Annotated in this window: 50 protein-coding genes (1 of these 50 only partly in view); 16 read left to right on the top strand and 34 right to left on the bottom strand. The window is 71.8% G+C overall.

The features are described 5' to 3' along the window. The 3 genes from ACWCXX_RS01045 to ACWCXX_RS01035 form a co-directional block, all read left to right on the top strand. Positions 1-284, top strand: partial view of an aminotransferase class IV family protein gene (locus ACWCXX_RS01045; protein WP_451122951.1) — the 3' end only. 517 nt of this gene lie to the left of the window's left edge; only the last 284 of its 801 coding nucleotides appear in the window; its start codon lies off the left edge, out of view; the stop codon is at positions 282-284. Positions 285-695: 411 nt separating this feature from the next. Further along, positions 696-1,400 carry a hypothetical protein gene (locus ACWCXX_RS01040; protein WP_451122949.1) on the top strand — a complete coding sequence of 235 codons (705 nt, stop codon included), beginning with the start codon at positions 696-698 and terminating at the stop codon, positions 1,398-1,400. Between the two features lie 100 nt (positions 1,401-1,500). Continuing rightward, complete coding sequence (locus tag ACWCXX_RS01035) at positions 1,501-2,124, top strand: class F sortase (RefSeq protein ID WP_451122947.1); 624 nt, start codon at positions 1,501-1,503, stop codon at positions 2,122-2,124. A gap of 76 nt (positions 2,125-2,200) precedes the next feature. On the opposite strand, the gene ACWCXX_RS01030 is transcribed toward ACWCXX_RS01035, so the two are convergent. Then, positions 2,201-2,989, bottom strand: a complete 789-nt coding sequence (locus ACWCXX_RS01030) for a sulfite exporter TauE/SafE family protein (protein WP_451122945.1) — start codon at positions 2,987-2,989, stop codon at positions 2,201-2,203. Between the two features lie 207 nt (positions 2,990-3,196). On the opposite strand from ACWCXX_RS01030, the gene ACWCXX_RS01025 reads away from it, so the two are divergent. Further along, positions 3,197-4,126, top strand: a complete 930-nt coding sequence (locus tag ACWCXX_RS01025) for an oxidoreductase (protein WP_451122943.1) — start codon at positions 3,197-3,199, stop codon at positions 4,124-4,126. A gap of 39 nt (positions 4,127-4,165) precedes the next feature. Here ACWCXX_RS01025 and ACWCXX_RS01020 read toward each other — a convergent pair whose 3' ends face one another. The 4 genes from ACWCXX_RS01020 to dusB all read right to left on the bottom strand — a co-directional run bounded on the left by ACWCXX_RS01020 (position 4,166) and on the right by dusB (position 10,952). Then, on the bottom strand, positions 4,166-4,576 hold the full coding sequence (locus ACWCXX_RS01020) for a VOC family protein (protein WP_451122941.1): 411 nt from the start codon (positions 4,574-4,576) through the stop codon (positions 4,166-4,168). 257 nt (positions 4,577-4,833) lie between these two features. Then, on the bottom strand, positions 4,834-5,814 hold the full coding sequence (locus ACWCXX_RS01015; RefSeq protein WP_451122939.1) for an ArsR/SmtB family transcription factor: 981 nt from the start codon (positions 5,812-5,814) through the stop codon (positions 4,834-4,836). Between the two features lie 504 nt (positions 5,815-6,318). Then, positions 6,319-9,072: a pyruvate, phosphate dikinase gene (gene ppdK / locus ACWCXX_RS01010; protein WP_451122937.1), complete on the bottom strand. Its 2,754-nt coding sequence runs from the start codon at positions 9,070-9,072 to the stop codon at positions 6,319-6,321. A 695-nt stretch (positions 9,073-9,767) separates the two neighbouring features. Then, positions 9,768-10,952, bottom strand: coding sequence for a tRNA dihydrouridine synthase DusB (gene dusB, locus ACWCXX_RS01005; RefSeq protein ID WP_451122935.1), 1,185 nt, complete (start codon positions 10,950-10,952; stop codon positions 9,768-9,770). A 70-nt stretch (positions 10,953-11,022) separates the two neighbouring features. On the opposite strand from dusB, the gene ACWCXX_RS01000 reads away from it, so the two are divergent. Next, positions 11,023-12,507 (top strand): MFS transporter, encoded by a 1,485-nt coding sequence (locus ACWCXX_RS01000; protein ID WP_451122933.1) that lies wholly within the window; start codon positions 11,023-11,025, stop codon positions 12,505-12,507. Positions 12,508-12,648: 141 nt separating this feature from the next. Here the strand turns inward: ACWCXX_RS01000 and ACWCXX_RS00995 are convergent, their stop codons facing one another. Both ACWCXX_RS00995 and ACWCXX_RS00990 read right to left on the bottom strand, forming a co-directional pair. Next, the gene (locus ACWCXX_RS00995; RefSeq protein ID WP_451122931.1) at positions 12,649-12,900 is read right to left on the bottom strand and encodes a DUF6243 family protein; all 252 of its coding nucleotides are present in this window, start codon (positions 12,898-12,900) and stop codon (positions 12,649-12,651) included. 236 nt (positions 12,901-13,136) lie between these two features. Beyond that, on the bottom strand, positions 13,137-14,519 hold the full coding sequence (locus ACWCXX_RS00990; protein ID WP_451122929.1) for a glycine--tRNA ligase: 1,383 nt from the start codon (positions 14,517-14,519) through the stop codon (positions 13,137-13,139). 203 nt (positions 14,520-14,722) lie between these two features. Here ACWCXX_RS00990 and ACWCXX_RS00985 point away from each other — a divergent pair, with 203 nt between their 5' ends. Genes ACWCXX_RS00985 through ACWCXX_RS00970 form a run of 4 tightly spaced genes read left to right on the top strand, consistent with a single transcriptional unit; the run spans position 14,723 to position 17,914 of the window. Continuing rightward, positions 14,723-15,682 (top strand): metal ABC transporter substrate-binding protein, encoded by a 960-nt coding sequence (locus tag ACWCXX_RS00985; protein ID WP_451122927.1) that lies wholly within the window; start codon positions 14,723-14,725, stop codon positions 15,680-15,682. A 38-nt stretch (positions 15,683-15,720) separates the two neighbouring features. Further along, the gene (locus ACWCXX_RS00980) at positions 15,721-16,503 is read left to right on the top strand and encodes a metal ABC transporter ATP-binding protein (RefSeq protein WP_451122925.1); all 783 of its coding nucleotides are present in this window, start codon (positions 15,721-15,723) and stop codon (positions 16,501-16,503) included. 2 nt (positions 16,504-16,505) lie between these two features. Then, complete coding sequence (locus ACWCXX_RS00975; RefSeq protein WP_451122923.1) at positions 16,506-17,420, top strand: metal ABC transporter permease; 915 nt, start codon at positions 16,506-16,508, stop codon at positions 17,418-17,420. A 59-nt stretch (positions 17,421-17,479) separates the two neighbouring features. After that, positions 17,480-17,914: a Fur family transcriptional regulator gene (locus tag ACWCXX_RS00970; RefSeq protein WP_451122921.1), complete on the top strand. Its 435-nt coding sequence runs from the start codon at positions 17,480-17,482 to the stop codon at positions 17,912-17,914. A 54-nt stretch (positions 17,915-17,968) separates the two neighbouring features. On the opposite strand, the gene ACWCXX_RS00965 is transcribed toward ACWCXX_RS00970, so the two are convergent. The 4 genes from ACWCXX_RS00965 to leuA form a co-directional block, all read right to left on the bottom strand. Continuing rightward, on the bottom strand, positions 17,969-18,790 hold the full coding sequence (locus tag ACWCXX_RS00965) for an isoprenyl transferase (protein ID WP_451122919.1): 822 nt from the start codon (positions 18,788-18,790) through the stop codon (positions 17,969-17,971). Between the two features lie 36 nt (positions 18,791-18,826). Further along, positions 18,827-19,573 carry a DNA repair protein RecO gene (recO, locus tag ACWCXX_RS00960; RefSeq protein WP_451122917.1) on the bottom strand — a complete coding sequence of 249 codons (747 nt, stop codon included), beginning with the start codon at positions 19,571-19,573 and terminating at the stop codon, positions 18,827-18,829. Positions 19,574-19,642: 69 nt separating this feature from the next. After that, positions 19,643-20,320 (bottom strand): TerB family tellurite resistance protein, encoded by a 678-nt coding sequence (locus ACWCXX_RS00955; protein ID WP_451123534.1) that lies wholly within the window; start codon positions 20,318-20,320, stop codon positions 19,643-19,645. A gap of 240 nt (positions 20,321-20,560) precedes the next feature. After that, positions 20,561-22,348: a 2-isopropylmalate synthase gene (gene leuA, locus ACWCXX_RS00950; RefSeq protein ID WP_451122915.1), complete on the bottom strand. Its 1,788-nt coding sequence runs from the start codon at positions 22,346-22,348 to the stop codon at positions 20,561-20,563. Between the two features lie 294 nt (positions 22,349-22,642). Here leuA and ACWCXX_RS00945 point away from each other — a divergent pair, with 294 nt between their 5' ends. Beyond that, positions 22,643-23,719, top strand: a complete 1,077-nt coding sequence (locus tag ACWCXX_RS00945) for a M4 family metallopeptidase (RefSeq protein WP_451122913.1) — start codon at positions 22,643-22,645, stop codon at positions 23,717-23,719. Between the two features lie 46 nt (positions 23,720-23,765). After that, positions 23,766-24,032 (top strand): protealysin inhibitor emfourin, encoded by a 267-nt coding sequence (locus ACWCXX_RS00940; protein WP_451122911.1) that lies wholly within the window; start codon positions 23,766-23,768, stop codon positions 24,030-24,032. 146 nt (positions 24,033-24,178) lie between these two features. Here the strand turns inward: ACWCXX_RS00940 and ACWCXX_RS00935 are convergent, their stop codons facing one another. From ACWCXX_RS00935 to ACWCXX_RS00895, 9 genes are all read right to left on the bottom strand, one after another. After that, positions 24,179-25,204, bottom strand: coding sequence for a GTPase Era (locus tag ACWCXX_RS00935; protein ID WP_451122909.1), 1,026 nt, complete (start codon positions 25,202-25,204; stop codon positions 24,179-24,181). A 38-nt stretch (positions 25,205-25,242) separates the two neighbouring features. Then, positions 25,243-26,211, bottom strand: coding sequence for a WxL protein peptidoglycan domain-containing protein (locus ACWCXX_RS00930; protein ID WP_451122907.1), 969 nt, complete (start codon positions 26,209-26,211; stop codon positions 25,243-25,245). 83 nt (positions 26,212-26,294) lie between these two features. After that, the gene (locus tag ACWCXX_RS00925) at positions 26,295-27,533 is read right to left on the bottom strand and encodes a beta-xylosidase (protein WP_451123532.1); all 1,239 of its coding nucleotides are present in this window, start codon (positions 27,531-27,533) and stop codon (positions 26,295-26,297) included. A 435-nt stretch (positions 27,534-27,968) separates the two neighbouring features. Beyond that, positions 27,969-28,322 carry a cytidine/deoxycytidylate deaminase family protein gene (locus tag ACWCXX_RS00920; RefSeq protein WP_148835041.1) on the bottom strand — a complete coding sequence of 118 codons (354 nt, stop codon included), beginning with the start codon at positions 28,320-28,322 and terminating at the stop codon, positions 27,969-27,971. 73 nt (positions 28,323-28,395) lie between these two features. After that, the gene (locus ACWCXX_RS00915) at positions 28,396-28,749 is read right to left on the bottom strand and encodes an MmcQ/YjbR family DNA-binding protein (protein WP_451122905.1); all 354 of its coding nucleotides are present in this window, start codon (positions 28,747-28,749) and stop codon (positions 28,396-28,398) included. Next, positions 28,746-30,038, bottom strand: a complete 1,293-nt coding sequence (locus tag ACWCXX_RS00910; protein WP_451122903.1) for a hemolysin family protein — start codon at positions 30,036-30,038, stop codon at positions 28,746-28,748. Before ACWCXX_RS00910 ends, ACWCXX_RS00915 begins: the two co-directional genes overlap by 4 nt. Next, a complete protein-coding gene (gene ybeY / locus ACWCXX_RS00905) occupies positions 30,035-30,532 on the bottom strand; it encodes an rRNA maturation RNase YbeY (protein WP_451122901.1) in 498 nt (165 codons plus the stop codon). The genes ACWCXX_RS00910 and ybeY overlap by 4 nt, the downstream gene beginning before the upstream one ends. A gap of 12 nt (positions 30,533-30,544) precedes the next feature. Next, entirely contained in the window at positions 30,545-31,591 is a 1,047-nt protein-coding gene (locus ACWCXX_RS00900; protein WP_451122899.1) for a PhoH family protein, read from the bottom strand. A 199-nt stretch (positions 31,592-31,790) separates the two neighbouring features. Continuing rightward, a complete protein-coding gene (locus tag ACWCXX_RS00895) occupies positions 31,791-32,897 on the bottom strand; it encodes a carbohydrate kinase family protein (RefSeq protein WP_451122897.1) in 1,107 nt (368 codons plus the stop codon). Positions 32,898-33,241: 344 nt separating this feature from the next. Here ACWCXX_RS00895 and ACWCXX_RS00890 point away from each other — a divergent pair, with 344 nt between their 5' ends. Further along, positions 33,242-34,594: an MFS transporter gene (locus ACWCXX_RS00890; protein ID WP_451122895.1), complete on the top strand. Its 1,353-nt coding sequence runs from the start codon at positions 33,242-33,244 to the stop codon at positions 34,592-34,594. Here the strand turns inward: ACWCXX_RS00890 and ACWCXX_RS00885 are convergent. The 9 genes from ACWCXX_RS00885 to hrcA all read right to left on the bottom strand — a co-directional run bounded on the left by ACWCXX_RS00885 (position 34,558) and on the right by hrcA (position 45,599). After that, entirely contained in the window at positions 34,558-35,550 is a 993-nt protein-coding gene (locus ACWCXX_RS00885) for an adenosine deaminase (RefSeq protein WP_451122893.1), read from the bottom strand. The genes ACWCXX_RS00890 and ACWCXX_RS00885 overlap by 37 nt on opposite strands. A gap of 36 nt (positions 35,551-35,586) precedes the next feature. Beyond that, entirely contained in the window at positions 35,587-36,495 is a 909-nt protein-coding gene (locus tag ACWCXX_RS00880; RefSeq protein WP_451122891.1) for a ribonuclease Z, read from the bottom strand. 253 nt (positions 36,496-36,748) lie between these two features. Beyond that, positions 36,749-37,108, bottom strand: a complete 360-nt coding sequence (locus ACWCXX_RS00875; RefSeq protein ID WP_451122889.1) for a histidine triad nucleotide-binding protein — start codon at positions 37,106-37,108, stop codon at positions 36,749-36,751. A 198-nt stretch (positions 37,109-37,306) separates the two neighbouring features. Further along, positions 37,307-40,567, bottom strand: a complete 3,261-nt coding sequence (locus ACWCXX_RS00870; RefSeq protein WP_451122887.1) for a S41 family peptidase — start codon at positions 40,565-40,567, stop codon at positions 37,307-37,309. A 132-nt stretch (positions 40,568-40,699) separates the two neighbouring features. Continuing rightward, complete coding sequence (locus ACWCXX_RS00865) at positions 40,700-41,233, bottom strand: hypothetical protein (protein ID WP_451122885.1); 534 nt, start codon at positions 41,231-41,233, stop codon at positions 40,700-40,702. 222 nt (positions 41,234-41,455) lie between these two features. Next, positions 41,456-42,202 carry a 16S rRNA (uracil(1498)-N(3))-methyltransferase gene (locus tag ACWCXX_RS00860; protein ID WP_451122883.1) on the bottom strand — a complete coding sequence of 249 codons (747 nt, stop codon included), beginning with the start codon at positions 42,200-42,202 and terminating at the stop codon, positions 41,456-41,458. Continuing rightward, on the bottom strand, positions 42,199-43,272 hold the full coding sequence (locus ACWCXX_RS00855; RefSeq protein WP_451122881.1) for a nitronate monooxygenase: 1,074 nt from the start codon (positions 43,270-43,272) through the stop codon (positions 42,199-42,201). The genes ACWCXX_RS00860 and ACWCXX_RS00855 overlap by 4 nt, the downstream gene beginning before the upstream one ends. 173 nt (positions 43,273-43,445) lie before the next feature. After that, positions 43,446-44,582, bottom strand: coding sequence for a molecular chaperone DnaJ (gene dnaJ, locus ACWCXX_RS00850; RefSeq protein ID WP_148835065.1), 1,137 nt, complete (start codon positions 44,580-44,582; stop codon positions 43,446-43,448). Next, entirely contained in the window at positions 44,583-45,599 is a 1,017-nt protein-coding gene (gene hrcA, locus ACWCXX_RS00845) for a heat-inducible transcriptional repressor HrcA (protein ID WP_356931382.1), read from the bottom strand. It lies immediately after the preceding gene. 198 nt (positions 45,600-45,797) lie between these two features. Here hrcA and ACWCXX_RS00840 point away from each other — a divergent pair, with 198 nt between their 5' ends. Continuing rightward, positions 45,798-46,520 (top strand): MBL fold metallo-hydrolase, encoded by a 723-nt coding sequence (locus ACWCXX_RS00840; protein ID WP_451122878.1) that lies wholly within the window; start codon positions 45,798-45,800, stop codon positions 46,518-46,520. A gap of 25 nt (positions 46,521-46,545) precedes the next feature. Continuing rightward, a complete protein-coding gene (locus ACWCXX_RS00835; RefSeq protein ID WP_451122876.1) occupies positions 46,546-47,382 on the top strand; it encodes a DUF3097 domain-containing protein in 837 nt (278 codons plus the stop codon). Between the two features lie 109 nt (positions 47,383-47,491). On the opposite strand, the gene hemW is transcribed toward ACWCXX_RS00835, so the two are convergent. The 4 genes from hemW to lepA all read right to left on the bottom strand — a co-directional run bounded on the left by hemW (position 47,492) and on the right by lepA (position 55,375). Continuing rightward, the gene (gene hemW / locus ACWCXX_RS00830) at positions 47,492-48,733 is read right to left on the bottom strand and encodes a radical SAM family heme chaperone HemW (RefSeq protein WP_451122874.1); all 1,242 of its coding nucleotides are present in this window, start codon (positions 48,731-48,733) and stop codon (positions 47,492-47,494) included. Between the two features lie 213 nt (positions 48,734-48,946). Then, positions 48,947-50,878, bottom strand: coding sequence for a SpoIIE family protein phosphatase (locus tag ACWCXX_RS00825; protein ID WP_451123530.1), 1,932 nt, complete (start codon positions 50,876-50,878; stop codon positions 48,947-48,949). 233 nt (positions 50,879-51,111) lie between these two features. Beyond that, complete coding sequence (locus ACWCXX_RS00820; RefSeq protein WP_451122872.1) at positions 51,112-53,001, bottom strand: AMP-dependent synthetase/ligase; 1,890 nt, start codon at positions 52,999-53,001, stop codon at positions 51,112-51,114. Positions 53,002-53,500: 499 nt separating this feature from the next. Further along, positions 53,501-55,375, bottom strand: a complete 1,875-nt coding sequence (gene lepA, locus ACWCXX_RS00815; protein ID WP_451122870.1) for a translation elongation factor 4 — start codon at positions 55,373-55,375, stop codon at positions 53,501-53,503. A gap of 216 nt (positions 55,376-55,591) precedes the next feature. Here lepA and rpsT point away from each other — a divergent pair, with 216 nt between their 5' ends. Next, on the top strand, positions 55,592-55,858 hold the full coding sequence (gene rpsT / locus ACWCXX_RS00810; protein ID WP_124717766.1) for a 30S ribosomal protein S20: 267 nt from the start codon (positions 55,592-55,594) through the stop codon (positions 55,856-55,858). A gap of 405 nt (positions 55,859-56,263) precedes the next feature. Here the strand turns inward: rpsT and holA are convergent, their stop codons facing one another. Continuing rightward, positions 56,264-57,256, bottom strand: coding sequence for a DNA polymerase III subunit delta (gene holA / locus ACWCXX_RS00805; RefSeq protein ID WP_451122868.1), 993 nt, complete (start codon positions 57,254-57,256; stop codon positions 56,264-56,266). A gap of 108 nt (positions 57,257-57,364) precedes the next feature. On the opposite strand from holA, the gene ACWCXX_RS00800 reads away from it, so the two are divergent. Continuing rightward, a complete protein-coding gene (locus ACWCXX_RS00800; RefSeq protein WP_451122866.1) occupies positions 57,365-57,610 on the top strand; it encodes a hypothetical protein in 246 nt (81 codons plus the stop codon). Positions 57,611-57,671 lie beyond the last annotated feature (61 nt).

Here is a 57,671-nt window from a genome sequence, read left to right as displayed (position 1 = left end):
ATGTCGGCTTCTGGGACGGCACTTCGGTGGTCTGGCCCGATGCCCCCTGTCTGCTCGGCACCACCATGGCGCTGCTGGAGCGGCAACTGCCCGCCGCGGGGCTGGAGTCCGTGCGGCGGCCGGTGACGCTGGACACGCTGCCCTCGTTCGGGGCGGCGTTCCTCACCAACTCGCAGGGCATCGCGCCGGTCCGGCGGATCGACGACACGGAGTTCGCGGTGGACGAGGAGCTGATGGCACGGATCGGGCGGGCGTACGACGCCGCGCCCGGGGACGTGATCTGACGCCGGGGGCGGTCCGGACCGCCGCGGAACGGTTCCGCCCGCCGGACCCGGGAACGGTTCCGCCCCCACCGGGTCCTGGGGGGACGAATCCGGTGGGGGCGGCGGCCGGGGGCGGCCGATGGACCGTCCCGTGGGGGGTGTGAGACGTGTGCCCGGCCCTCGCCCCCTCATGCGTGTGATGTGCGCCACTTTTTCCGGGGCGCCTTCACCCGTTCGGCGCCGGGCGGCGCGAGACCGCTCCCACCACCTTCGATTACCGCAGTGACCTGCGCGATCATATTCCGGCAAGGCTGCCGCGCCGGTCCGATCGGGTGAAAGCTGACTTGGTGTCAGCAGGCATGGGTGGCGGCCCGCCCGTTAGCTCGGAGCCAGGACACACCGACTCGCCCCCCATCGCCGGAGGAACCCCCCATGCGTCCTGTCCGCCCCGTGACCGGTGCCGCCGCTTCGGCGGTCACCATAGCCGCGCTCGGCCTCTTCGTCGCCGGGCCGACCGCGTACGCAGGTGACACCGAGGCACTGCGGACCGGCTCGGCGAACGCCGTGTCCCGGACCGTCGACAGGCCGATGGCGCAGCCCGCCGACGAAGAGGGCTCGGACGACGCCGTCGCCGGGCCGGGCGCGGACGCCCAGTTCGGGCTCGACGCGCTCTCCGGACTCGGCGTCCCCTCGCTGCTCGACTCCGCGGGCGGGCTCGACGCCCTCTCCGGACTCGGTCTGCCGGGCGGGCACGACAAGGCGTCCGGGGACGAGGAGGACGGGGGAGGCGGCGAAGAGAAGACGGACCAGGGAGGCAAGGGCGACAAGGGGGACGAGGAGTCGGGCGGGCGCGACAGCTCCTCGTCGTCCGGCCGTGAGAGCTGGAAGCCTTCCGGGGAGGAGGACCCGGCGAAGCACGACGGTTCCTCGTCCGGGCACGACAGCTCGTCCTCGGAGCACGAGGGCTCCTCGACCACGCCGACCGGCCCGACCGGGCACGTCAGAACAGGGGTCGGCGGCAGCGTCCGGTCCGACACCACCCAGATCGCGGCGGGCGCCGGCGTTCTCGCCGTGACCGCCGTCGGCGGAGCCTGGCTCCTGCGTCGCCGGGCGAGCGGCACGCAGGGAGCCTGCTGACGGAGCCGGATTCACGTCTCCGTACCGCCTGGTTTCCGTCCCGGTGGCCGCGCGCCACCGGGACGGGACCGTTCCCGTTTCCGTCACCCGGAGGACGACCGTGTCCCAGAAGGCCAAGGGCTGGCTGCTGGTCATCGCCGCGCTGGTCGGCGTCTGGCTGATCCGGAACGGCTCCGACACCCAGCTGGTCCCGCCCCGGCCGACCACCGCGCAGGGCTTCGCGAGCGGTCCGGAACTCCAGCCGGGCTCCCCGCTCGCCCAGCCGCTGAAGCCCTCGGAACCCGTACGCCTGCGCATCCCGAGCATCCGGGTCGACGCGCCGGTGATGCGGCTCGGGCTCGGCCCCGACGGCAGCCTCGACGTGCCGCCGGCCGGGAACCGCAATGTCGTCGGCTGGTACCGCGACGGCACTCCCCCGGGTTCCCTGGGCAGCGCCATCGTCGCCGGTCACGTCGACAACGCGCAGGGGCGGTCGGTCTTCTACGACCTGGGAGCCCTCCAGAAGGGCAGCACGGTCGAGGTGGTCCGCCGGGACGGGCGCACCGCCGTCTTCTCGCTCGACGCGACCGAGGTCTACGAGAACGACGCCTTCCCCGACGAGCGGGTGTACGGCGCCTCGCCCTACGCCTCGCTGCGGCTGATCACCTGCGGCGGCGGCTTCTCGGAGGAGACGGGGTACGAGGGCAACGTGGTGGCGTACGCGCATCTGACCGCCGTGCGCTGAGCCCCGCCGCCCGGCGTCCGGCAGGTGACCCTCCGGCCGGGCGGTCGCCCCCGGCCGGGGGCCGTCCGGCAGGTTCTCAGGCCGCCCACTGGTCGAACGCCAGCTTCGCGACCAGTGAGAACACCACGACCAGCAGCACCCCGCGGACGAACCCGCTGCCCCTGCTGAGCGCCATCCGCGCCCCGACGAGCCCGCCCGCCAGGTTGAACACCGCCATCAGCGCGGCCAGCTGCCACAGCACGCTGCCCTGGTACGCGAACATCGCCAGCGCGCCCGCGTTGGTGCAGACGTTGACGATCTTGGCGGTGGCGGAGGCGTTCACCAGGTCGAGGTGGAGCACCGCGGTCAGCGCCAGCACCAGGAAGGTGCCCGTGCCCGGCCCGAACAGCCCGTCGTAGAAGCCGATCCCGCCGCCGACCAGCACGATGGCGGCGACGGTGCGGGCACGGCCGGCCTCGCGCCGCGCGCCCTCGTCCACGGTGCTGCCGAACGAGGGCCGCAGCATCACGAACGCCGCGACGGCCAGCAGCACCACCATGATCACCGGACGGAGCACATCGCTGCTGATCCCGGCGGCGAAGAACGCGCCGGTCATCGACCCTGCCAGGGCCGCGAACCCGATCCGCAGGGCCGTCGCCACCTTGACCGGCGTCTTGCGCACATACGTCACGGCGGCCCCCGTGGTGCCGACGATGGCGACCGCCTTGTTCGTGCCCAGCACGTGCGCGGCGGGGACGTGCGGCAGGCCCAGGAGCAGCGCGGGCAGCAGAAGCAGTCCCCCGCCGCCCACCACCGCGTCGATCCAGCCGGCCGCGGCGGCGGCGAGGCAGAGGACGATCAAGGCGGTGAGCGTTATGTCGGGCATGCTCGCGACCTTAAGGACGCGATGCGTGCCCCGTCCAACCACTTCGGCCTGATGCCGGGAAAGTTGAGCCGGTTCTGAGGTTCCCGCACCCCGTGGCCCCGGCTCCCCCACCGGCAACGAATCCCCCACCGGCAACGACTCCGCCGCCGACGACGAACCCCGGAACGCACCGGTCCGGCCAAGACCCCGCCGCCGTACGCTTGGGCCATGAGCAAGGGCTGGAACGCGAGCGACATCCCGGACCCGAGCGGCCGCACGGCCGTGGTCACCGGAGCCAACAGCGGGATCGGTCTGTTCACCGCGCGGGAGCTGGCCCGGTGCGGCGCACGGGTGCTGCTCGCCTGCCGCGACGAGGCGCGTGGCAGGGCGGCCGAGTCCCGCATCCGGACGGCCGTGACCGGCGCGGACGTGGAGTTCGTACCGCTCGACCTGGCCGATCTGGCGTCCGTGCGCGAGTTCGCCGCGAACCGCGTGCCCGAGCGGATCGATCTGCTGATCAACAACGCGGGCGTGATGGCCCTCCCGTACGGGAGGACGGCCGACGGCTTCGAGCGGCAGTTCGGTGTCAACCACCTCGGGCACTTCGCCCTGACCGGGCTGTTGTTCCCGAGGCTCGTCGATACGCCCGGAGCGCGGGTGGTGAGCGTCTCCAGCGGGCTGCACGCCCTGTCGAACATCGACATGGGGGATCTCAACAGCGAGCGGGACTACCGGCGTTGGATCGCGTACGCCCGCTCGAAGACGGCCAATCTGCTCTTCGTGCACGAGCTGGCCCGGCGGCTCGCGAGGGCCGGCTCGGGTCTGGTGGCAGCCGCCGCGCACCCGGGATACGCGTCGACCAATCTGCAGACCGCCGCCGCCCGGATGGAGAACCGCAGGGTGGCAGAGCGGGTGTTCGGGTTCGGCAACCGGCTCATCGCCCAGCCCGCATCCATGGGTGCGCTGCCCACGCTCTACGCGGCCACCGCGCCCGACGTGTCCCCCGATTCGTTCACCGGGCCGGGCCTGTTGGGCTGGCGCGGTGCGCCGGCTCCGTCCCGGCGGGCGGCCTGGACGCTGGACGATGTGGCGAGCGAGCGGCTCTGGGTGGCGTCGGAGCAGCTCACGGGGGTGACGTATCCGGGGCTCGACTCCTGAGACCCGGCCCCGCCGTCCGTGGTTCGCGGTCCGTGGTTCTCAGCACTGCCTGCCGATGGCGGCCGGGTCCATCCACACGACCTCCCAGATGTGGTGGTTCGGGTCCTGGAAGGAACGGCCGTACATGTGGCCGTGGTCCATCGTCTCGTTGGCGGGCGATCCGCCGGAGGCGAGGGCGGTGTCGACCAGCTCGTCCACCTTCTCCCTGCTGTCGGCGCTCAGGGCGAGGATCACCTCGGTGGACTTCGAGGCGTCGGCGATCTCCTTCTTGGTGAACTCCTTGAAGCGCGGCTCGGAGAGGAGCATCGCGAAGATGGTGTCGCTGATGACGAGGCACGCGGCGTGCTCGTCGCTGAACTGCGGGTTGCACGAGAAGCCCAGCTTGCCGAAGAAGGACTTGGTCGCTTCGAGGTCCTTGACCGGCAGGTTGACGAAGATCATCTGAGGCATGGCCGCTTCGCTCTCCACTCTTGCCCGAACCCTGTTGTTCGAGCGTGTACGACAGGTAGACGGCCGGGCTCCCCGGAACTCATCGCCGTCGGCGAAGAAAATCCGCAGGAGATTTTTCGCCACCTGCCACCTGCCACCTGCCACCCGCGCGCCCGCCGGCCCCCCGCGCGCCCGCCGGCCCCCCGCGCGCCCGCCGGCCCCCCGCGCGCCCGTCGGCCCCTCCCGCCCCTCCCGTCGGCCCCGCGCGCCCCTGGGCGTCAGGACATCGCGAGCGGGGCGCCGCCCCGGAGCAGTGATCCGCCCAGCGGGGTCAGCGTGTGCAGGACCGAGCCGCCGTGCCGCAGGGTGTGGATCAGGCCCGCCTCGCGCAGTACACAGGCGTGCTGGCTCGCCGAGGCGAGGGAGACCCCGGCGCGCAGGGCGAGTTCGCTGGTCGTGCAGCCGTTGCCGATGGCGTTCAGGACGGTGGAGCGGGTGTTGCCGAGAAGCCGGCCGAGCCAGGGGCCCGGTTCGGGTTCGGCGAAGACCGGGGCGCGGGAGTGGGTGACGGGGTAGACGAGGACCGGCGGGAGCCGCGGGTCGCGGTAGACGACCGGGGTGACGCGGCAGAAGTAGGACGGCTGGAGCAGCAGCCCCCGTCCGTCCGGGCGGATCTCCCGGTCCACCGGGTAGTCCGCCTCCAGCACCGGGGCCCGCCAGCGGATCATCGGCGGCAGGGAGGCGAGCAGTTCGTGCGCGCCGCCGTCCAGGAGCGCGCGGCCGCGTATGGCACGGTCGGCCTCGACGCTGGCCCGGATGTGCGGCCAGTAGGGCTCGATCGCGGCGCGGTGGTAGTCGCGCAGGGCGCGGGCGAGCCGGCCGAGCTGTGCGTCGTCGCCGCCCGGACAGCGGGCCGCATCACGGCGTTCGGCGGACAGCAGGGCGAGTTCGGCGCGGACGCGGGCGGGCGGCGTACCGCGCAGGGCCTCCATTCCGGCGTCGATGCCGTAGGGCTCGCCGCCTTCCTGAGAAGGCGTCAGGAAATCCGGGAAATAGCCGCGCGGTGGAATCACGGCGGCCAGCAGGCGTACTTCACCATTCAACCGAGGCCGGGTTTCCTTGCGCCATTTCCCGAACACCGCGGAACCGCGCCGGTCCCGCAACCGGTGAAAACTCAGAATGGTTTCCCACAGCGCATCCGGCCGGGTGGCCATCCGCACCTTGGAAAGGTCCACTCCGGACAAATGGATACGCAGCACCGGACCCCCACCTGTTGCACCTGCAATTACCCCCCACCCAAGGGTATGCGACCCGTAACAGCACGTCACCACGAGGTTTCGGCCACAGGTGAAACGCCTCGCCCAGGAGGCATGTCACCCGAAAAGCTGTACGACGTCGGGTGCGTATCCGGAGCCACCGGAAGAGCGAGTGAAGGCCGTGGGGGGTTTTGCTCGTTCGGCGGCGGTGCGCGACGGTGCGGCTCCGTACCCGACGGGGGTAACCCGGGTGCGGTCCATGGGTGGGGACCCATGGACCGCATCCCGGCCCCTTCCCGCCAACGTCTTTGCGTATTGAACGAACCCTGCGAATGGTCGAAGAAAAGACCGGCCGTCGAACAGACATTGCCACGGAACAACCGGAACAAAGCGAGGCGGCGACACCCCCGCACAGGGTGTCGCCGCCTCCGGCGTTCCGGGACCGCCGCCGGACCGGTGAGGGCGGTGCTCCGGCGGCGGACCCGGGTCAGGGACCGCGGTGTCGGGTCAGCGGCTGTCGCTGCCCTGCGATTCCGCCGCCGCCCGGCCCGCTTCGAGGCGGGCGACGGGAATGCGGAACGGGGAGCAGGACACGTAGTCCAGACCCACCTCGTGGAAGAAGTGCACCGACTCCGGGTCGCCGCCGTGCTCGCCGCAGATGCCGAGCTTCAGGTCCGGGCGGGTGGCCCGGCCGGCCGCGACGGCGCTGCGGACCAGCGATCCGACGCCGTCCTTGTCGATCGTCTCGAACGGCGACACCCCGAAGATGCCCTTCTCCAGGTACGCGGTGAAGAACGAGGCCTCCACGTCGTCGCGGGAGAAGCCCCACACCGTCTGGGTCAGGTCGTTCGTGCCGAAGGAGAAGAACTGCGCGGCCTCGGCGATCTGACCGGCGGTCAGCGCGGCGCGCGGCAGCTCGATCATCGTGCCGATGGTGAGCTTCAGCCGGGTGCCGGTGGCGGCCTCGACCTCGGCGATGACCCGGTCGGCCTCCTCGCGGACGATCTCCAGCTCCTGGACCGTGCCGACGAGCGGGATCATGATCTCGGCGCGCGGGTCGCCCTTGGCGTTCTTCCGCTCGGCCGCGGCCTCGGCGATCGCCCGTACCTGCATGGCGAACAGGCCCGGGATGACGAGACCGAGGCGCACGCCGCGCAGACCCAGCATCGGGTTCTGCTCGTGCAGCTTGTGCACGGCCTGGAGCAGGCGCAGGTCGTTCTCGTTGGCGTCCTTGCGGGACTCGGCGAGCGCGACGCGCACCGAGAGCTCCGTGATGTCCGGCAGGAACTCGTGCAGCGGCGGGTCGAGCAGCCGCACGGTGACGGGCAGCCCGTCCATCGCCTCGAACAGCTCGATGAAGTCGGCCTTCTGGAGCGGCAGCAGCTCGCCCAGCGCCGCCTCGCGCTCGGCGTCGGTGTCCGCGAGGATCAGCTTCTCGACCAGCCCGCGGCGCTCGCCGAGGAACATGTGCTCGGTGCGGCACAGGCCGATGCCCTGGGCGCCGAAGCGGCGGGCCCGCAGCGCGTCCTCGGCGTTGTCGGCGTTGGCCCGCACCCGCAGCCGGCGCACCCGGTCCGCGTACGCCATGATCCGGTGCACGGCGGCGACCAGTTCGTCGGCGTCGTCGGCGCCCGCGTGCATCCGGCCCTCGAAGTACTCGACGACCGGGGACGGCACGACGGGGACCTCACCGAGGTACACCTTGCCGGTGGAGCCGTCGATGGAGACGAGGTCGCCCTCCTCGATGACCCGGCCGCCCACCGTCATCCGGCGGCGCTTGGTGTCGACCTCCAGGTCCTCGGCGCCGCAGACGCAGGTCTTGCCCATGCCGCGCGCCACGACGGCGGCGTGCGAGGTCTTGCCGCCGCGCGAGGTCAGGATGCCCTCGGCCGCGATCATGCCGTCGAGGTCGTCCGGGTTGGTCTCGCGGCGGATGAGGATGACCTTCTCGCCGGAGCGGGACCACTTCACCGCGGTGTACGAGTCGAAGACGGCCTTGCCGACGGCGGCGCCCGGCGAGGCGGCGATGCCCCGGCCCAGCAGCTCGGGCCCCTTCCCGCCGATGGCTCCCTCGTCGTCGAAGCGCGGGAACATCAGCTGGGCCAGCTGTGCCCCGTTGACCCGCTGGAGCGCCTCCGCCTCGTCGATCAGGCCCTGGTCGACGAGCTGGGTGGCGATCCGGAAGGCGGCACCGGCGGTGCGCTTGCCGACCCGGGTCTGGAGCATCCACAGCCGGCCGCGCTCGATGGTGAACTCGATGTCGCACAGGTCCTTGTAGTGCGTTTCGAGGGTCTCCATGATCTGCATCAGCTGGTCGTACGACTTCTTGTCGATCGACTCCAGCTCGGCGAGCGGCATGGTGTTGCGGATGCCTGCGACGACGTCCTCGCCCTGGGCGTTCTGCAGGTAGTCGCCGTAGACGCCCTGGTGGCCGCTGGCCGGGTCACGGGTGAAGGCGACACCGGTGCCGGAGTCGGGGCCGAGGTTGCCGAAGACCATCGAGCAGACGTTGACGGCGGTGCCGAGGTCGCCGGGGATGCGCTCCTGACGGCGGTAGAGCTTGGCCCGGTCGGTGTTCCACGAGTCGAAGACCGCCTTTATGGCCAGGTCCATCTGCTCGCGCGGGTCCTGCGGGAAGTCGCGCCCGGCGTCCCGCACGACGATCTTCTTGAACTGCTCGACCAGCTTCTTCAGGTCGGCCGCGTCCAGATCGACGTCGACCGTGACGCCCTTGGCCTCCTTCGCCGCCTCCAGCGCCTCCTCGAAGAGGTCGCCGTCGACGCCGAGGACGGTCTTGCCGAACATCTGGATGAGGCGGCGGTAGGAGTCCCAGGCGAACCGCTCGTCGCCCGCCTGCGCGGCGAGACCGGCCACGGACTCGTCCGAGAGGCCGATGTTGAGGACCGTGTCCATCATGCCGGGCATCGAGAACTTCGCGCCGGAGCGGACCGAGACCAGCAGCGGGTCGTCCGCCTGGCCGAGCTTCTTGCCCATCCGCGTCTCGAGGGCGTCGAGGTGCGCGCTGACCTCGTCGCGCAGCTCCGCCGGTTCCGCGCCGCTCTCCAGGTAGACCTTGCAGGCCTCGGTGGTGATGGTGAAGCCCGGAGGGACGGGGAGACCGAGGTTGGTCATCTCGGCGAGGTTCGCGCCCTTGCCGCCGAGGAGATCCTTCAGATCCTTGTTGCCCTCGGTGAAGTCGTAGACGAACTTCTGGCCCTGGGTCTCCGGGGTGGTTACCTGGGGATCTTTGTTTTCCGACACGGGTCTCGACTCCTCGAGGACGCGGTGGCTGCCCTGACGGCGAGGAACATACCCAGATCGAAGGTGTCTGGGTACGTCCACTTGCGCGTCACGAGGCCTCAACCACCCGTCCGCCAGCAGATCGAAAGTGACGCGATCTTCCGTCCGATCGGCGTCATTCATTCAACTCCTGAACACATAAACACTCGACGCCATCGGATTCCACCATTTCGGTGACGCTGCGCAAGGGAAGCGTCGATCGATCAAAGTGGAGCCCCATGGCACCCAGTGCCATCATTTGAGAAATGCAGCTCTCAAAATTGCGCTCATTTGAGCGACGCGGCTCTCAGGGTGGCGAGAATCACTCTACGAGCGATGCTCAGATGTCACCATCCGGACGCCCGGTCGACGAGCCGATGTCACGTAATGATCATCAGGGGCAGCCGAGCGTGAGCGAAATCGGGGCGCACCGCCCGCCTCCGATGGGTTCGAGGCGCGTTCCGACCGAACCGTCGCCGATTCCGGCCGGATAAAGCGCTCAGATGAGCAGGACAAAAGAAGAGGCACGCGGTGCCCATGGCGCCGCGTGCCCCTGAGGGTCGGAGCAAGACCCGGGAAGGCCGGGGGAAAGCCGGAGGAAGAACCGAGGAGCGCCGAAGGAAGGAGCGAGGAGCATCCCGGCCCGGAACCGTCCGGAACCGGCCGGGGGGCCGTCCTCAGCCGCCCGAGGTGTCCAGCTCCGCGTCCGGGCTGACGCCCGCGCAGTCGTACGGGTCCTTCAGCCAGCCGTCCGGCAGCACCACGCGGTTGTTGCCCGAGGTGCGCCCGCGCGGCCCGTCCGCGCCGTCCGGCCACGGCTGGTCCAGGTCCAGCTCCTGCAGCTGCCCGGCCAGCTCCTCCAGCGACGAGGTGACCGCGAGCTTCTTGCGCATCTCGGAACCGACCGAGAACCCCTTGAGGTACCAGGCGACGTGCTTGCGGAAGTCGATCACGCCCCGCGCCTCGTCACCGATCCATTCGCCGAGCAGCGTCGCGTGGCGCAGCATGACGTCGGCGACCTCGCGCAGCCCCGGCGCCGCGGCGGTGCGGGGCGCGTCCGGGCCGGATGGCGCCGCACCCGCCCCCGCACCCTCGAACGCCCGCACCAGGTCGCCGAAGAGCCAGGGCCGGCCCAGGCAGCCGCGCCCCACGACCACGCCGTCGCAGCCGGTCTCGCGCATCATCCGCAGCGCGTCGTCCGCGCACCAGATGTCGCCGTTGCCGAGGACGGGGATCTCCGGGACATGCTCCTTGAGCCGGGCGATGGCGTCCCAGTCGGCGGTTCCGCCGTAGTGCTGGGCGGCCGTCCTGCCGTGCAGGGCGACGGCCGTGACGCCCTCCTCGACCGCGATCCGGCCCGCGTCCAGGTAGGTGATGTGGTCGTCGTCGATGCCCTTGCGCATCTTGATGGTGACCGGCAGGTCGCCCGCGTTGGAGACCGCCTGGTTGAGGATCGCGCGCAGCAGCGGCCGCTTGTACGGGAGGGCCGAGCCACCGCCCTTGCGGGTCACCTTGGGGACCGGGCAGCCGAAGTTCAGGTCGATGTGGTCGGCGAGGTCCTCGTCGACGATCATCCGAACGGCCTTGCCGACGGTGACCGGGTCCACTCCGTACAGCTGGATCGAGCGCGGGGTCTCGCTCGCGTCGAAGTGGATGAGCTGCATGGTCTTCTCGTTGCGCTCGACCAGCGCCCGCGTGGTGATCATCTCGCTGACGAACAGCCCCTTGCCGCCGGAGAACTCCCGGCACAGGGTGCGGAAGGGGGCGTTGGTGATGCCGGCCATGGGGGCCAGCACCACGGGCGGCTGCACCGTGTGCGGGCCGATCCGGAGCAGCGGGAGCGAGGGGGCGAGCGTGGTCATTGCTCCATTGTCGCGTACCGGGCGGCGCAGCCCACCGGCGGAGTTCGTTAGTTAAACGTACTATCCATGTATGCCTGAGCTGAGCCCCCGCCGACGGCAGTTGGTGCTGGCGATCTGCTGTATGAGCCTGCTGATCGTCAGCCTCGACAACACCGTGCTCAATGTCGCCCTGCCCGCCATGCAGAAGGAGCTGCACGCCACCGTCGCGGGCATGCAGTGGACGATCGACGCCTACACCCTCGTCCTGGCCTCGCTGCTGATGCTCGCGGGCTCCACCGCCGACCGGATCGGACGCCGGAAGGTCTTCCAGGCCGGGCTCGTCCTGTTCACCCTCGGCTCGCTGCTCTGCTCGCTGGCGCCGAACCTGGAGTCGCTGGTGGCGTTCCGGATGGTGCAGGCGGTGGGCGGTTCGATGCTCAACCCCGTCGCGATGTCGATCATCACCAACACCTTCACCGACCCGCGCGAACGGGCCCGTGCCATCGGGGTGTGGGGCGGTGTCGTCGGCATCTCCATGGCCGCGGGGCCGCTGGTCGGCGGTCTGCTGGTGGACTCGGTCGGCTGGCGGTCGATCTTCTGGGTCAATCTGCCGGTCGGGATCGCCGCGTTCCTGCTCACCTGGCGGTACGTCCCCGAGTCCCGTGCCCCGAAGCCGCGTCGCCCCGACCCGGTGGGGCAGCTGCTGGTGATCGGGCTGCTCGGCTCGCTGACGTACGCGATCATCGAGGCGCCCTCGGCGGGCTGGTCCTCGGCCCGCATCCCGGTCTTCGCCGCGCTCGCCGCGTGCTCACTCGTCGGACTGCTGCTGTACGAGCCCCGGCGTGCCGAACCCCTTATCGACCTGCGGTTCTTCCACAGCGCCCCGTTCAGCGGCGCCACCGCCATCGCGATCTGCTCCTTCGCCGCGCTGAGCGGGTTCCTCTTCCTCAACACCCTGTACCTGCAGAACGTGCGCGGGCTGAGCGCCCTGCACGCCGGTCTGTACATGCTGCCGATGGCGGCCCTCACCTTCGTCTGCGCGCCGCTCTCGGGGCGGCTCGTCGGCAACCGCGGGCCCCGGCTGCCGCTGCTCGTGGCGGGCGTGACCATGACGGCGTGCGGGGTGCTGTTCGCCGCGTTCGGTGCGGAGGCGGACGAGGTGCTGCTGTTCACCGGCTATGTGCTGTTCGGTCTCGGCTTCGGCATGGTGAACGCGCCGATCACCAATACGGCCGTCTCCGGGATGCCGCGCGCGCAGGCCGGGGTGGCCGCCGCGGTCGCCTCGACCAGCCGGCAGATCGGCGGGACGCTCGGGGTCGCCGTGATCGGTGCGGTGCTGGCGGCGGGGGTGGCGGGCACCGGATCGCCGCGCGGCGCCGCTTACGCAGCCGCCTTCGTGGACGCGAGCAGGCCCGCCTGGTGGATCATCGGCGGGTGCGGGCTGTGCGTGCTGCTGGTCGGGGCGCTGACCAGCGGGCGCTGGGCGCGGGAGACGGCGCGCCGGACCGCGGAGCTGCTGGAGGAGCCGAAGTCCTCCCCGGCCGGGGACCAGACTTCGGCGGGCTCCCGGTCCTGAAGGCGCCGCAGCCGCCGCGCGGTCTCCTCGGCGGCGGGGCGACCGGGTCCGGGGCACAGAGGCACGGGACAGTGGGCAAAGGGCGTGGGCCCGGATCATCGGGTGATCCGGGCCCACGGTCGTACGGGTGGTGCGGAGGCGTCAGCTCTGGTCCGGCGCGTCCTGGGCGGGGGCGTCGGACGGTGCAGAGGCGTCCGCCGCGTTCGGCTCCGGCTGTGCGGAGGCCGTGCCCGACTGTGCACGCTCGCGCATCTTGCGCAGCAGCTCCTGCTTCTGGTCGGCCGCCGTCCTGCGGTCGGTGACGCGGGCGGGACCCACGCCCTGCTGGTCGGCGCGGGACAGCTTCTTGCGCTGTCCGCCCACGCCGAGGAGGTTGTTGCGGCTCTTGGCCACGGCGTTCTCCCGTTCATGGTGCGAAGTGAGGTCTGGAACGACCTGGATTCAGTCCGGTGGGCGGCGGGCGGTCGGGCCCGCCGCGCTCTCACTCGTAGATCTGGAAGAACGAAGACATGGCCGCACCGTACCCCGGCCCCCCGCACCGTCGCACCCGCTTTTCGTCCGACCGGCCGCAGGCGCGGCGAAGCCCCGGCTCCGTGCGGGAACCGGGGCTTCGTCCGTGGCGCGGTGGGTCAGCAGCCGATCAGCCGGGCGGCGAGGTACGCCTGGACCTGGGCCAGGGAGACGCGCTCCTGCTTCATGGTGTCGCGCTCGCGCACGGTCACCGCGTTGTCGTCGAGGGTGTCGAAGTCGACGGTGACGCAGAACGGGGTGCCGATCTCGTCCTGGCGACGGTAGCGGCGGCCGATGGCGCCCGCGTCGTCGAACTCGATGTTCCAGTTCTTCCTCAGGTCGGCCGCCAGGCCCTTGGCCTTCGGCGACAGCTGCGGGTTGCGCGACAGCGGCAGGACGGCGACCTTGACCGGCGCCAGGCGCGGGTCGAGACGCATCACGGTGCGCTTCTCCATGACGCCCTTGGCGTTGGGCGCCTCGTCCTCGATGTAGGCGTCGAGGAGGAAGGCGAGCATCGCGCGTCCGACCCCGGCCGCGGGCTCGATGACGTACGGGGTCCAGCGCTCGCCGGCCTCCTGGTCGAAGAAGACCAGGTCGGTGCCCGAGGCCTTGGAGTGCGCCTTGAGGTCGTAGTCCGTGCGGTTGGCGACGCCCTCCAGCTCACCCCACTCGCTGCCGCCGAAGCGGAAGCGGTACTCGATGTCGGCGGTGCGCTTGGAGTAGTGGGAGAGCTTCTCCGCCGGGTGCTCGTACCAGCGCATGTTCTCCTCGCGCAGGCCGAGGTCCGTGTACCAGTTCCAGCGCTGGTCCATCCAGTACTGCTGCCACTCCTCGTCCTCGCCCGGCTTGACGAAGAACTCCATCTCCATCTGCTCGAACTCGCGGGTGCGGAAGATGAAGTTGCCCGGCGTGATCTCGTTCCGGAAGGACTTGCCCATCTGGGCGATGCCGAACGGCGGCTTCTTGCGCGAGGTCTGCTGCACCTGGCCGAAGTTGGTGAAGATGCCCTGCGCGGTCTCGGGGCGCAGATAGGCGACCGAGCCGGAGTCCTGGGTCGGGCCGAGGTGGGTGGAGAGCAGGCCCGAGAACTGCTTGGGCTCGGTGAAGGTGCCCTTGTTGCCGCAGTTGGGGCAGTTGAGCTCGGCCAGGCCGTTCGCGGGCACGTGGCCGTGCTTCTCCTCGTACGCCTCCTCCAGGTGGTCGGCGCGGAAGCGCTTGTGGCAGGAGGTGCACTCGGTCAGCGGGTCGGTGAAGGTGGCGACGTGACCGGAGGCCACCCACACCTCGGGGGCCAGGATGACCGACGAGTCGATGCCGACCACGTCCTCGCGCGCGGTGACCATGTAGCGCCACCACTGACGCTTGAGGTTCTCCTTCATCTCGACACCCAGCGGCCCGTAGTCCCAGGCGGCCCTCTGGCCACCGTAGATCTCACTGCAGGGGTAGACGAAGCCACGGCGCTTGCTCAGGCTGACGATGGAGTCGATCTTGTCGGCGGCCACGGTGCTCTCTTCATTACAACGACGAAACGGACAGGGATGCCGCGAAGCGCCCCGGTCGGGGAGATCGGGAGGCGAGGGGGCGAATACCTCAGATTACCGGCGGGCGCGCCCCTCCGATCAAATCGGTACCGGCGCGGTCGGCGGCGCAGTCATCTCATCGGGCTTGTTGACAATCGTTTCCAACTTTGTTGAAAATGACTGTCATGAACGTAAGCCGCCTCATACCCACCGCCGCCGTCGCCGGAGCGGTCGTCCTCGGTCTCACGGCCCTCACCGCCTGCTCCTCATCGGACGCCGCGGACCACAAGAACGGCGACAAGCTGGACGTAGTGGCCTCGTTCTACCCGATGCAGTTCCTGGCCGAGCGAATAGGTGGCGAGCACGTCTCCGTCACCACGCTGACCAAGCCGGGCGTCGAGCCGCACGACCTGGAGCTCAGCCCGCGGCAGATCGGCGGACTCACCGACGCCGACTGCATCCTGTACCTCAAGGGCATCCAGCCCGCCGTGGACGACGCCATCGAGCAGTCCGGGGCGAAGGACGCCGTCGACGCCGCGAAGCTCACCACGCTGGAGAAGCACGGCACCGAGGCCGGCGCCGACGAGCACGACGAACACGGCCACGAGCACGGCGACGAGACCGGTTCCGACCCCCACGTCTGGCTGGACCCGGTGAAGTACGCCGAGGTCGCCAAGGGCGTCGGCAAGTCGCTGGAGAAGGCCGACCCGGACCACGCCGCGGACTACCGCAAGAACACGCAGGCCCTGGTCACCGAGCTCGACGGCCTGAACACGGCGTACGAGGACGGGCTGCGGAACACCGCCACCAAGACCTTCGTCACCACCCACTCCGCCTTCGGCTACCTCGCCGAGCGCTACGGCCTGGTCCAGGAGGGCATCGCCGGCGTCGACCCCGAGGCCGAGCCCAGCCCCGCCCGGATCGGCGAGATCCACGCCATCGCGAAGAAGGACGGGGCCACCACCGTGTTCTTCGAGACGCTCGCCAGCGACAGGACCGCGAAGACCCTCGCCCGGGACACCGGTCTGAAGACCGACGTCCTGGACCCGCTCGAAGGAATCACGGACAAGTCCAAGGGCGCCGACTACATCGAGGTCATGCGGTCCAACCTCGCGGCCCTGCAGAAGGCGCTCGGCGCGAAGTGACCCCCGTAACCCCCGCCACAGCAGCATCGGAGGCGCTCATGCCCGAAACCGGGAGCCCCACGACCGAACCCGTGATGGCCCTGCGGGGCGCCACGGCCACGCTCGGCGCCCGCCCGGTGCTGCGCGGCATCGACCTGACCGTCCACCGCGGCGAGGTCGTCGCCCTGCTCGGCGCCAACGGCTCGGGCAAGTCCACCGCCGTGCGCTCCGCCATCGGCCAGGTCCCGCTCACCGGCGGCTCCGTCGAGCTGTTCGGCACCCCGCTGCGCCGCTTCCGCTCCTGGGCGCGCGTGGGCTACGTGCCCCAGCGCACCACGGCGGCCGGCGGCGTCCCCGCCACGGTCCACGAGGTCGTCTCCTCCGGACGGCTGTCCCGGGCGAGGCTGGGCCTGCTCCGCAAGGCCGACCGGGCCGCCGTCGACCGGGCCATCGAGCTCGTCGGCCTCGCCGACCGGGCCGGGGACTCGGTGGGCGCGCTCTCCGGCGGACAGCACCAGCGGGTGCTGATCGCCCGCGCGCTGGCCGCCGAACCGGAACTGCTGATCATGGACGAACCGATGGCCGGCGTCGACCTGGCCAGCCAGGAGATCCTCGCCTCGACCCTGCGCGAACAGGTCGCGGCCGGCGCCACCGTCCTGCTCGTGCTGCACGAGCTGGGCCCGCTGGAGCCGCTGATCGACCGCGCGATCGTGCTGCGCGACGGCTGTGTGATGCACGACGGGCCGCCCCCGAAGGCGCTGGGCCAGCACGCCCTGCCCGGCCACGACCACGTACACCCGCACGCCGCCTCCGAGCCCCTCCGGACGGGACTGCTGAGCTGATCATGGAATTCCTCGACCCCCCCTTCATGCAGCGGGCCCTGCTCGCCGCCGTACTGGTCGGCGTCATCGCCCCCGCCGTCGGCGTCTACCTCGTCCAGCGCCGCCAGGCCCTGATGGGCGACGGCATCGGCCACATCGCGATGACCGGCGTCGGCCTCGGCTTCCTGCTCTCCACCAGCCCGGTGTGGATGGCCACGGCCGTCGCCGTCGCGGGCGCCGTCGTGATGGAGCTGATCCGCTGGTACGGACGCACCCGCGGCGACATCGCGCTGGCCATGCTGTTCTACGGCGGCATGGCGGGCGGCGTGCTGCTGATCAACCTCTCCGACACCGGCTCCAACGCCAACCTCACCTCGTACCTCTTCGGCTCCCTGTCCACGGTCTCCACCGAGGACATCACCGCGATCTGCCTGCTGGCCGCCTTCGTGCTGCTGGTGACGCTGGGACTGCGGCGGCAGCTGTTCGCCGTCAGCCAGGACGAGGAGTTCGCCCGGGTCACCGGGCTGCCGGTGCGCGCGCTGAACCTGCTGATCGCCGTCACCGCCGCGGTGACCGTCACCGTGGCGATGCGGGTCGTCGGGCTGCTGCTGGTCAGCGCGCTGATGGTGGTGCCGGTCGCGGCCGCCCAGCAGATCTCCCGGTCCTTCAAGGTGACGTTCGTGCTGTCGGTCGTCATCGGTACGGCGGTGACCCTGGCCGGCACCGTGACCTCGTACTACCAGGACGTCCCGCCCGGCGCGACGATCGTGCTGCTGGCCATCGCGGTCTTCGTCGCCCTGACGCTGCTCGCGACCCCGCTGGCCAGGAGGCGCGCCCGGAACGACGAAGCGGCAACGCGGGAGTGCACCCTGGAGATGTCGGCCGTGGAGGTGCCGGCCGCCCGGCCCGCCACGGACGATCTCCGGGTCCGGCCTTAAGAACCTGTCGGGCTGGCACAATGGCCCGACACAGGTACGGGCGACACGAGGAGGCTGCTGTGGCGACGGCGCCGATCAGTGGAACGAACGCGGCCCCGGTACGTGGCCGGTCCACCCGGCAGCGGGCGGCGGTGGCGGCGGCGCTCGACGAGGTGGACGAGTTCCGCAGCGCCCAGGAGTTGCACGACGTGCTCAAGCACCGCGGCGACTCGGTCGGGCTGACCACCGTCTACCGCACGCTCCAGTCCCTCGCCGACGCGGGCGAGGTGGACGTGCTGCGCACCACGGACGGCGAGTCCGTGTACCGCCGCTGCTCGACCGGGGAGCACCACCACCATCTGGTGTGCCGGATGTGCGGCAAGGCCGTGGAGGTCGAGGGTCCCGCCGTGGAGCAGTGGGCGGAGACGATCGCTTCCCAGCACGGGTACGTGAACGTCGCGCACACCGTGGAGATCTTCGGTACGTGCGCGGAGTGCGCGGCCACGGAGAAGTGACGGCGCGGACACGGTCCAGGGGCCCGGGGCATCGCGCCCCGGGCCCCTTCGCGCTCACCCCTCGGGCTGCTGCGGCGCCTCCACCGCGCCGCCGAAGCGGCGGTCGCGCTGGGCGTACTCCAGGCAGGCCCGCCACAGGTCGCGGCGGTCGAAGTCCGGCCAGAGCACGTCCTGGAAGACCATCTCGGCGTAGGCGCTCTGCCAGATCAGGTAGTTGGAGGTGCGCTGCTCGCCGCTGGGGCGGACGAAGAGGTCGACGTCCGGCATGTCCGGGTAGTAGATGTACTTCGCGAAGGTCTTCTCGTTGACCTTGGACGGGTCCAGCCTCCCGGCCGCGACGTCCCGCGCGATGCGCTGCGCGGCGTCGGCGATCTCGGCCCGGCCGCCGTAGTTGACGCAGAAGTACAGCGTCATTTTGTCGTTGTCCTTGGTCTGCTCCTGGGCGACCTGGAGCTCCTGGACGACGGACTTCCACAGCTTGGGCATGCGGCCCACCCAGCGGATGCGGATGCCCAGCTCGTCCATCTCGTCGCGGCGGCGGCGGATGACGTCCCGGTTGAAGTTCATCAGGAACTTCACCTCTTCCGGGGACCGCTTCCAGTTCTCGGTGGAGAACGCGTACAGCGAGAGGTTCTTGACCCCCATCTCGATGCAGCCCTTGAGGACGTCCATGACGACGCCCTCGCCGACCTTGTGGCCCTCGGTGCGCGGGAGGCCGCGTTCCTTGGCCCAGCGGCCGTTGCCGTCCATCACGACGGCGACGTGCCTGGGCACCAGCTCGCCGGGGATCTTCGGGGGCGTGGCACCGGACGGGTGCGGCTCCGGGGTCTTGTAGTCGCGCCGGTTACGGCCGCCGAGCATCCCGCGTACTGCCATGAAACTGTCTCGCTCCCTGTGCCTGATCTGCCTGTGTCACTTCTCTACGTACCGCAGTGAGCGCAGCCCGCGCTCCAGATGCCAGTGCAGATAGGCGGACACCAGTCCGCTCCCCTCCCTGACATGACGCGCCTCGCACGCGTCCGCCGTCGCCCAGTCTCCGCTGAGCAGGGCGCTCAGCAGGGTGACGGCCTCAGCCGAGGGTACGACGCTGCCGGGTACCCGGCAGTCGGCGCATATGACGCCGCCCGCCGCGACGGAGAAGAACCGGTTCGGTCCGGGCATTCCGCACTTCGCGCAGTCCTCGAAGCTGGGGGCGTAGCCGTTGACGGCGAGGGAGCGCAGCAGGAACGCGTCGAGGACGAGGTGCGGCTCGTGCTCGCCGCGGGCCAGGGTGCGCAGTCCGCCGACGAGCAGCAGGTACTGCTGGACCGCGGGTTCGCCCTCGTGGTCGGTGAACCGCTCGGCGGTCTCCAGCATCGCGGTGCCCGCGGTGTAACGGGCGTAGTCGGTGACGATGCCGCCGCCGTACGGGGCGATCGTCTCGCTCTGGGTGCACAGCGGCAGGCCGCGGCCGACCAGTTCGCTGCCGCGGGCGAAGAACTGCACGTCCACGTGGGAGAAGGGTTCCAGCCGCGCCCCGAACTTGGACTTCGTGCGCCGCACCCCGCGGGCCACGGCCCGCACCCGGCCGTGGCCCCGGGTCAGGATCGTGATGATCCGGTCGGCCTCGCCCAGCTTCTGCGTGCGCAGCACCACGCCGTCGTCCCGGAACAAGCTCATGCGTCCATTGTCCGGTACGGAAACGGTTCCCCGGCCCGTCTTCCGTCCGGCCGGGGGCGGGCGGGGGCGTCAGGAGGGGGTGCGGGCCGCCTCGGCGAGGAGCCGGGCGGTGTCCTCGGCGCCGATCCGCAGCGCGCCGCCGATCGTGGTCAGCACCTCGCGCTCGGCCTGTCCGTAGGGGCCGTCGGCGAGCGCGACCCGGGCGGCCTGCAGCAGGATCGATTCGCGGCCGGCGGCGGCCAGGTGCGGGGCGAGGGGGCCCAGCGCCTCGTGCAGTTCGATGACGAGGGCCGCTCCGCACGCCTCGGCCGTGAGGTCGAGGGCGGGGCCCTGGCCGATGTCGGCGGCGAGGACCTCGACGACGGTGCGGAGCTGTTCCTCGGTGCAGTCGTCGAATCCGGCGCCGCGCACGATGGCGGCCGCGGTCTCCAGGACCGTCCGGGAGGAGGCGCCGCCCGCTGCGAGGACGCCGAGCACGGCGGTGTGGACGGCTTCCCGGAGCATGGCGGAGAGCCGGGTGGTGGTGGGGTGGTCGAGGGCGTCGGTGCCGAAGCGGTCCCGGCAGGCGGCGCATTCGACGACGGGGCCCACGGTGCCGCGCCGCAGCATCGGTACGCCGAGGACCGCGAAGCGGCGCCGGCCGGTGAGCCTGCGGTAGTTGCGGTCGCCGCCGCAGCCGGGGCAGAAGAACTCGCCGTCGCCCACGGGGTCCCAGACCGTGCGCATGCCGCAGATGCGCAGCTTCATGGCACGTCGACCCAGGGCTGAGCGCACGTCGAACACCTCCGTAACTCCCCCGTGGCCCCAAGGACACGGGAGGTGCCCCCTCCGGCAACATTGCCGCGTGGACGTGATGTTAACCACAGTCGTGATGCGGCGTCAGCACCCCGATCGTCACAACCGCCCGGAGATGGCCGAACCCCGCCCACCGAAGACGGGTGGACGGGGTTCGGACCGGGCTGCCTGCCGCCCCTCGGGGCGGCCGGGTCAGCGGGCGGCGCGGTTGACCGCGGAGACGACCGCCTCCAGCGAGGCGCGGGTGGTGTTGGCGTCGATGCCAATGCCCCACAGGACCTTTCCGTCGATCGCGCACTCGATGTACGAGGCGGCCTGGGAGCTGGCGCCCTCGCTCATGGTGTGCTCGCTGTAGTCCAGCAGACGGGCGTCGATGCCGATGGCCTGCAGCGCTTCGAAGAAGGCGGAGATCGGGCCGTTGCCGGCGCCGGTCAGCACCGTGTCCGCGCCGTCCACCGTCGCCTCGACGGTGATCGTGTCCCGGCCGTCGGCGCCGGTGGTGACCTGGCCGGTGCGGATCTTCACCCGGCCCCAGGTGTTCTCCGGGTTCGGCAGGTACTCGTCCTGGAAGGTGGCCCAGATCTGCGCCGGGGTGACCTCGCCGCCCTCGGCGTCCGTCTTGGCCTGAATGATCCGGGAGAACTCGATCTGCATCCGGCGCGGCAGGTCCAGCTTGTGGTCGTTCTTCAGGACGTAGGCGATTCCGCCCTTGCCGGACTGCGAGTTGACCCGGATGACGGCCTCGTAGCTGCGGCCGACGTCCTTCGGGTCGATCGGCAGGTAGGGCACCGCCCACTCGATGTCGTCGACCGTCCTGCCCCGGGCGGCCGCGTCGGCCTCCATGGCGTCGAAGCCCTTCTTGATGGCGTCCTGGTGGGAGCCGGAGAAGGCGGTGTAGACCAGGTCGCCCGCGTAGGGGTGGCGCGGGTGGACCTCCATCTGGTTGCAGTACTCGCTGGTGCGGCGGATCTCGTCGATCTGCGAGAAGTCGATCTGCGGGTCGACGCCCTGCGAGAACAGGTTCATGCCCAGGGTGACCAGGTCGACGTTGCCGGTGCGCTCGCCCTGGCCGAACAGGCAGCCCTCGACGCGGTCCGCACCGGCCATCAGGGCCAGCTCGGCGGCGGCGACGGCGGTGCCCCGGTCGTTGTGCGGGTGGACGGAGAGGCAGACGAACTCGCGGCGCGACAGATTGCGCGACATCCACTCGAACCGGTCCGCGTGCGTGGAGGGCGTCGAACGCTCCACGGTGGCGGGCAGGTTGAGGATGATCTCTCGGCCCTCCTCCGGCTGCCAGACGTCGCAGACGGCCTCGCAGACCTCCAGGGCGAAGTCCAGCTCGGTGTCGGTGAAGATCTCGGGGCTGTACTGGTAGCCGAAGATCGTCTCCGGGCCCAGCAGCTTCTCCGCGTACTCCATGACCAGCCGGGTGCCGTCCACGGCGATCTGCTTGATGTCGTCCTTCGAGCCGCGGAAGACGACCCGGCGGAAGGTGGGCGCCGTGGCGTTGTACAGGTGCACGGTGGCGCGGCGGGCGCCGATCAGGGACTCCACGGTCCGCTCGATCAGGTCCTCGCGGGCCTGCGTCAGGACGGAGATCGTCACGTCCTCGGGGATCACGCCCTCTTCGATGATGGAGCGGACGAACGCGAAGTCGGTCTCGCCGGAGGACGGGAAGCCGACCTCGATCTCCTTGTAGCCCATGCGTACGAGCAGGTCGAACATCTCGCGCTTGCGGGCCGGCGACATGGGGTCGATCAGGGCCTGGTTGCCGTCGCGCAGGTCGGTGGAGAGCCAGCGGGGGGCGACGGTGATCCGGTTGTCCGGCCAGGTGCGGTCGGGGATGTCGACGGCCTCGTACACGCCGTACTTGTGGATCGGCATCCCGGACGGCTTCTGCAGCCGCGTCGCGTTGGTGATCGGCGTGGGGCGGCCGACGGAAGCTGCGGCGGGGGTCTGGACGGGATCTGCGGCGGTCATGGCGTACGGCTCCTCGGGGTCCAACCAATGGGACGGCCGACTGTGTTGCTGCAACACCAGACTCCGCGGGGAGGGGGTCGGCCTACGACTACAGGCCCTCGCCGCGGCAGCTAAGAAGAAGCAGCCCGAAACGCATGATGCGACGAGGTTAACCGAGAGGCCCCTGATGCGTCGGTCCCGTATCAGTATGCGGGACCGGCGGCAGGAAACGCCCAACAGTGATGGATCACTCCATTTCGTCAATCCTGACCGCTTCCAGTGACAACTTCGTCACTCGGTGTCACAGTCGGCTGCATGCCGAATCAGTCTCAGCGCGGGTTCCGTCCCGTCTTCTGCACCATCGTTCCGCCCCACCTCCTCGACAAGCTGTCCCAGTCCGACAACCCCGATCTCGCCGGCCCCGCCCGGCGGACCCTGGAGGCCGACGCGGCCCGCCGCACCCGGCGCCAGATGACCACGGTCGTCACCGTGCCCCCCTCCCCCGCGGCCGAGGGCGAGGCGTCCGACAAGCCCGACCGCACGCTCTACGACTGCCGCAACGGCACCCAGCTGCCCGGTACCAAGGTCCGCGCCGAGGGCGAGGACCCGACGCAGGACGCGAGCGTCAACCGCGCGTACGCGGGCCTCGGCTCCACCTTCGAACTGCTGCTCAAGGCGTACGGGCGTCGTTCGATCGACGGCAACGGGCTGCCGCTGATCGGTTCCGTGCACTACGACGAGAAGTACAACAACGCCTTCTTCGACGGCGAGCAGATGGTCTTCGGCGACGGGGACGGCGAGATCTTCGTGGACTTCACCGTCGCCATCGACGTGATCGCCCACGAACTGACCCACGGCCTGACCCAGTACACCGCCAACCTGAGCTACTACGGCCAGTCCGGTGCGCTCAACGAGTCGATGTCCGACGTCTTCGGCTCCCTGGTCAAGCAGTACTCGCTGGGCCAGAGCGCCGACCGGGCCGACTGGCTGATCGGCGCCGGGCTGCTGGCGCCGGGCGTCCAGGGCGTCGCTCTGCGCTCGATGAAGGCGCCGGGCACCGCGTACGACGACGACGTGCTCGGCAAGGACCCGCAGCCGGCGTCGATGGAGGACTACATCCACACCGGCGACGACAACGGCGGGGTGCACCTCAACTCCGGCATCCCGAACCGCGCGTTCTACCTGCTGGCGACGGCGCTGGGCGGCAATGCGTGGGAACGGGCCGGACAGCTCTGGTTCGATGTGCTCACGGGTGGTCAACTGGCCGTGGACGCGGACTTCGCGGACTTCGCCCGGCTGACGGTCGCCGCGGCACGCAGCCGCTTCGGTGAGGGCGACGAGACCGAGGCCGTCCTGAAGGCGTGGTCGGAGGTGGGCGTCCCGACCGCGTAGGGCGATCCGGCCCGCGCGGCCCGCCCGACGACAAAGGACACAGCACATGCGGATTCAGGTGAGCAGGACCGGCGGTTTCACCGGTGTCGCGCGTCGGCGCGAGGTCGACACCGCCGGACTGCCCGACGCGCCGGAGTGGGAGGCGCTGGCCGAATCGGCCCTCGCCGCGGGCCACGACGCCCCGCCCGAGGGAGTGCCGGACGGCTTCCGGTATCGGATCACGGTCGGCGACCGGACGGTCCACTGCGCGGACCCGAAGCTGAGCGACGCGCAGCGGACGCTGGTCTCACGCGTGCTGAAGGAGGGCGCGTGAGGCCGGTACCCCGCGGCTGACGCCGTCGGACCGGGCGGGCCGGGCGGTGTCGGGCCGGGCGGTGGGGCGGTGTCGCCGTTCCTCGTCCGGCCCGACGGCCCCGCGCGGCTCCGGGCCGCGGGGCGCGTCCGGCGAGGACTGCGGGCTCAGAAGCCGAGCTTGCGCAGCTGCTTGGGGTCGCGCTGCCAGTCCTTGGCCACCTTCACGTGGAGGTCCAGGAAGACCGGCGTGCCGAGCAGTGCCTCGATGTGCTTGCGCGACTTGGTGCCGACGTCCTTCAGCCGCCTGCCCTTCGGGCCGATGATGATGCCCTTCTGGCTGGGGCGCTCGATGTAGACGTTGGCGTGGATGTCGAGCAGCGGCTTGTCCGCCGGGCGGTTCTCGCGGGGCAGCATCTCCTCGACGACGACCGCGATGGAGTGCGGCAGCTCGTCCCGTACGCCTTCGAGCGCGGCCTCGCGGATGAGCTCCGCGACCATGACCATCTCGGGTTCGTCGGTGAGGTCGCCCTCCGGGTAGAGCGGCGGGCTCTCCGGGAGCAGCGGCGCGATCAGGTCGGCCAGCAGGGAGACCTGCCCGGCTCCCCTGCCCCCGTCCTTGGCCGGGGCCCCGGTGCCGCCCTCCCGCTCCGCCTTCACCGCGGAGACCGGGATGATCTCGGCCCACTCGAAGCCGAGCTCCTCGCCGAGGCGGGAGACGGCGAGGAGCTGCTCGGCGAGCTGCTTGGAGTCGACCAGGTCGGTCTTGGTGATGATGGCGATCTTCGGCGTCTTCTTGATGGCCGCCAGTTCCTTGGCGATGTACTTGTCGCCGGGGCCGAGCTTCTGGTCGGCGGGCAGGCAGAAGCCGATGACGTCGACCTCGGCCCAGGTGGTGCGCACCACGTCGTTGAGCCGCTCGCCCAGCAGCGTGCGCGGCTTGTGGAGGCCGGGGGTGTCGACCAGGATCAGCTGCGCGTCCTCGCGGTGCACGATGCCCCGCACGGTGTGCCGGGTGGTCTGGGGGCGGTTGGAGGTGATCGCCACCTTCTTGCCGACCAGAGCGTTCGTGAGGGTGGACTTGCCCGCGTTGGGGCGGCCCACGAAGCAGGCGAAACCGGCCCGGTGGGGGGCGCGGTCCGCGCCCTTCTGCGCAGCGGCTTCTGTGTCAGGTCGAACGCTCATGGCGCCCATTGTCCCCGATCCCGGCGGCCTCGCCGCACCAAGGGCGGTCACGGGGCCTGTCGGGTGTCGCCCGGGGCCGTGCGCGCGCGGCGGCGACGGGCCCTCAGCCACAGGGCCGCACCCCCGCCGACGAGCACCAGCAGGGCCCCGGCGACCGCCCAGGGCACGGCGAGGTACCCGGCGGCGGCCGATTCGCGGGTGTCGCGGGCGCTCGCGGTCAGCCGGACCTCGCCCCATTCCAGCTGCGGCGCGCCGTCCCACCGCTCGGTCAGCCGGACCGCCTGGCGGGGCAGCAGTTCGGAGGGCACCTTCTCCAGGTCGCGGGCGAGCAGGGTGCGGCCGAAGAGGCCCTCGGCCCTGAGGGCGACCTTCGGGGCGAGGGTGACGTTGCCCCGGTTGCGGAGCGTGTACGAGATGACGGCCCGGCTCCTGCCGGTGCCCGGCACCAGCGGCTGGGTGTGCTCGATCCGGACGTCGTCCACGGAGAGCGCGGGCATGGTCGGCCCGTTCACCCGCAGGTGGATCCGGGCGCCGACGGCCTTCTGGATGCCGACGGCGACGGCTCCGCCGCCCGCGGGATCGATGTGTTCGTCCAGGGCGACGAGTGCGCCGGGGTGGTCGCCCGGTTCGGCGTCCTCGGGGACGGTGATGGTGACCGGGACGGTGACCGAGCCGTGCGCCCGCACGGTGATCCGGTCGCGGCCGGGCCTCGCCCAGACGCCGATCGAACGCTGCTTCTCCTCGCGTGCCCGGACGGCGAAGCCGCCGTCGCGTGCGGTGTTGTAGGCGTCGGCGGCGTACAGCCGGAAGGTCCGCGGCCGGTTCGTCCTGTTGGTGACGGTCACCTTGTCGTCGAGCGTGGCGCCGGGGCCGGCGGAGAGGAAGAAGTACGGGCGCTGACCGGCCCGGGTGGTGGCGGGGTAGACCGACCAGCTGCCGTTGTCCGCGGCGTGGGCGGCGGGGGCGCCGGTCAGCAGGAGGGTGCCGGCCAGGAGGAGTACGGACAGCTTGCGCACGGTGCGGAACCCCCGGGTGGTCTCGGGACGGGGCGGTCCGGGCGGGTGCGCGCCCGGTCCACCGGTTGATCGGGAGCGCTCGGTCACGTGAGGGTGAGGGTGAGCACGCCGGAGTACGCGCCGGGGGCGGTGTACGCCGGTACGTCCAGCGCGAGCCGGGCGTCGACGGTGAACACGCCGCCGGTGAGGGGGCCGTCGGGGGTGGAGGCCAGCGTGGCGCCCGCGGAGCCGACCGTTCCCGCGGAGCCGGCCGCGCAGGTGCTGGGGCTGCCGGCCCGCGTCGCGCAGACCGGGGTCCAGCCGAGTGCGGAGGCGTCGATCGTGGCGCCGCCGGGGCCCTTGAAGTCGGTGGCCCTTCCGGTCAGGGACCAGCCCGCGGGGCCGCCGCGGAAGTCCTCGACCGTCACCGTCCGCAGGGTGCCGCGCGAGGCGCCGCCCCGGCCGAAGTCGACCGCCGACATCTCGACGGCGTCCCCCTCCTGGACCATGGAGAGCGTGCCCGCCTCGACGGACGTGCCGAGCCGCTGGCTGCCCTCCTGGCCCTCGCCGCCGCCACCGGTGACGGTGTAGGGCGCCGGTCCCGCGCCCCTGGCGGCGTCCCAGCCGTCTCCCTCGTAGGCGACGATGCCGGTGGTGGCGGGGTCGGTGACGGTGAGCCGGCCGCTGAAGCCGCCGGAGCCGTCCGCCTCGACGGTGGCGGTGTCGGCGGTGCGGGTGTCACCGGACGTGCCCGCGAGTGTGACGGCCGCGCCCGGCGTGAACTTCGCCCCGGTGACGGTGACCGCCTCGCCCGCGCCGCCGGACGCGGCGCCGAGCCGGATGGTGCGCTCGTTGACCTGTCCGCCGCCGTCCGTCGCGATGATCGTCTGTGAGACGGGAGCGGGCGGGTTCGTCACCGTGCAGGGGGTGTCCAGCTCCATGATGTAGCTGGTGTGGATGTTGTAGTCGCCGGGCGAGAGCGTGATCTGTCCGGGCGCGGTGACCTTGAAGGTGCCGGTCATCGAGAACGACGGGAAGGCTCCCTTGCCTGGCACCGGGGGATTCTTCCGCGGGCCCTGGACGGTGACGCTCGCGGTCTGCGCACCGGCGACGGCGACCTTGCCGGTCGGCGTCATGATGTCGGCGGGCAGTGCCAGGTCGACCGGGTTGCTCGCGGCCGGTTCGACGACGGTGTACGTGACCGTGACCGTGTCGCCCACCTGCGGGGCGGCGTTGTCGACGGTGATCTCGGCCTTCGTCGTCCCGTCGATCGGCGGGATGCCCGCGATGTCCGGCGGGATGCAGTGGGTGGGGAAGTCCACCGGCACCGAGGCGGTCGGCATGGCCTGCGCCGGAGTCGCGAGCGCCCCTCCCCCGGCGACGAGGAGGACCCCGGCGCCCAGTGCCGCGACCCAGCGGCGGCCGTGCGGGGGGCGTCCGGGGAGGCCGGATCCTCGGATGCCGGATCTTCGGACGGCGGTTCTCCGGGCGGCGGTTCTTCGGACGGTCGGACGCATGGAGCCCCCTCCTGCCGGATGCGGCGCAGCGGCTCGTGTGCGCCGGCGGTGGCCCATTGACGGCTCCGGCCCGAAAGAAGTCAAGGCAAGCGGGGAGCGTCGACTGATGGGCCATCAGATGCTGTCAAGATCCGCCGTTCCGGCGTGGGCAGGGGTGCGGGCGAGGGGTACGGCACCGGCGGCCCGGTGCGCAGAACGCCCCGCGCCGGTGGGCGCGGGGCGTTCGGGTCGGCCGGGTCCGTCGTGCGGCTGCGGCCCGGGTCAGCCGGCCGTCACGGTGACCCGCAGCGTGCCGTCGGGTCCGGCGAGCAGGACCGGGGTGTCCGGGCCGCCCAGGTCCCGGACCGCGGCGCGGTCCTCGTCGGACGGGGTCTGCGCCTCGGAGACGACCGCGGCGGCCTCCAGGGAGGTGGCGCCGCTGGCCACGGCCATCGCCACGGCGGTCTGCAGCGCGCTGAGTTTCAGCGACTCCAGCCGCACGGTGCCCGCGACGTACGTGCGTCCGGTCTCGTCCCGTACTGCCGCGCCCTCCGGCACACCGTTGCGGGCGCGGGCACTGCGTGCCAGCGTGACGATCTTGCGGTCCTCGGGGCCGAGGTCGGTGCTCTCAGTCATGTGCCGAGCATACGAACCGGGCGGCCCGTCCCCCGCCCCGCCCTTCCCGCGACCGGGGCCGCGCGCCGGTTTCCTACCCGCGGTCCAGCCGCAGCCGGTCCGCCCTGGGCAGCCCCGCCACCACCAGGTCGTAGGAGTCCTCGACCATCTCGCGGAGCACCCGGTCCGGCACTCCGGACACGGTCACCGTGTTCCAGTGCCGCTTGTTCATGTGCCAGCCCGGGGCCACCGCGTCGTACCGCTCCCGCAGCCGTACCGCCTCGTCCGGGTCGCACTTCAGGTTCACCGTCAGCGGGCGCCCGTCCAGCGCGCTGAGTGCGAACATCTTGCCCAGGACCTTGAAGACGGACGTCTCGGGCCCGAACGGGAACTCCTCGGCGCTCGCGTCGAACTCCAGGCAGAACGCCCTCAGCTGCTGCGGAGTCACTCCTCGTCCTCCCCCTGCGGCTGCACGGGCTCCACCAGCACCGTGACGATCTTGTTCCGGCGGCCGGCCGGGGACTCGGCGGTCAGCCGGAGGCGGCGGCCGTCCGGCAGGTCGACGATCGCCGAGGCGCCGGCGATCGGGACCCGGCCCAGCGCCTTCGCCAGCAGCCCGCCGACGGTCTCCACGTCCTCGTCGTCGTACTCGTCGAAGCCGAACAGTTCGCCGAGGTCGCCGATGTCGAGGCGGGCCGTCACCCGGAAGCAGTCGTTCTCCAGCTCCTGGACGGGCGGCAGTTCGCGGTCGTACTCGTCGGTGATCTCGCCGACGATCTCCTCCAGGATGTCCTCGATGGTGACGATGCCGGCCGTGCCGCCGTACTCGTCGATCACGACGGCGACGTGGCTGCGCTCCTGCTGCATCTCGCGCAGCAGGTCACCGGCGTTCTTGGTGTCGGGCACGAAGGTCGCGGGCCGCATCGCCGTGGAGACCGGGTCGGCCTCCGACTCACGGTTGATGTGCGTCTTGCGGACCAGGTCCTTGAGGTACACCACGCCGACGATGTCGTCCTCGTTCTCCCCGGTGACCGGAATGCGCGAGAAACCGGAGCGCAGGGCCAGGGTCAGCGCCTGCCGGATCGTCTTGTAGCGCTCGATGCAGACGAGGTCCGTCCGCGGCACCATGACCTCGCGCACCAGCGTGTCGCCGAGCTCGAAGACGGAGTGCACCATGCGGCGCTCCTCGTCCTCGATCAGCGACTCGGCCTCGGCGAGATCGACCATCGCCCGCAGTTCGGCCTCGCTGGCGAACGGCCCCTTGCGGAAGCCCTTGCCGGGCGTCAGCGCGTTGCCGATGAGGATCAGCAGCTGCGGGATCGGGCCCATGATCCTGGCCAGCGGCAGCAGGACGTACGCCGCCGCCGTGGCCGTGTTCAGCGGGTGCTGGCGGCCGATGGTGCGCGGGGAGACGCCGATGGCGACGTAGGAGACGAGGACCATCACGCCCATGGCGACGGCCAGCGCCTCCCAGGTCTTCGGGAACTCCTGGAGGCAGGCGTACGTGACGAGCACACCGGCCGACATCTCGCAGGCGACCCGCACCAGCAGGGCGACGTTGAGATAGCGGGTCGGGTCCGCCGCGACCTGTTCCAGCTTCCGGCTGCCGCGCCGCCCGGAGCGGATCGCCTCGGCGGCCCGGAAGCTCGAAACCCGGGCGATGCCCGCTTCCGCGCAGGCCGCCAGCCAGCCGAGGACGACCAGCAGCACGGCACCCGTCAGAAGGGGAACGCTCACGAGACGGTGGGGGCGGGCGACGGGCCGGTCAGGCCGTGCTCGGCGCGCCAGCCGTCGACGATCGCGGCCTGGAGGCCGAACATCTCGGCCTTCTCGTCCGGCTCCTCGTGGTCGTACCCGAGGAGGTGGAGCACTCCGTGGACGGTGAGCAGCTGGAGCTCCTCGTCCATGGAGTGCTGCGTCTGCGCCTCCCGGCCCTGCTTCTCGGCGACCTCCGGGCAGAGCACGATGTCACCGAGGAGCCCCTGCGGGGGCTCCTCGTCGTCCTTGGCCGGGGGACGCAGCTCGTCCATCGGGAAGGACATGACGTCCGTCGGGCCCGGTAGGTCCATCCACTGGATGTGGAGCTGCTCCATGGCGGCGGCGTCCACCACGATCACCGAGAGCTCGGAGAGCGGGTGGATCCGCATCCTGGCGAGCGCGTAGCGGGCGATGTCGAGGATCGCCTGCTCGTCGACCTCGGTTCCGGACTCGTTGTTGACGTCGATCGACATGGTGCGCTGCGACTACTTCCCGTTGTGGCTGTCCCGGCCGCGGTGGCCGTCCCGGCTGTCGTACTTCTCGTACGCGTCGACGATACGGCCGACCAGCTTGTGCCGGACGACATCCTGGGAGGTGAGCTTGGAGAAATGGACGTCCTCGACGCCGTCCAGGATCTCCTGGACCTGGCGCAGACCGCTCTTGGTGCCGTTCGGCAGGTCGACCTGGGTGACGTCACCGGTGATGACGATCTTCGAGTCGAAGCCGAGCCGGGTCAGGAACATCTTCATCTGCTCGGCGCTGGTGTTCTGCGCCTCGTCGAGGATGATGAACGCGTCGTTGAGCGTGCGGCCGCGCATGTAGGCGAGCGGCGCGACCTCGATCGTGCCCGCCGCCATCAGCCGCGGGATCGAGTCGGGGTCGAGCATGTCGTGCAGGGCGTCGTAGAGCGGGCGCAGGTACGGGTCGATCTTCTCGTAGAGCGTGCCGGGCAGGAAGCCGAGCCGCTCGCCCGCCTCGACGGCGGGCCGGGTCAGGATGATCCGGTTGACCTGCTTGGACTGCAGGGCCTGGACCGCCTTCGCCATGGCGAGATAGGTCTTGCCGGTGCCGGCGGGGCCGATGCCGAAGACGATCGTGTGCTTGTCGATCGCGTCGACGTAGCGCTTCTGGTTGAGCGTCTTGGGACGGATCGTGCGCCCGCGGCTGGAGAGGATGTTCTGGGTGAGCACCTCGGCCGGGGTCTCCTGACCGTCCCCCTCGCCGCTCTCACTCGCCCTGAGCATGGCGATCGAGCGTTCCACTGCGTCCTCCGTCATCGGCTGACCGGTGCGGAGCACCAGCATCATCTCGTCGAAAAGGCGCTGGATCAGGGCGACTTCCGTCGCGTCCCCGACCGCGCTGACCTCGTTCCCCCGGACATGGATGTCGGCCGCCGGGAAGGCCGTCTCGATCACGCGCAGCAGGGCGTCACCTGAGCCCAGGACGGTCACCATCGGATGGTTGGCGGGGACGGTGAAGTGGGCTCGCGCCTGCCTGGGCGCCGGGGTCTGGGCTGTGGGTGTCTGAGTCATGGGCCGGCTCTGTGGCCTGCACATACCTCCCGTTGCGAGGCTCTCGCCGATCGACAACCTCTGGATTACCCAGCCTACGACTCCGCACCGACAACACCGAGGGCTTTTTCCTGCCCGTCACGAACACGCGTGCCCCGGCACGGGGCCACGTCGAGCGGGGCGGGACGGCGCCGACGGGGCCGCGTCGGGCAGGGCCGCCTCAGGCGGGGCGGCGGAAACCGATCGTCGGAACGGCCCGGCGCAGCGGCCACGGCCGGGCGGCGGCGGGAAGCAGTTCCTCCAGGAAGGCGTAGCGCCGCAGGGCCGCCGGATCCTGGTCGGCGAGGGTGCGGACCCGCTGCCACCAGGCGGCGACCTCCGCCCAGCCCGGCGCCGAGAGCGATCCGCCGAACTCCTGGACCGAGAGCGCCGCGGTCAGTCCGGCGAAGGCCAGCCGGTCGGCCAGCGGCCAGTCCGCCAGGGTGCCGGTGACGAAACCGGCGACGAAGACGTCCCCCGCCCCGGTCGGGTCGAGCGCCTCGACCTCGATCGCGGGCACCTCGGCGCTCGCCCCGGTCGCGGAGTCCACCGCGTACGCGCCCTCCGCGCCCAGGGTGACCACGGCGAGCGGTACCCGTTCGGCCAGGGCGTGGGCGGCGGCGCGCGGGCAGTCGGTGCGGGTGTAGCGCATCGCCTCCTCGGCGTTGGGGAGGAACGCCTGGCAGTGCTCCAGATCGGCGAGGGCGTCCAGGTCCCAGCGGCCGGTCTCGTCCCAGCCGACGTCGGCGAAGATCCGGGCGCCGTTGCGGGCCGCGGCGGCGACCCAGGGTTCGCTGCGGCCGGGGGTGAGCGAGGCGACGGCGGCACGGGCCCGGGGCGGGCAGCACGGGAACGCCGGTCCGCCGTCGGGGACGGCGGGCCCGGGGGCCTCGTGACCGTGCGAGACCATCGTCCGCTCGCCCTCGTACGCCATCGAGACGGTCACCGGCGAGTGCCAGCCGGGGACGGTGTGCGACATGGACAGGTCGATGCCCTCGCCCTGCGCCAGGGCGTCCCAGCAGTACTCCCCGTAGTGGTCGTCGCCGAACGCCGCGGCCAGCGAGGTGTGCAGCCCCAGCCGGGCCAGCGCGGTGGCCATGTTGGCGACCCCGCCGGGGCTGGAGCCCATGCCGCGCGCCCAGGACTCGGTGCCGCGCACGGGGGCGCTGTCCAGGCCGGTGAAGACGATGTCGAGGAAGACCGTGCCGGTGAGGAAGACGTCGCAGTCCGGGTCCTGCGGGGCGCGCAGCCCGTCCAGTGGGTCGATGCCTGGATTCTCCGTGCTCACCTTGCACTCCCCGGTCGTGGCGGATCTGGCCAGTGTGCCCGATGCCCCCTCCGCGGGAGGGGGCATCGCCGCAGGTTTCCGGGGACCGGCCCCGGATCGCGCACACAGACACTGACCTGCATAAACGCCAGCTGCTACCCGAACGTTCGGAACGTAAACACAAATGTGGTCCAGATCACTCTTGGGCGCCTTTCGGCGTGCCGGACGCAGTTGATACAAATTGGCCCGCGAGCCCCGTTGGGGGCAGTTGCCGACGAGTGCCCCTTCTCCTCGCATTCACCGCATTTCCCGCATTGCCCTCCCCTGCCTTCTCCGCCTCCTCTGGCATGTCTTCAGGAACGCCCATGTCCTCGCGCCCTCGCGCCGCGTGGCCCCTGGTCGCCGTGTTCACCGCCGGTTACCTCGCCGCCTATCTGCTCCCCACCATCGTCGGGCGGCTCTCCGTCCACCTCGGCCTCGGCGCGGCCCAGGCCGGGCTGGTCGGCAGCGCTCTGCTGCTGAGTTCGGCGACCGCGGGGTTCGTCCTGGCGGGCCGGGTCGAGAGGTTCGGGCCGCGGCGGCCGGCACGGGCCGGGCTGGTGCTGGCCGCGGCGGGGTACGGCTGCGCCGCCCTGGCCGGTTCCGTGCCGCTGGTGGTCGCGGGGGCGGTGCTCGGCGGCTTCGGCTCCGGCACCGCGACCGCGGTGGCCGCCTCGGGCATCGCCGCCCAGCGCGACCCGCACCGGACCTCGTCCCTCGGACTGCTCAGCGTCTCCGCGACGGCCGGCGCCCTCTACCTGACGATCCCGCACCTCGGCGGCGGCCACCGGCTGCCGTTCGCGTCGATCGCACTGGTCGCCCTGCTCGTCTGGCCCGCCACCGCCCGGCTCGGCGGCCCCGCGCCCGCCGGCCCCGCAGCCCCGGTCACCGGCAGGCTGCCGCACCGCAGGTCCGGCCTGGTGCTGGCGGGCGGCATGCTCGTCTGGTCCATGGCGCAGAACGCGCTGTGGGGCGTCAGCGGCCGGATCGGCGTGGGTCAGGCGGGGCTCTCCGAGGTCACCGTCGGGGCGGTGTTCGCCGCCGCCCTCGGCGCGGGGCTGCTCGGCGTGATGGGCGCCGGGGTGCTGGGCTCCCGGCTCGGCCGGGCCGTGCCGATCGGTCTGGGGACCGTGATCATCGCGGTCTCCATCGTGCTCAGCTCGTCGGCCGGGGGCCTCGGCTCGTTCGCGACCGGCGAGATCCTCTGGAACACGGTCTACCCCGTGGTCCTGTCGTACCTGATCGGCCTGGCCGCCTCACTGGACGTACGGGGGCGCTGGGCGGTCCTCGCGGGCTCCGCGTCGTCCGTCGGCGTGGCCTGCGGCCCGGTCCTCGGCAGTGTGCTGTCCGAACAGGCCGGGTACCCGGGCATGGGCCTGATCCTGGGCGTCGTCACGCTCCTGGTCGCGGCCCCGGTCACGGCGGTGGCGCTGCACACCGGCGGCCGTCCGCTGGTGCCGGGTTCGGTGCGGCGCCGGGGTGGCGCCCCGGCCGCGCTGCTCGCCGTCACCACCGGGGCGGTGCCCGGCGCCGTGCCCAGGCTGGGCGCGCCCGAGCAGGCCGTCACGGAGATCAGCCCGCCCGCGCTGCGCCGGGGGCGCCCGGCCAGGAACGCGTTCCGGACGGCCGGGCCCGGGGCCGGTCAGTCGAACGCGTACGCCTCGACCTCGGACAGGTAGCGCGCCCGGCGCTCCTCGTCGTGGTCGAGGAAGGCCGCCTCGAAGGAGTTGCGGGCCAGGGTGCGCAGCTGCTCCTGGTCCAGGCCGAGCGCCTCGTGGACGGCGTGGAAGGTGTCCCCGACGTATCCGCCGAAGTAGGCGGGGTCGTCGGAGTTGACCGTGCAGAGCAGCCCGGCGGCCATCATGTCCCGCAGCGGGTGCTCCTCCAGGGTGTCGACGGCGCGCAGCCGCACGTTGGACAGCGGGCAGAGGGTGAGCGGCACCCGGTCCGCGACCAGCCGCTCCACCAGCTCCGGGTCCTCCATGCAGCGCAGCCCGTGGTCGATGCGTTCGACGCCGAGGACGTCCAGGGCCTCCCGGATGTACTCGGGCGGGCCCTCCTCCCCGGCGTGCGCGACCCGGCGCAGTCCGAGCGCGGCGGCCGCCTCGTACACCTCGCGGAACTTGGCGGGCGGGTGTCCGACCTCCGCCGAGTCGAGGCCGATCGCGCTGATCCGGTGCAGGTACGGCTTGGCCGACTCCAGGGTCTCCAGCGCCGATTCGGCCGACTCGTCGCGCAGGAAGCACATGATCAGCTGGGTGGAGACGCCGTGCTTCTCCTCGCTGCGCTCCAGCGCCCGGCCGAGCCCCTCGACGACGGTGCCGATCGGGACGCCGCGGGCGGTGTGCGCCTGCGGGTCGAAGAAGATCTCCGCGTGCCGGACGTTTTGTGCGGCGGCGCGGGCGAGGTAGGCGTCGGCGAGCTGCTCGAAGTCCTCCTCGGTGCGCAGCACCGCCATCAACGCGTAGTACAGGTCGAGGAAGCTCTGCAGGTCCTCGAAGCGGTAGGCGGTACGGAGTTCCTCGGTGTCCGCGTACGGCAGGCGCACGCCGTTGCGCTCGGCGAGCGCGAAGGCCAGCTCGGGTTCGAGGGTGCCTTCGATGTGGAGGTGGAGTTCGGCCTTGGGCAGATGCACGGGTTTCACGCTCACAGACGGTGGTGCCGGTGTGTTTCAGATGTGCCGGGAGGGTACCGGGATCCGGTCGAGGTCCCGGGCGACGGTCAGCCCGCCCTCGAACCCCGCGGCGCGGGCCTGGGCCTCGAAGACCGCCGGGTCGTCGTACCGCTGCGAGAAGTGCGTCAGCACGAGGTGCCGCACGCCCGCGTCCCGGGCCACCCGGGCCGCCTGTCCGGCGGTCAGATGGCCGTGGTCGGTGGCGAGCCGTTCGTCCTCGTCGAGGAAGGTCGACTCGATGACCAGCAGGTCGCAGCCCTCGGCGAGCACGTGCACGCCGTCGCAGAGCCTCGTGTCCATGATGAACGCGAACCGCTGGCCACGCCGGTGCTCGGAGACGTCGTCGAGCGTGATGTCCCCGATGGCGCCCTCGCGCTGGATCCGGCCGACGTCGGGCCCCGCGATGCCGTGCTCGGCGAGCTTCTCCGGCAGCATGCGCCGCCGGTCGGGCTCGACGAGCCGGTAGCCGTACGACTCGACGGGGTGCGAGAGCAGGTGGGCACTGAGGGTGTACGTGTCGGTGGTGGCGAGCACCCCGTCGGCGGCGACCGGGGCCTCGGTCAGGTCGACGGACTCGCGGTAGGCGGTGGCGTACCGCAGCCGTTCGAAGAAGCGCTGTCCGCTCGCCGGGTAGTGCGCGGTGACCGGGTGCGGGACCTGGTCGAGGTTGATCCGCTGGATCACCCCGGCCAGACCGAGCGAATGGTCGCCGTGGAAGTGCGTGACGCAGATCCGGTCGATGTCGTGGGCGGCGACACCGGCCCGCAGCATCTGGCGCTGGGTGCCCTCTCCGGGGTCGAAGAGGATGCCGTCGCCGTCCCAGCGCAGCAGGTAGCCGTTGTGGTTGCGGTGTCTGGTCGGCACCTGGCTCGCGGTGCCGAGGACCACGAGTTCGCGTGGGGACACGGTGTGCGTCGATCCGTTCCGGTCGATCGGTTCTGGGCGATGGTCCGGGACCTAAGGGCTGTCCCGTAATCCCCGGCGGGCGCGCGACGACAGCTACTTCCCCGAGCTCTCGGCTGCGCTCGAGCAGGGGAGACCCCATCCTCGCTGCGTTGTCGGAACGTCCGAATACATCCAGTATGCGGACGCCCCTCCGTCTTGCGATGCACCGCATCTGACGCCGCGCGCTGATCCACCGGGGATTACGGGAGAGCCCTTAGCCGGGGGGCCACTGCATTCCGCGACCGCCCAGGACGTGGGCGTGCGCGTGGAACACGGTCTGGCCCGCGCCGGAGCCGGTGTTGAGGACGATCCGGTAGCCGCTGTCCACGATCTTCTCGTCGGCGGCGACCTGCCCGGCCTCGCGCAGCACGTCGGCGGCGACGGCCGGCTCGGCGGCGGCGAGGGAGGCGGCGTCCGGGTGGTGGACGCGGGGGATGACGAGCACGTGCGTGGGGGCCTGCGGGTTGATGTCCCGGAAGGCGACGGTGGTCTCGGTCTCCCGGACGATCGTCGCCGGGATCTCACCCGAGACGATCTTGCAGAACAGGCAGTCCGGCTGCGGTTCTCCCGCCATGGGGTCGGCTCCTCGGGTAGGTGGTGATCGTTGTACGGCATGGTATAGGGGCGTCGACGACGGACCTCGGCCCCGTCCCTTCCCGTGACCGGGTGCGGCCGGGCCTGGAGCCGGGAGGCGGCGGACGCGCCCCCGGAGGGGCGGACGGGCACGCCGCCGGAGGAGGGGCGGTGCGCCCGCCCCCGCCTCCGGCCGTTCCTACGCCCCCGGTTGCTCCGGGGCCCGCTTCGCCGGTGTCTCCTCCAGCGCCTCCAGGGCGATCCGGATCGCCTCGTCCAACTGCGGGTCCCGCCCCGCCGCGTGGTCCTGGGGCGCCATCACGACCTCGACGTCGGGATCGACGCCGTGGTTCTCCACGCCCCAGCCGTAACCCTCGAACCAGAAGGCGTACTTGGGCTGGGTGACCGACGTTCCGTCCACCAGCTCGTACCGGCTGTCGATGCCGACCACCCCGCCCCAGGTCCGCGTGCCGACCACCGGGCCGATGCGCAGCGCCTTGATCGCGGCGTTCACGATGTCGCCGTCCGAGCCGGAGAACTCGTTGGCCACGGCCACCACCGGGCCGCGCGGCGCGTCCAGCGGATAGCTGGAGGGCCGCATGCCGCGCGGCACGTCCCAGCCGACGATGCGGCGGGCGAGCTTCTCCACCACGAGCTGCGAGGTGTGGCCGCCGCTGTTCTCCCGGACGTCCACCACCAGTCCCTCGCGGGCCACTTCGACCCGCAGGTCCCGGTGGAGCTGGGCCCAGCCCGAGCCGACCATGTCGGGGATGTGGAGGTAGCCCAGCCGCCCGCCGGAGCGCTCGTGCACATGGGCCCGCCGGTCGGCGACCCACGCGTGGTAGCGCAGCGCCTGCTCGTCGTCGGTCGGCACGACGACGACATGGCGCGGGTCCCCGCCGTCCGCCGGTGAGACGGTCAGCTCGACCGGTTTGCCGGCCGAGCCGGTGAGCAGCGGTCCGGGGCCGGTCACCGGGTCGACGGGGCGGCCGTCGACGGCCAGGAGCGTGTCCCCGACGCGCACGGCGACCCCGGGCGCGGCGAGCGGCGAACGGGCCGCCGGGTCGGAGCTCTCGGACGGCAGGATGCGGTCGATCCGCCAGGCCCCCTCGTCGGTACGGGAGATGTCCGCGCCGAGCAGGCCCTGACGGACCGATTCGTCGCGCCAGCCGCCGGGCGGCCGCACATAGGCGTGCGAGGTGCCGAGCTCCCCCTGCACCTCCCACAGCAGGTCCATCAGGTCGTCGTGGGTGGCGACCCGCTCCAGCACCGGGCGGTAGCGGTCCAGTACCCCGTCCCAGTCGACGCCGTTCATGTCGGGGTGCCAGAAGTTGTCCCGCATGATGCGCCCGGCCTCGTCGTACATCTGGCGCCATTCGGCGGCCGGTTCGAGGATGCGCCGGATGCGGGAGAGGTCGACGGTGACGCCGTCGCCGTCGTGGTCGTCGTCGGCCGGGACCCGGCTGTCGGACGGTACGACGCGCAGCTTGCCCCGGGTCTGCAGGGCGATCCGCCTGCCGTCGCCGCTGACCGCGAAGTCGCCGACGTCCGAGGCGAGTTCCTCACAGCGCAGCTTCTCCAGGTCGTACCGTTCCAGGACCGTCTCGGGCCGCCGGGCGTCGGGGCCGGGGCCGCTCGTGCCGAGCACCCCGGTCACCGGGTGGTTCAGCCACAGCAGCCCGTCCTTCGCGGCGCGCAGCGTGGAGTAGCTGGCGGCCTCGACGGGCAGCGGGACGATCCGGTCGGCGAGCCCTTCGAGGTCGATCCGGGTGACGGGCAGCGCGGTCGGGTTGTCGTGCTCGCCCTCGCCGCCCTTCTCCCGCTCGGTCGGCAGGCCGTGCCGCTGCGGGCCGAACGGGGAGGGCGTGGTGGCGGCGAGCGTCAGCAGGTGCGGGCGGCAGGTGCCGATGAACGCCAGGTCGAAGACGTGGGCGTCGTAGATCGGGTCGAAGGACCGCTCGGAGAGGAACGCGAGGTGCTTGCCGTCGACGGTGAACGCGGGCGAGAAGTCCCGGAAGCGCAGCGGCGTGGCCTCGGCGACCGAGAGGTCCGCGAGGTGGGCGAGCTTGAGCTGCCGGAGCGGCTCGGGGCCGGGGTGCGACCAGGCGAGCCAGGCGGAGTCGGGCGAGAAGACCAGGCCGGAGGCGTCGCCGTGCTCGCTGCGGTCCACCTCGTGGACCTCGCCGCTCTCCCGCTCGACGATCAGTACCCGACCGTCGTGCGCGGCGACGGCGAACCGGCTGCCGTCCGGGGCCGGGGCGAGGTCGAGGACCCGGCCGATGCGGCCCGCGGCGAGGCGGCGCGGCACGGCTCCCGGCGCGGTGCCGGTGGCCGGTGCGCACTCCAGGGCGTCGTCGCCCTCGGCGTCCGTGACCCAGACGACGTGCTGGTCGCCCTCGGCCTGGAAGGTGCGGGGCAGCCTGGCCCGTACGCCCTGTTCGGCGGCGAGCGCGCGGGCCGGGCCCTCGCGGTGGGTGACCCAGTGCACGGCACCGCGCGTGGCGACGGCGCTGCCCCGGCCCGTACGGTCGGGGGAGGCGGAGTCGAGGTGACCGGCGGCGTGCACGGGGTGCGGCTGGAGGTCGGCGCGCTGGCCGCCGAGCCGGATGTCGAGGCGGCGGGGCCCGTCGCCGTCGAGGTCGTCCAGGAGCCACAGTTCACCGGCCGACGCGTAGCAGACGCGGGTGCCGTCGGTGGTCGCGTGGCGGGCGTAGAAGTCCTCGATACCGGTGTGACGGCGCAGGTCGGAGCCGTCGGGGAGCGAGGAGTAGAGGGCGCCGACGCCTTCGTGGTCGGAGAGGAAGGCGACGCGTGCCCCGGCTCCCGGTCCCGTTCCGTCGGGGGTTTTGCCGCCGATCCACATCGGGGCCTCGATGTTCCCGTCGAGGTCGGCGTGGAGCCGGACGAACTCCGCCGGGCCGTCGGCCGGTTCCTCCGCCTCGATCCACAACTTGCCCGCCGTGCCGCCCCGGTAGCGCTTCCAGGTGGCGGCCTCGCGGCCCATGGTGGCCGACAGGAGCAGGACCCGTCCGCCCGGCCCGTGCGCGAGCGAGCCGACCGGTCCGTACGGCAGGGTCCGCGCGGGCCCGCCGTCGACCGGGACGGCCCTGGCCCAGCTGCGCCGGTACGAGGCCTGCCCGTGGGCGGTGACGACCAGCACGTCGCCCTCGGGCGTCCAGCCGCGTACGGAGGTCCGGAGGTCCCCCCAGTGGGTGAGCCGGACGGAGGGGCCGCCGTCGACCGGCGCGATGTGCACCTCGGGCGCCCCGTCCCGGGTGGAGGTCCACGCGACCCATGTCCCGTCGGGCGATATCCGAGGGTTGGTGACAGGCCGGTTGTCGGCGCTGACGCGCCAGGCCCGGCCGCCGTCCAGCGGCGCCAGCCAGACGTCGTCCTCGGCGGTGAAGGCGATCAAATCACCCTGGACATGGGGGTATCGGAGGTAGGCAGGCTGTGTCACACGATCACCCTAGGCCGCGGGCGTGCTCCGCGTAACCGGGTTGGCCGGAGTCCGCCGGGGGCCGAGGACCCGCGCACGCCCCCTCGCCCGCTCACCCGCGCGCTCCGGGAACGCCCGCTCGCCCCGGAACACCTACTTGCCCCGGAACCCCTCGGTCACCGTGACGGTCACGGTGACCGTGGGCCGGAAACCGCCGCCACCGGCCGGCGGTGGCTGAGTCACCACACCGGCCGACGGGGCGGCGTCGCAGTTGCCGAGCACATCCGCCCGGAAGACGGACCGCTCGCCCTCCGTGGCGCTCAGGTCCCCCCGCACGCACCGCCCGCCGACCTCCTGGGTCACCTTGCCGGTGAGCGCGATGTCCTTGCCGCTCCCGGTCTTGCCGGTGCAGTCGACCTTCGCGACCCGGGGTGCGGAGGCGGAGGGCGTCGAGGTCCCGGTACGGCCCCGGTCGACCCCGGCCGTGCAGCTCAGCCACTGCACGTCGACGCCGTTGCGCTCCAGCGCGCTGGTGCCGACCCGGTCGGTGGTCACGGCGATGGAAACGGAGTTCAGCCCGTCGACGGGTTCACAGGCGGCAACGCCCGCGACCGCCGCGCCCGCGAGTACGGAAGCGGCCAGAAAACGTCGGGGCCTTCGCCGGCCCCATGCCCTTGTTGTCCCCATACGGGCAGCTTCCCACCGTTCACCCGTGGAACGGTAGACGGCTTGCGGCCACAATCGGGGGCGGCTCCGGCGCGTGCGCCGGGTGTCCGACCGGACGTCAAACGGGGCGTGGTGGCACGGAGTCGGGACCGGGCGTCCGTCGCGGCAGCGCCGATCGCCCCGGCTCCCCCGTGTCCCGGTCCTCCGCCCCGCCCCGGTTCCTCCGCCGGGCGCGGGCCGGGTTCACGACCAGCGGCCGGTACGCCCCAGCAGCAGCGCCGTCGCCGCCGTGCCCGCGGTCGAGGTGCGCAGGACGCTCGTCCCGAGCCGGCAGGTCCGGGCGCCCGCCCCGGTGAAGACCGCCAGCTCGTCCGGCGACACACCGCCCTCGGGGCCGACGACCAGCACGATCCTGCCCTGTTCGGGGAGCGGGACGGTGGCCAGCGGCTCGCTTTGGTGGTCCCGGTCCTCGTGCAGGACGGCGGCGAAGTCCGCCGCGGCCAGGAGCGCGGCGACCTGTTTGGTCGTCATCGCGTCCGCCACGTCGGGGAAGCGCACCCGGCGGGACTGCTTGCCCGCCTCCCGGGCGGTGTTGCGCCATTTCGCCAGGGACTTGAGACCGCGCTCGCCCTTCCACTGGGTGATGCAGCGCGACGCCTGCCAGGGGACGATCCCGTCGACGCCGGTCTCCGTCATCGTCTCCACGGCGACCTCGCCCCGGTCGCCCTTGGGCAGCGCCTGGACGACGGTGATGCGGGGCACGGGTCCGGGCTCCTCGCGGGCCCCGGTGAGGCCGGTGACGACGAGCCGGTCCTTGCCCTCGGCGGCCCCGACGACGCCCTCGGCCCAGCGCCCGCGCCCGTCCGTCAGGACGACGTCCTCACCTGCGCGCAGCCGCTTCACCGACACGGCGTGCCTGCCCTCGGATCCTTCCAGGACGAACTCGGGCCCGTCGGGGACCTGTTCGACGACGAAGACCGGTGCGGTCACTGCGTACTCCCTGTGCTCACTGCCGCCCGTGCGGCGTCCAGTTCTTCGGCGAGCAGCCTGACCAGCCGGCCGGCCGGCAGCTCGCGTGCCATCCGGTGGCCCTGCCCCGCCCACAGCGCCATGCCCTGGGCGTCCCCGGCCCTGGCCGCCGCCTTGCGCAGCCCGGCGGTCAGGTAGTGGACCTGGGGGTAGGCGGCGGGGGCGTACGGACCGTGCTCGCGCATGAACCGGTTGACCAGGCCGCGGGCCGGGCGGCCCGAGAACGCCCGGGTCAGGGCGGTCCGTACGAACAGCGGGTTGGTCAGCGCCCGTTTGTGCAGCGGGCTCGCCCCGGATTCGGGGCAGGCGAGGAACGCCGTGCCGAACTGCGCCGCATCGGCGCCCGCCGCGAGCACGGCGGCGATCTGGGAGCCGCGCATCAGCCCGCCGGTGGCGACGATCGGTATCTGCACGGTCTCGCGGACCTGGGTCACCAGCGAGAGCAGCCCGATCCCGGTGCCGTCGGTCTGCGGGTCGTCGTGGTGGGTGGACTGGTGGCCGCCCGCCTCGATGCCCTGGACGCAGACCGCGTCCGCGCCCGCCCACTGAGCGGCCTGGGCCTCCTCGGGCGTGGTGACCGTCACGACGGTGTACGTGCCGACGCCGGCGAACGCGTCGAGGGTGTCGCGCGTCGGGCAGCCGAAGGTGAACGAGACGGCCGGGACCGGATCGTCCAGGAGGACGGCGAGCTTGGCCTCGTAGCCGTCGTCGCCGCCGCGGTCCGGGTCGCCGAGCGGGGTCTCGTACCAGGCTGCCTCGCCCGCGAGCTGGTGCCGGTACACCTCGACGGCGCTGGGGTCGGCGAGCGCCGGCTGCGGCATGAAGAGGTTGACGCCGAAGGACCGGCCGGTCAGCCCGCGCAGCTGTTTGATCTCGTGGTACATGCCGTCCGCCGTCTTGTACCCGGCGGCCAGGAAGCCGAGCCCGCCCGCCTCGGCGACGGCCGCGACGAGCTGCGGGCAGGACGCGCCGCCCGCCATCGGGGCCTGCACGATCGGATACCGGCAGAGATCGGTCAATGCGGAGGGCATGACCGCATCGTGCCATGTCCGGCACGACCGGGCGTGCGCGGCCCGCGGCCCGCGGGCCCGCTCCGGCCCGAAGCGGCTCCGTCCACCGCCGCATCCGGCCGCGGACGCCCCGGTCACGAACGCGGGACGGGCCCGCCGAGCGGGCCCGTCCCGGTCCAGGACCTGCGGGGCCGTCAGCGCCCGTTGAAGGCGTCCTTCAGCCGGGAGAACAGCCCCTGCTGGCCGGGCTGGAACTGGCCGGTGGGCCGCTCCTCGCCCCGCATCTTCGCCAGGTCCCGCAGCAGTCGCTCCTGCTCCGGGTCCAGCTTCGTCGGCGTCATCACCTCGACGTGCACGATCAGGTCGCCGCGCCCGCCGCCGCGCAGATGCGTGACACCGCGGCCGTGCAGCGGCACCGACTGGCCGGACTGGGTGCCGGGCCGGATGTCGACCTCCTCCAGGCCGTCGAGCGTCTCCAGCGGCACCTTCGTGCCGAGCGCGCCCGCCGTCATGGGGATGGTGACCGTGCAGTGCAGGTCGTCGCCGCGGCGCTGGAACACCGCGTGCGACAACTCGTGGATCTCCACGTACAGATCGCCGGCCGGGCCGCCGCCGGGGCCGACCTCGCCCTCGCCCGCGAGCTGGATGCGGGTGCCGTTGTCGACACCGGCGGGGATCTTCACGGTGAGCGTGCGCCTGGAGCGGATGCGGCCGTCACCGGCGCACTCCGGGCACGGGGTCGGCACGACCGTACCGAAGCCCTGGCACTGCGGGCAGGGGCGCGAGGTCATGACCTGGCCGAGGAAGGACCGGGTGACCTGGGAGACCTCACCGCGGCCGCGGCACATGTCACAGGTCTGCGCGGAGGTGCCGGGCGCGGCGCCCTCGCCGCTGCACGTGGTGCAGACGACGGCCGTGTCGACCTGGATGTCCTTGGTGGTGCCGAACGCCGCCTCGGCGAGATCGATCTCCAGCCGGATCATCGCGTCCTGGCCGCGCCGGGTGCGCGAACGGGGCCCGCGCTGCGACGACGTGCCGAAGAACGCGTCCATGATGTCGGAGAAGTTGCCGAAGCCACCCTGTCCGAATCCGCCCGCACCCGCACCGCCGGAGGCGGACAGCGGGTCGCCGCCGAGGTCGTAGACCTGCTTCTTCTGCGGGTCCGACAGCACCTCGTAGGCGGCGTTGATCTCCTTGAACCGCTCCTGGGTCTTCGGATCGGGGTTCACATCCGGATGCAGCTCGCGGGCGAGCCTGCGGAATGCCTTCTTGATCTCGTCCTGAGATGCGTCGCGGCGCACGCCGAGTACGGCGTAGTAGTCCGTGGCCACTTACGACTCCGCCAGGATCTGTCCGACGTAACGTGCCACTGCGCGTACCGCTCCCATCGTTCCGGGGTAGTCCATGCGGGTCGGTCCGACCACGCCGAGTTTGGCGACTGCCTCGTCGCCCGAACCGTAGCCGACCGCGACGACGGACGTGGAGTTGAGCCCTTCATGGGCGTTCTCGTGCCCGATACGTACGGTCATGCCCGAGTCCTTGGCCTCGCCGAGCAGCTTCAGCAGCACGACCTGTTCCTCCAGTGCTTCCAGCACCGGCCGGATCATCACGGGGAAGTCGTGCCCGAAGCGGGTGAGGTTGGAGGTGCCGCCGATCATCAGCCGCTCCTCCGTCTCCTCGACGAGGGTTTCGAGCAGGGTGGAGAGCACGGTGGACACGGTTCCCCGGTCCTCGCTCTCGAAGGATTCCGGCAGGTCCTGCACCAGCTGCGGGACGTCCGTGAAACGGCGTCCCACGACCCGGCTGTTGAGCCGGGCCCGCAGATCGGCGAGGGAGGTCTCGCCGAACGGAGCGGGGCAGTCGATCATCCGCTGCTCCACCCGGCCGGTGTCCGTGATGAGCACGAGCATCAGCCGGGCCGGCGCCAGCGAGAGCAGTTCCACGTGCCGCACCGTCGACCGGGTCAGCGAGGGGTACTGCACGATGGCGACCTGCCGGGTCAGCTGCGCGAGCAGCCGTACGGTGCGGCCCACGACGTCGTCGAGGTCGACCGCGCCGTCGAGGAAGTTCTGGATGGCGCGGCGCTCCGGCGACGAGAGGGGCTTGACCCCCGCGAGCCTGTCGACGAAGAGCCGGTAGCCCTTGTCCGTCGGGATGCGTCCCGCACTGGTGTGGGGCTGGGCGATGAAGCCCTCGTCCTCCAGCACCGCCATGTCGTTGCGGACGGTCGCCGGGGAGACGCCCAGCTTGTGCCGCTCGGTGAGCGCCTTCGAGCCGACGGGCTCCTCGGTGCCGACGTAGTCCTGGACGATGGCACGAAGCACTTCGAGTCTGCGTTCGCTGAGCATCGCGCACACCTCCAGCTGTGTTTCCTCGGTCGGCCACCGGGCCTTCCCGGCTCTTTCCCGGGAATCCCCCTGGCACTCTGTCATCGCGAGTGCCAGCAATCCCCCGGTCAGTGTACGGCGGTCGAGTGGGGGCCTAGCAAGGGCGACCGGCCACACCGCCGCGAGACGTTCGCAGGTGGTTGCCGATAGCGTCGCGGTATGAACGCCTCTTGGGAAGAGTACGGCTGGGAGCGACTCGGTCACGGAGTGGGCCGACGGCGCCTTCCCGGGTGGGACGCGACGGTCGCGCTGGTGGCCGGAACGGACGGAGTGCTGCTGTACGACACCGGATCGTCACTGCGCGAGGGCGCGGAACTGCGGGCCCAGACGCAGGCCCTGCTGGGCCGGAGGGTGACGCATGTCGCACTCAGCCACCCCCATTTCGATCATGTGCTGGGCACCGCCGCGTTCTCCGGCGCCGAGGTCTACGGCGCGGCCGGCACGGCGGAGATGATGCGGCGGGAGGCCGACGACCTGCGCGTCTCCGCGGTGCGCCAGGGAATTTCCGAGCACGAGGCGGCGGAGGCCGTCGACGCGCTGGTGGTGCCGCAGCACCAGGTGTGCGGGGAGCGGACGCTCGACCTGGGCGGCGGGCGCGAGGTGCTGCTCGCCGACCTCGGCCCCGCGCACAGCGGCCACGACCTGGTGGCGGTCGTGCCCGGCTCCCCGGCGATCGTGCTCTGCGGCGACCTGGTCGAGGAGTCCGGTGAGCCGCAGGCGGGCCGGGACGCGTTCCCGTCCCGCTGGCCGGCCGCGCTGGACCGGCTGCTGGAGCTGGGCGGCGAGGACGCGGTGTACGTACCGGGGCACGGGGCGGTGGTGGACGCGGCGTTCGTACGGGAGCAGCGCGGACAACTGGCCGACCGCTTCGGCGTGTCGTGACCCGTTGTCGTCCTATCGTCGTCCGATGCGCAGCTACCGGCCCGACCTGACCCCGCCGTGGAAGAGGTCCGCCCCCGTTCCCGAGGTCCCCGCCGAGCCCGATCTGGTCGTGGAGGAGGTCTCGACCGGATTCTGCGGTGCGGTGATCCGCTGTGAGAAGACGGCCCAGGGGCCGACGGTGACCCTGGAGGACCGTTTCGGCAAGCACCGGGTGTTCCCGATGGAGCCGCGTGGCTTCCTGCTGGAGGGCCGGGTGGTCACGCTCGTACGCCCCTCGGCCGCCGCCCCGGCGCGCCCCGCCCGCACGGCCTCGGGCTCGATCGCGGTCCCGGGGGCGCGGGCCCGGATCGCGCGGGCGGGCCGGATCTACGTGGAGGGCCGGCACGACGCGGAGCTGGTCGAGCGGGTCTGGGGCGACGACCTGCGGATCGAGGGCGTGGTCGTCGAGTACCTGGAGGGCATCGACGACCTCCCGGCCGTCGTGCGCGAGTTCTCCCCCGGCCCGGACGCCAGGCTGGGCGTCCTGGTCGACCACCTGGTGCCCGGCTCCAAGGAGTCCCGGATCGCCGACCGGGTGTCGGAGGCGGACGTCCTGGTGGTGGGGCACCCCTACATCGACGTGTGGGAGGCGGTGAAGCCGTCCTCCGTGGGCATCCCGGCCTGGCCGGTGGTGCCGCGCGGCCAGGACTGGAAGACCGGTGTGTGCCGCGCGCTCGGCTGGCCGGAGAACACCGGCGCGGCCTGGCAGCGCATCCTGTCCGCGGTCCGCTCGTACCGGGACCTGGAACCGGCCCTGCTGGGTTCGGTGGAGCACCTGATCGACTTCGTGACGGCGCCCGCAACAAGCCCCTCCGGCGATTGAGGAGCGGGGGTCCGGGAGGCGGAGCCCCCGGTTACGGGAGGAGCGGGCAGGGGAAAAGGCCCGCCGCAGGCGCACTCCCACCCGCGCCCTGCGCCCCGCTCCCGCCCCCTCAGTCCACCAGATCCCGCACCACCGCGTCCGCCAGCAGCCGCCCCCGCAACGTGAGCACCGCGTGCCCCCGCTCGTACGGGCCGGGCTCCAGGAGGCCGTCCGCCAGGGCGCGGCGGGAGGCGGCCAGCCCCGCCGGGGTCAGCAGGGACAGCGGGCAGCCGTCCACGAGCCGCAGCTCCAGCAGGATCCGCTCGACCCGGCGGTCCTCCGCGGAGAGGATCTCGCGCCCGGCCCCGGGCGACCGCCCCTCGGCCAGGGCCTGTGCGTACGCCCCCGGGTGCTTCACGTTCCACCAGCGCACCCCACCGACGTGGCTGTGCGCCCCGGGCCCGGCGCCCCACCAGTCGGCCCCGCGCCAGTACAGCTCGTTGTGCAGGCAGCGGCCCTCGGGCGTGCGGGCCCAGTTCGACACCTCGTACCAGGAGAAGCCGGCCGCGGCCATCGTCTCCTCCGCGATCAGGTACCGGTCGGCGTGGACGTCGTCGTCGGTCATCGGGACCTCGCCGCGCCGGATGCGGCGGGCCAGCTGCGTGCCCTCCTCGACGATCAGCGCGTACGCCGACACATGGTCCGGCCCCGCGCCGATCGCCGCGTCCAGCGAGGCCCGCCAGTCGTCGTCGGACTCCCCCGGCGTGCCGTAGATCAGGTCGAGGTTGACGTGTTCGAAGCCCGCCTCCCGGGCCTCGGCCACGCATGCCTCGGGCCGTCCCGGCGTGTGCGTGCGGTCCAGGATCCTGAGCACGTGCTGCCGCGCGCTCTGCATCCCGAACGAGATCCGGTTGAAGCCGCCCTCCCGCAGTTCGGCGAGATAGGCCGGACCCACGGACTCCGGATTGGCCTCGGTGGTGATCTCGGCGTCGTCCGCGAGCCCGAACTCCTCCCGGATCGCCCCCAGCATCCGGACCAGGTCGGCGGCGGCCAGCAGGGTCGGCGTACCGCCGCCGACGAAGACCGTGCGGACCGGGCGCGGGTCGTCGCCGAGGACCTTGCGGGCCTGGCGGACCTCGCCGATCAGGTGCTCGGCGTAGTTGTCCCGGGAGGCCAGCGCACCGCCGGAGCCGCGCAGCTCGGTCGCGGTGTAGGTGTTGAAGTCGCAGTAGCCGCAGCGGGTCGCGCAGTACGGGACGTGCAGGTAGAAGCCGAGCGGCCGGCCGGCGGCGCCTTCCAGGGCATGGCGGGGCAGCGCCCCGTCGTCGGGTACGGGTTCACCATCGGGGAGTACGGAAGGCATACCGCCCATTGTCGCTCGGCGCCCGGGGCCTTCGGGCCACGCCCATGATCACGAGGCCCGGCACCGGTCCCCGGCCGTGCCGAACCCGGTCCGCACCGCCCCCGTACCGGCCTTTCGCCCGCACCGCCCCGTGCCCGGCCCATCGCCCGCACCGGGGCCGCACCGGCCTCCGCCCACGCCGTGCCCGTACCGGCCTTCCGTCCGCACCGGAGCCGGTCCGTCTCATCCCGCCTGGAGCACCAGCAGGGCCAGGTCGTCGTCGGGCGGTCGCTCGGCGAATTCGTGCACGGCTCGCTTGATCCGGTCCGCTATGCCGTCCGCCGACAGGCCGGAGCAGCCGGACAGGGCCTGGGCCAGTCCGTCCCCGTCATCGAACATCAGCTCTCCGGAGCGCCGCTCCGTCACCCCGTCCGTGACGCACAGCAGGCTGTCGCCCGGTGCCAGCTCGAAGCTCTGGCTCTCGTACGCGACGTCGTCGAAGATCCCGAGCAGCATCTGCGGCTCGGCGGCCGGGCGGACCTCGCCGTCGGGCCGCAGCAGCAGCGGCAGCGGGTGGCCGGCGCTGGCCAGGGTGCAGTGCACCCCGCCGCCGGGCAGCGGCACCAGCTCCCCGTACAGCAGGGACAGGAAGCGGGACTGTCCGGTGTCCGCCGTCTGCTGGCCGCCCGCCGCGGCCACCATGAGCGCGGCGGCCTCGGCCGCCTCCATCGCGTCGTCGAGGAGCAGCCGGTTGAGCCGGTCCAGGACCTCGCCGACGCCGAAGCCCTCGCGGGCCAGCAGCCGCAGCCAGGGCCGGGCGAGGCCGGTGACGACGGCGGCCTCGGGTCCGCTGCCCTGGACGTCGCCGAGGACGAAGCACCAGCGGTCGCCTGGGCACGGGAAGATGTCGTAGAAGTCGCCGCCGACGACGCCGTCGTCGCTGGGTTCGTACACCAGCGAGCTGGTGACACCGGGTATGTCGGCGACCTTGCCCGGCAGCAGCGCGCGCTGCAGGATGCGGCTGATGGTGGCCTGCCGGGTGTACTCGCGGGCGGCGCCGACGGCGAGGCCGACCCGACGCACGAAGTCCTCGATGAGCGCGGCCACTTCGTCGGGGACGCGGACGAGGCCCTCCCGCCCGAGGAGCACGGCGCCGAGCGTCCGGCCGCCGGAGGTGATCCGGTAGGCGAGGGCGGTCGCCACGGGTTCCTCGGCCTTCTCGGCGTCCTCCTCCCCGCCGGGCCAGGGCATGGAGACGGGCCCGGTGCCGACTCGTTCGGGGAGCCGGATCGGGTCCTGTTCCAGCAGGGCGCGCAGTTGTGCGGTCTCGGCCTCGTCCCGGTGCCAGACACTGGCGAGCCGGGGGACGGCCGAGGGGCCGCCGTTCTCGGGTTCCAGCCAGATCGCGCACCAGTCGGCGAGCCTGGGCACCAGTAACTGTCCGGAGAGCGCGGCGACGATGTCCTCGTCGAGCTGGCCGGCGAGCAGGTCCGACGCCTCGGCGAGGAACGAGAGCGCGCCGCGGCCGGCCCAGTCCGCGTCGTCGCGCAGGGCGCGGCGGGCCGTGGGGGCGAGCAGTTCGGCGTCGCGCAGCCCCTGTTGGAACCCGGGCCCGGGGTCGGCCGACGGTTCCGGGAACGGACTCCAGTCGTCCACGGGAAGCCTGGCCCAGACGGTCTTGAGGCCGGTGCGGTAGGTGATGCCCCAGCGTTCGGCGAGGGTGCCGACGAGCTGGAGCCCGCGGCCGTGGTCGGCGGGTTCGTCGTAGCCGAGGACCGTGGCGTTCTGCGCCTCCTCCGCCACGCTGCCGGACTCCGGCCGGTCGCTGCGCACGGCGCGGGCCGGGTGATGGTCCGACACCTCCAGCACCAGGGCCGCGGACTCGCCCTCGACGGCCTCCTCCAGCCGGGCGAGCAGCTCCACATGGGTCCCCGCGTGCACGACCGCGTTGGTGACCAGCTCGCTGACGACCACATCGGCGTCGTCGGCCAGACGCTCGCTGAAGCCCACGGCCGCCGGCAGTTCGAGCCCGGCCCACTCGTCGAGCGCGGCCCGGACGAACCGGCGGGCGGCGGAGGGCGCGAGGAGGTTTCCGGGCAGGGACGTATGGGCGACCGGCTGCGCATCCGCACGGCCGACGGGGGTTCCGGGACGCTGGACGATGTCCCGCTGCAAGGGAATTGACCCCACGGTGCAGCTCCTGACCTGTTCTCGCTCTGTCTGTTCTCGTTCTGGCTGTCTGTTCTCGTCGGGTTGGTCGGCTGTTCTGGTCGGGCGGCGCTGACGCCACCGACAGAGTGACAGATGGACCATGCCCATAAGCAACGAGTTGCCGAAGTGAGCAGAGAAAGTGAGCGTGTCGGAACGGAAAGCAGCCGCACCGTGCGGCCGGTCCGCGAGGGCCTGTCCTACGCCTCGCGGGTTCCCGTGTACATGTCGTCGATGAGATCCTTGTACTCGCGCTCGACGACCGGCCGCTTCAGCTTCAGACTGGGCGTCAGCTCGCCGTGCTCGATGTCGAGGTCGCGCGGCAGCAGCCGGAACTTCTTGATGGTCTGCCAGCGCTGCAAACCCTCGTTGAGCCGCTTCACATAGCCCTCGATGAGCCGGACGGCCTGCGGGGAGGCCACCACTTCGGCGTAGCTCTTCCCGCCCAGGCCGTTCTCGGCGGCCCAGCCGAGGATGGTGGGTTCGTCGAGCGCGATCAGGGCGGTGCAGAAGTTGCGGTCCGCGCCGTGCACCAGGATGTTGGAGACGAACGGGCAGACCGCCTTGAACTGTCCCTCGACCTCCGCCGGAGCGATGTACTTGCCGCCGGACGTCTTGATCAGGTCCTTCTTGCGGTCGGTGATCCGGAGGTAGCCGTCCACGGACAGCTCGCCGATGTCACCGGTGTGGAACCAGCCGTCCGACTCCAGCACCTCGGCGGTCTTCTCCGGCTGCCCGTGGTAACCCTGCATGATTCCGGGGCCGCGCAGCAGGATCTCGCCGTCGTCGGCGATCCGGACCTCGGTGCCGGGGAGCGGCTTTCCGACGGTGCCGGTGCGGTAGGCCTCGCCCGGGTTGACGAAGGAGGCGGCGCTGGACTCCGTGAGGCCGTAGCCCTCCAGGATGTGGATGCCGGCGCCCGCGAAGAAGAAGCCGATGTCGGGGGCGAGCGCTGCGGAGCCGGAGACGCAGGCGCGCAGTCGGCCGCCGAACGCCTCGCGGATCTTGGCGAAGACGAGGGTGTCGGCGACCTTGTGCTTGGCGCCGAGCGCGAACGGGACGGAGGACCTGCCGGTGCGCCGGAAGTTGTCCTGCGCGACCGTCGCGTACTCGCGGGCGACGCCGGCCGCCCACTGGAAGATCTTGTACTTGGCCCCGCCGCCGGCCCGTGCCTTGGCGGCGACCCCGTTGTAGACCTTCTCGAAGATGCGGGGGACGGCGGCCATGTACGTCGGCTGGACGACCGGCAGGTTCTCGATGATCTTGTCGACCCGGCCGTCGACCGCGGTGACGTGGCCGACCTCGATCTGGCCGGAGGTGAGGACCTTGCCGAAGACGTGCGCGAGCGGCAGCCAGAGGTACTGGACGTCGTCCTTGGTGATCAGGCCGGTCGCCACGGTGGCCTTGGCCATGTACGACCAGTTGTCGTGCGGCAGGCGCACGCCCTTGGGGCGGCCGGTGGTGCCCGAGGTGTAGATCAGGGTGGCCAGCTGGTCGGAGGTGATGGCGGCGACGCGTTCCTTGATCGCCTCGGGGTTCTTCGCCAGGTGGTCCGCGCCGAGGGCCTCCAGGGCGGCCAGGGTGAGCACCCAGCCCTCGGGGTCGTCCTCGGCGGGTTCGGCGCCCTCGGGGTCGATGACGACGACATGGGCGAGGTTCGGCAGCTCGGCCCGGCGCTCGCGGGCCTTGGCCAGCTGGCCGGCGTCCTCGGCGATCAGCACCCGGCTCTCGGAGTCGGAGAGGATGAACGCCGACTCCTCGGCGTTGGTCGACGGGTAGACCGTGGTGGTGGCGGCACCCGCGCACATCACGCCGAGGTCGGCGAGGATCCACTCCACCCGGGTGCTGGAGGCGAGCGCGACCCGCTCCTCCGGCAGCACGCCCAGACCGATGAGTCCGGCCGCGATGGCGTAGACCCGCTCGGCGGCCTGCGCCCAGCTCAGCGACTTCCACTCGTCGGGGCCCTGGCCGGTGGCCGAGGGGACGGGGTAGCGGTACGCCTCCCCGTCCGGGGTGGCCGCCACGCGGTCGACGAAGAGATTCGCCACGGAGGGCGGTCGGTTCTCGATCAAGGTCAGTGTGTCGCTCACGACGTCCTCCGGGCCTGCGGCAGTGCTTCACGACCGGCTGCTGATTACTGCTGACTGCTGCTTGTTCCTACGTGTGTTCCTGCGGGTGTTCCTGCATACGTCTGCGCGTGTTCCTGCGTACGTCTGCGTTCTTGCGTGGTCCCGTGCGTTCTTGCCCGATTCCGCGGTGCCGGTCCCGAATGTGCCCGGTCCGCTTGTTTAACTGACGGGTAACTAAGAAGCCGTGATCAGGGTAGAGCGCCCGCGTCCGCCGCGTAAGGGGCAATGAGCCGCCGCTTCATAACGAACAGGCCCCTGTGTCGCAGCGCGCTGCGACACAGGGGCCCTTCGGCCGCCACCCGGCGGGAGCGGACGGGACTCGCCGCGGACCGTTTCCGGCGCGGGCCCGGGTCCGAGGCCGGCCCGCTGCCGTGCCCGGTCCGGGCCCCGTTCGGGACCTCGTCCGGGGCCTCGTTCGGGCCGGAGCCGCGCCCGGTCCGGGGGCGCCCACGGCACGGGGCTACTTCTTGCCCTTGCCGTCCCCGGCCGACTCGTCCGTCGACAGCACGGCGATGAAGGCCTCCTGCGGCACCTCCACGTTGCCGACCATCTTCATCCGCTTCTTGCCCTCCTTCTGCTTCTCCAGCAGCTTCCGCTTACGGGAGATGTCACCGCCGTAGCACTTGGCGAGGACGTCCTTGCGGATGGCGCGGACGGTCTCACGGGCGATGACCCGGGAACCGATGGCGGCCTGGATCGGCACCTCGAAGTTCTGCCGCGGGATCAGTTCGCGCAGCTTGGCGACGAGCCGCACGCCGTACGCGTACGCCTTGTCCTTGTGCGTGACCGCGGAGAAGGCGTCGACCTTGTCGCCGTGGAGCAGGATGTCGACCTTGACGAGCTGGGCGGTCTGCTCGCCGGTGGGCTCGTAGTCGAGGGACGCGTAACCCCGGGTCTTGGACTTCAGCTGGTCGAAGAAGTCGAAGACGATCTCGGCGAGCGGCAGGGTGTAGCGGATCTCGACCCGGTCCTCGGAGAGGTAGTCCATGCCGAGCAGGGTGCCGCGCCGGTTCTGGCAGAGCTCCATGATCGCGCCGATGAACTCGCTGGGGGCCAGGATCGTGGCGCGTACGACGGGCTCGTGCACCTTGTCGATCTTGCCCTCGGGGAATTCGCTCGGGTTCGTGACCGTGTGCTCGCTGCCGTCCTCCATGTCGACGCGGTAGACCACGTTGGGGGCGGTGGCGATCAGGTCGAGGCCGAACTCGCGCTCCAGGCGCTCCCGGATCACGTCGAGGTGGAGCAGGCCGAGGAAGCCGACGCGGAAGCCGAAGCCGAGGGCGGCGGAGGTCTCCGGCTCGTACACCAGGGCGGCGTCGTTGAGCTGGAGCTTGTCGAGCGCCTCGCGCAGGTCCGGGTAGTCCGACCCGTCCAGCGGGTACAGCCCCGAGAACACCATCGGCTTGGGGTCCTTGTAGCCGCCCAGCGCCTCGCTCGCGCCCTTGTTCAGGGAGGTGATGGTGTCACCGACCTTGGACTGCCGGACGTCCTTCACACCGGTGATGATGTAGCCGACCTCGCCCACGCCGAGGCCGTCGGCCGGGGTCATCTCCGGGGAGGAGACCCCGATCTCCAGCAGCTCGTGGGCGGCGCCGGTGGACATCATCCTGATGCGCTCGCGCTTGTTGAGCTGCCCGTCGACGACACGGACGTACGTGACGACGCCGCGGTACGAGTCGTAGACCGAGTCGAAGATCATCGCGCGGGCCGGGGCGTCCGCCACGCCGACCGGGGCCGGGACGTCCTTGACCACCCGGTCGAGCAGCGCGTCCACGCCGACACCGGTCTTCGCCGACACCTTGAGCACGTCCTCGGGCTGGCAGCCGATGAGGTTCGCCAGCTCCTCGGAGAACTTCTCGGGCTGCGCGGCCGGCAGGTCGATCTTGTTGAGCACCGGGACGATGGTGAGGTCGTTCTCCATCGCCAGGTAGAGGTTGGCCAGGGTCTGGGCCTCGATGCCCTGCGCGGCGTCGACCAGCAGGATCGTGCCCTCGCAGGCGGCGAGCGAACGGGAGACCTCGTAGGTGAAGTCCACGTGACCCGGGGTGTCGATCATGTTGAGGACGTGGGTGCGGCCCTGGTCCTCGCCCGTGGTGGGGGCCCAGGGCAGACGCACCGCCTGGGACTTGATGGTGATGCCGCGCTCGCGCTCGATGTCCATCCGGTCGAGGTACTGAGCACGCATCTGCCGCTGGTCGACCACGCCGGTCAGCTGGAGCATCCGGTCGGCGAGGGTCGACTTGCCGTGGTCGATGTGCGCGATGATGCAGAAATTGCGGATCAGCGCCGGGTCGGTACGGCTCGGCTCGGGCACGTTGGTAGGAGTCGCGGGCACGCAGGGTCCTGATTCTTGAGACGCCGAACGCCGTGTCTCGGGTCGATGTCGGTTCGGTCGGATCGATACGTAGCCTCCATCGTCCCATGGTTGCGGGGCGGAGACCGGTTTGGGCCGGTCGGAGCCGGGCTGGTACCGTTGACAGCTGTGTCTCGCGACCCTCTTGGGCCGTGGGACGCACATCGAAGATCCAACGAACCTGAAAAGGCTCTTTTCGTGGCGAACATCAAGTCCCAGATCAAGCGGAACAAGACGAACGAGAAGGCGCGCCTGCGCAACAAGGCCGTCAAGTCCTCGCTCAAGACCGCTATCCGCAAGGCCCGTGAGGCTGCCGCCGCCGGTGACGTCGAGAAGGCCACCACGGCCGCTCGCGACGCCTCCCGCGCGCTCGACAAGGCCGTCTCGAAGGGTGTCATCCACAAGAACGCCGCCGCCAACAAGAAGTCGGCGCTGGCCTCCAAGGTTGCCTCCCTCCAGGGCTGAGCATTCTGACCTGATCGCCGGAACGGACCAAGCGGGCCCTCTCTCCCGTTCCCGACCGGCACCCCGCGCCGCACACCGAACCTGCGTTCGCCACGCGGGTGCGGCGCACCAAGCGTGAACCGAAGGCCCCGGCCCCGCCCTCCCCAGCGCGAGACCGGGGCCTTCGGCGTACCCGCACACCTGCTTCCGAGCGCTTCGGACCGTACTTTCGGGCCGTACACGTACGGTGCCCCGGGCCGTACACGTACGGTGCCCCGGGCCGTACGTACAGGTGCTTCGGGCCGTACGGGGCGGGGCGGGCTCCGCCCGGGGTGTGGGCCGGCCCGGCCGCAGGCCCTTCGCAGGCCCCCGCACCGCCGCGCCTACGACCGCGGCTTCTTCCCCCGCTCTGCCGCCGCTACCGCTCTACCGCTGCCGCCCCGACCGTGCCGCTCTCGCCACCGCGACCACGGCCTTCTCCAGTGCGTACTCCGGATCGTCGCCGCCGCCCTTGACCCCCGCGTCGGCGTCCGCGACGGCCCGCAGCGCCAGCGCCACCCCGTCGGGCGTCCACCCGCGCATCTGCTGGCGCACCCGGTCGATCTTCCAGGGCGGCATGCCCAGCTCACGGGCGAGGTCCGCGGGACGTCCCCCACGGGCCGAGGACAGCTTGCCGATGGCGCGTACCCCCTGGGCCAGCGCGCTGGTGATCAGCACGGGCGCCACCCCGGTCGACAGCGACCAGCGCAACGCTTCGAGCGCCTCCGCGGCCCGCCCCTCCACGGCACGGTCGGCGACCGTGAAACTCGACGCCTCCGCACGGCCCGTGTAGTAACGGGCGACGACCGCCTCGTCGATCGTGCCCTCGACGTCCGCGACCAGCTGCGAGACCGCGCTCGCCAGCTCCCGCAGGTCACTGCCGATGGCATCGACCAGCGCCTGGCACGCCTCGGGGGTCGCCGAACGTCCCAGTGTCCGGAACTCCGACCGTACGAACGAGAGCCGCTCGGCCGGCTTGGTCGTCTTCGGGCAGGCGACCTCCCGTGCCCCTGCCTTGCGCGCCGCGTCCAGCAGCCCCTTGCCCTTGGCGCCGCCCGCGTGCAGCAGCACGAGGACGATCTCCTCGACCGGATCGCCGAGGTACGCCTTGACGTCCTTGACCGTGTCGGCGGAGAGGTCCTGCGCGTTGCGCACGATCACCACCTTGCGCTCGGCGAAGAGCGACGGGCTCGTCAGCTCGGCGAGGGTGCCGGGCTGGAGCTGGTCGGAGGCGAGGTCGCGGACGTCCGTGTCGGGGTCGGAGGCGCGGGCAGCCGCCACCACCTGCTGCACGGCGCGGTCCAGGAGCAGGTCCTCCTGTCCCACGGCGAGCGTGACGGGGGCGAGCGGATCGTCGGTGGAATTCTTTCTGGTGGCCATCGCCCTCCAGCATCCCATGCACCACTGACAGCCCCGAGGACGATCGACGGTGCCGAACCGATCCTCTCCGCCGGGACCACGGCGTTCGCGGTACGGGAGAATGGGCCGGTGAGCGATGTGAGACATGTGCTGGTGCTGCCCGACCGCGACGCCGCGGAGGAGGTCGTCGAAGAACTCGCCGACCGGTTCGGGATCGCCGAGGAGCCCCAGCTCGTGCGCGACGCACTGGCCGGCGAGGACGACGCCGAGGACGCCCAGTGGCTGGTGGTCGTGGAGGATCCCTCGAAACGCCTGGACCCCTCGGCGCTCGACGCGTTCGCCGCGGAGTACGAGGGCTGGCTCGAAGCCCCCTGACGGGCCGTCCTGCGGCCCCGGCGGCCCGACACAGGCCCGACACCAGGCCCGACCCCAGGCC

The organism is Streptomyces sp. NPDC001732 (assembly GCF_053596315.1).
Note: the sequence above shows the minus strand (reverse complement) of the source record. Positions and strands in the feature narration are given on the sequence as shown.

Bases quoted from the DNA above. Each gene is read 5' to 3' on its own strand.
- ACWCXX_RS01040 (WP_451122949.1), top strand. From the start codon at position 696: ATGCGTCCTGTCCGCCCCGTGACCGGTGCCGCCGCTTCGGCGGTCACC.
- ACWCXX_RS01030 (WP_451122945.1), bottom strand. From the start codon at position 2,989: ATGCCCGACATAACGCTCACCGCCTTGATCGTCCTCTGCCTCGCCGCC.
- ACWCXX_RS01025 (WP_451122943.1), top strand. From the start codon at position 3,197: ATGAGCAAGGGCTGGAACGCGAGCGACATCCCGGACCCGAGCGGCCGC.
- ACWCXX_RS01020 (WP_451122941.1), bottom strand. From the start codon at position 4,576: ATGCCTCAGATGATCTTCGTCAACCTGCCGGTCAAGGACCTCGAAGCG.
- dusB (WP_451122935.1), bottom strand. From the start codon at position 10,952: ATGACCACGCTCGCCCCCTCGCTCCCGCTGCTCCGGATCGGCCCGCAC.
- ACWCXX_RS01000 (WP_451122933.1), top strand. From the start codon at position 11,023: ATGCCTGAGCTGAGCCCCCGCCGACGGCAGTTGGTGCTGGCGATCTGC.
- ACWCXX_RS00985 (WP_451122927.1), top strand. From the start codon at position 14,723: ATGAACGTAAGCCGCCTCATACCCACCGCCGCCGTCGCCGGAGCGGTC.
- ACWCXX_RS00980 (WP_451122925.1), top strand. From the start codon at position 15,721: ATGCCCGAAACCGGGAGCCCCACGACCGAACCCGTGATGGCCCTGCGG.
- ACWCXX_RS00975 (WP_451122923.1), top strand. From the start codon at position 16,506: ATGGAATTCCTCGACCCCCCCTTCATGCAGCGGGCCCTGCTCGCCGCC.
- ACWCXX_RS00965 (WP_451122919.1), bottom strand. From the start codon at position 18,790: ATGGCAGTACGCGGGATGCTCGGCGGCCGTAACCGGCGCGACTACAAG.
- recO (WP_451122917.1), bottom strand. From the start codon at position 19,573: ATGAGCTTGTTCCGGGACGACGGCGTGGTGCTGCGCACGCAGAAGCTG.
- ACWCXX_RS00955 (WP_451123534.1), bottom strand. From the start codon at position 20,320: ATGAAGCTGCGCATCTGCGGCATGCGCACGGTCTGGGACCCCGTGGGC.
- leuA (WP_451122915.1), bottom strand. From the start codon at position 22,348: ATGACCGCCGCAGATCCCGTCCAGACCCCCGCCGCAGCTTCCGTCGGC.
- ACWCXX_RS00945 (WP_451122913.1), top strand. From the start codon at position 22,643: ATGCCGAATCAGTCTCAGCGCGGGTTCCGTCCCGTCTTCTGCACCATC.
- ACWCXX_RS00940 (WP_451122911.1), top strand. From the start codon at position 23,766: ATGCGGATTCAGGTGAGCAGGACCGGCGGTTTCACCGGTGTCGCGCGT.
- ACWCXX_RS00935 (WP_451122909.1), bottom strand. From the start codon at position 25,204: ATGGGCGCCATGAGCGTTCGACCTGACACAGAAGCCGCTGCGCAGAAG.
- ACWCXX_RS00925 (WP_451123532.1), bottom strand. From the start codon at position 27,533: ATGCCGACCGCCTCGGTGCCGGTGGACTTCCCCACCCACTGCATCCCG.
- ACWCXX_RS00920 (WP_148835041.1), bottom strand. From the start codon at position 28,322: ATGACTGAGAGCACCGACCTCGGCCCCGAGGACCGCAAGATCGTCACG.
- ybeY (WP_451122901.1), bottom strand. From the start codon at position 30,532: ATGTCGATCGACGTCAACAACGAGTCCGGAACCGAGGTCGACGAGCAG.
- ACWCXX_RS00900 (WP_451122899.1), bottom strand. From the start codon at position 31,591: ATGACTCAGACACCCACAGCCCAGACCCCGGCGCCCAGGCAGGCGCGA.
- ACWCXX_RS00890 (WP_451122895.1), top strand. From the start codon at position 33,242: ATGTCCTCGCGCCCTCGCGCCGCGTGGCCCCTGGTCGCCGTGTTCACC.
- ACWCXX_RS00875 (WP_451122889.1), bottom strand. From the start codon at position 37,108: ATGGCGGGAGAACCGCAGCCGGACTGCCTGTTCTGCAAGATCGTCTCG.
- ACWCXX_RS00865 (WP_451122885.1), bottom strand. From the start codon at position 41,233: ATGGGGACAACAAGGGCATGGGGCCGGCGAAGGCCCCGACGTTTTCTG.
- ACWCXX_RS00855 (WP_451122881.1), bottom strand. From the start codon at position 43,272: ATGCCCTCCGCATTGACCGATCTCTGCCGGTATCCGATCGTGCAGGCC.
- hrcA (WP_356931382.1), bottom strand. From the start codon at position 45,599: ATGCTCAGCGAACGCAGACTCGAAGTGCTTCGTGCCATCGTCCAGGAC.
- ACWCXX_RS00840 (WP_451122878.1), top strand. From the start codon at position 45,798: ATGAACGCCTCTTGGGAAGAGTACGGCTGGGAGCGACTCGGTCACGGA.
- ACWCXX_RS00835 (WP_451122876.1), top strand. From the start codon at position 46,546: ATGCGCAGCTACCGGCCCGACCTGACCCCGCCGTGGAAGAGGTCCGCC.
- hemW (WP_451122874.1), bottom strand. From the start codon at position 48,733: ATGGGCGGTATGCCTTCCGTACTCCCCGATGGTGAACCCGTACCCGAC.
- holA (WP_451122868.1), bottom strand. From the start codon at position 57,256: ATGGCCACCAGAAAGAATTCCACCGACGATCCGCTCGCCCCCGTCACG.